This is a genomic window from Lactococcus muris (assembly GCF_042849115.1).
Classification (GTDB): Bacteria; Bacillota; Bacilli; order Lactobacillales; family Streptococcaceae; genus Lactococcus; species Lactococcus muris.
This window is the reverse complement of record NZ_BAAFQO010000007.1, coordinates 57,672-113,477: the sequence shown is the minus strand read 5'-3', so window position 1 is coordinate 113,477 and position 55,806 is coordinate 57,672. Positions and strand designations below refer to the sequence as shown.

Genomic DNA, 55,806 nt, shown 5'->3' with positions numbered 1-55,806 from the left:
TCAGAAAACGGATTTTACTCCAACAAATTCTTGTCAAGAAGCACTAAAAAAAAGCTGCCCCAAGGCAACTTTCTCATACTCACTCTAACTCATTTTTAGCGATTACCACCGCAGAGTTGACAGAGCCGAATATAAGAAGACGTGAGCTTTTAGGCTGGCGTTTTTTTGTAATTAAACCAATAAAATGAGGGGTGAGAGTATGGTATAATAGAGTAATACAAACGCTTACAGGGGGAACACATGTCCTATATTGAGATAATAAACGAATCAAAAATTTACCAATCTGGAGGAGAAGAAATATATGCCAATGACCATGTGAATTTTAGCATTGAAAAAGGTGAATTGGCTGTTATTTTAGGGACTTCTGGTGCAGGTAAGTCCACTATTTTGAATATCCTTGGTGGAATGGACTCTAGTGATGAGGGTCAGGTGGTCATAGATGGGACAAATATTGCTGAACTTTCTGCTAAGGAGTTGATTACCTATCGTAGGCGGGATGTTGGTTTTGTTTTTCAATTCTATAACTTGATTAATAATTTGACGACAAAGGAAAATGTAGAGCTTGCTTCAGAAATTGTTGAGAATGCTATGGATCCTGTTGAGGTCTTAAAAAGTGTGGGACTTGGGCATCGTTTAGACAACTTTCCTTCACAGCTTTCAGGTGGTGAGCAACAGCGTGTTGCTATTGCACGTGCCATTGCTAAAAATCCGAAGCTTCTTCTTTGTGATGAACCAACTGGAGCCTTAGATTATCAAACAGGAAAGCAGGTCTTGAAGATACTACAAGATATGGCACGGGTTCAGGGGGCAACAGTTATCATTGTGACACACAATGCTGCGATTAGCCAAATTGCGGATCGTATTATTCATGTTCATGATGGTAAAGTTAAGGAAATCACAGTCAATGAGAAACCTTTAGATATCGAAATGATTGAGTGGTAATGCTATGAAAACAAAAACACTCCATAAAAGTATTCGACGTTCCATTACCGGCTCGTTGGGACGTTTTCTGTCTATTTTTTCACTTATGGCTTTAGGTGTCTTTGCTTTTGTTGGCTTAAAGTTATCTGGTCCCAATATGCGTGCGACAGCTGAGGAATTTTATGCACGCCATCATTTGGCTGATATGAGTGTGACCTCAACAGTTGGTTTAGATAGTTCTGATCAGGCACTTATCCGTCAGATGGAAGGCCTACAAACAGCTGATTTTGGCTATTTTCAAGATGTCCTTCTTCCTGATCAAAAGACTGCTCTCCGACTCTTTTCGCAAGCGGAAAAGCTTTCGACCTACGAGCTTGTATCAGGAAGAATGCCAGAAGAAAAGAATGAAATGGCTTTGGACTTTCTTCATCAAGATAAATACAAGCTTGGAGATACTATTCGTGTAACTGAAGGCAAAAATAATGGCAGCTCTATTTTAAAAACACATGAATTTAAACTGGTTGGTTTCGTGAAATCAAGTGAATTTGTTGATAAAAATTTTTACGGGCAAACCAATGTCGGAACGGGTCAACTTAGTGGTTATGCCGTTGTTTCTCCTGAAGTCTTTCAGTCAGATGTGTATATGATTGCCCGTTTAAGTTTTAAATCTATGCAAGGTCTTAGTCCTTATGACAGTACATTTATGTCAACATCCGATTACTATCAAGAGGCTTTAAAAACTTTGCTGGCCAAACAACCTCAGAAACGTTTGATGGACATAAAAAGTGAGCCACAAGCGCAGCTAAACAAGGCTTTAATGCAACTCACTGCTGAGGAAGAAAAACTTCGAGAAGCGAAAGTATCACTGGATCAGCAGAAGCTTCTATTTGGGAATAATGCACAGTTTCAAGCCATGCAAGATAGCCTAAATGAAGCCAAGGAAAAACTTGAAGAAAGTAGAAGTAAGCTACAGGAGCAGGAAGAAAAGCTAGCGCATCTTCCTCTTCCCGTCTACACAGTGAACAACCGTAAAGAAGGCAATCCTGGTTATCAGAACTTCATTGATAATTCTACAAGGATTGATACTCTCTCTGACATCTTTCCCGTTGTTCTTTTTGCAATAGCAGTACTTGTAAGTTTGACGACAATGACTCGTTTTGTAGAAGAAGAACGAGGAAATATGGGCTTGCTTACGGCACTGGGCTACTCTCATACACAAATTAGAAGGAAGTTCCTTGTATATGGTGCTGTATCTGCCTGTGCAGGGGCAACAGTAGGTACAATATTAGGACATATTGTGCTGCCCTATGTGGTTTTCAATGCCTACTCTGCATCGTCAACTTTTTCTGACTTAATTTTGACCTTTTCCCCATTTTGGACAGTTGTTTCCTTTGTGATTGCGTTGGCCTGCACGGTTTTACCTGCTTATCTTGTAACGCAGGCTGAGTTACGTGGTGTACCTGCAACGCTTTTCCTAGCAAAAGCGCCTAAAGCAGGGTCACGCATCTTTCTGGAACGTATCAAGCCTATTTGGTCACGCATGAGCTTTACTTATAAGGTTACAGCACGAAATATTTTCCGTTACAAGCAACGCATGTTGATGACGATTGTGGGTGTAGCTGGCTGCACGGCTCTCCTTGTTATGGGCTTTGGTATTCGTGACTCCATTTCAGGGCTAGGTCAGAAACAGTTTGGAGAGATTTTACATTATAATATGCTTGCTGTTTCGCAAGAGAGTTTAACACAAAAAGAGCAGGACGAGCTCAACCATTTCCTTCACTCAGAGAATATCAAAGCGTATGAGACTGTACATTTTGAGCAGCTACATCAAAAGGCTCATAACAACAGACAAGACATTAGTCTTATGGTACCAGGAAATGAACAAGACTTTGGGAACTTTGTTACTTTGCGCAATCGCATCAGTCAGAAAATCTTGCCTTTATCGAATCAAGGGGCAATTCTCAGTGAAAAACTAGCTGGACTTCTTAGTGCTAAAGTCGGCGATGAGGTTGTCTTGAAAACTACCAACGATAAAGAAGTAAAAGTTAAGGTTGCAGGTATCGCTGAGATGTATATGGGACACTATATGTTTATGAATCAGAACTATTATAAAAAAGTTTTTGGTGAAAATTTTAGTCCTAATGCAAATCTCCTCCAGCTTCAAGATGCTTCCCATTCAGCGAGTCAAAAAGTGGCGGTGGACTTTATGCAAAGCCCAGGAGCGATTACCGTATCACAAAATAACGATTTGCAAAAGACGATTGATGCTTTCTTGCATGGTATCAATAGTGTCATGTTTGTACTGATAGGATGTGCAATTTTGCTGGCTATCATCGTGATTTACAACTTAACCAATATCAATGTGTCAGAAAGAATTAGGGAGCTTTCTACCATTAAAGTTTTAGGTTTTTACGACCGAGAAGTCACTCTTTATATTTATCGAGAAACTATTTTATTAAGCATTCTAGGTATATTGGTTGGTTTTGGTCTGGGGGCTTACTTCCACCATGTGATTATCACGATGCTGCCAACAGATTTAACGATGTTTAATCCTAATCTGTTGTGGAGTAACCTTTTACTTTCCACTATCATAACTTTAACAACAACTTTAGGACTGAGTGTGGTTGTTCATCGGAAACTTAAAAAGGTTGATATGCTAGGTGCCTTGAAGTCGATTGACTAATAGCTTGTATTGACATAAAAAGATAGTAAAAGTTCACTTTATCTGAAAATAAAAAAATGGAACCGTCTTCTCTTTAAGGTTCCATTTTTTGTTTTCATGATTTACTCTTATTTTTCGGCAGTCTTGAGAGTTTCTGCTGTAACACTAATCCACCTTGCGTTTAAGGTCAGAGACTTGTTGCCCCTTTTCCTCATGGGCTAAGATGTCTTCAAAAGTTGGAAGTTCCAAGTCTTGCCCGTACTTTTGATAGAGGGCAGTTGTTACGAGACGGTAGGCTAAACGTGCATTACGCGAGAGAATGGGACCGTGGAAGTAAGTTCCAAAAGTATTTTTATAGTGAAGTCCCTCGGTGTCGTCGTCAGGATTGTTGCCGCCACCATAAACGACCTTACCTAAAGGCTTTTCCCCTTTACCAAGATAAGTGATGCCTGAGTGATTTTCAAAACCATAGTAAGTTTCGTTGAAATCTTCATTATGGATTTGTATGTCACCGATAAAACGGTCATTGCCTAGATTTTTCGTATAATGTGGCAAGATGCCTGTGCAGTTTATTTTATTACCTGCCGCATTGATATAGTACTGCCCCAACATTTGATAACCCCCACAAATGGCAAGCATTGGTTTTTCTGCTTCAATATAGGCTTTGAGGGGTTCTGTTATATTTTTAAAGCCGTCTGCAATAATTTCTTGCTCGTAGTCTTGCCCACCGCCCCAAAAGACCAAATCGTAAAAGTTCTCGTCAAACTTATCTTCCAGAGAAATAATGTCGAAAGTCATGTTAGCGTCTAACTTTTCGCCAACATACTTCAACATGAGGATATTGCCATTGTCACCATAGGTGTTCATCAAGTCACCATAAAGGTGGGCAACACGAAGGTCATATTTAGGATCGTCTAAATTTGATGTTAAAGAAGTATAAACCATTAGTGTAGCTCCTTTCCAATCAGGTGGTTTTGTGCCAGAAGCTCACGCATTTCTAACATGGCTGTGTAGGTTGCTAAGATATAAATGTGCTTGTCCGCTTGATTTTTGATTGCTTCAAGTACTTGGCTGAGCGACTCAAATTCATGAATTTTGCGCTCATCGAAGCCAGATACACGATAACGTCTGGCCATTTCGCTGTAACGCACGCCACCAACAAATATCTGATCAATAGTCATATCATGAATCAGTTCAAAATTAGCATCCCATATCCAGCTTGTGTCAATCCCGTCCGCATAATTGGCATTGAGAAGGGTGACCAGTGTGAAGGGATAGTCTGCAAGCTTCATCATTTCCAGCGCTTGATTTGCTCCGACTGGATTTTTTATAAGAACGATAGTGGCAGTTTTCTCGCCAATGTTGAACGTTTCTTGGCGACCGAAGACGGCTTTGGACTGTTCAAAGCCAGCCTTGATTGTTTCAGCAGGAACTCCGTAAAATTCAGCGACAGAGACAGCAGCGAGGGCATTATAAATATTATAGAGGCCTCCAACGTTAATTTTATAGGAAGTACCGTCAATGACAAATTGAGAAGAAGTATTTGTAATGTCAGTCAGTTCTGATACATAATAATCTAGTTTAGGACGTTTAAAACCACAGTTTTGACAAATATAATTTCCGAGATTAGCATAAGTATTAAGTTTATAGTCTAAAATATGCTGGCACTCCGGACAGACGACACCTTCTGTGTTATAGTGGGCACGCTTGGGTTCATGACTTTCATAATCAAAACCATAATATTTGACAGGATTTACCAATGGACGAGAATGGAAGAGTGGACTGTCTCCATTGAGCAAGACAGTTGCCTCTGGTGCATTGGCCGCTCCCTTCACGATAAAGTCATAGGTTGTGTAAATTTCGCCATAGCGATCCATCTGGTCTCGGAAAATATTTGTGAAGACAAAAAGAGAAGGTTTGATGTATTCCGTGATTTTTGGCAAAGATGCCTCATCAATTTCCAAGACTGCAAAACCCTTCTTGCCTTTTTTTACTTTAGGGGCAGTTAAGAAAGTCGCAGTGATCCCTGTAATCATATTAGCGCCAGAAGTGTTGGTTACGACCTTACCAAAAGCTTTTTCTAATATACCAACTGTCAAGGCTGTCGTCAATGTTTTACCATTTGTTCCTGTGATTACGATAATTTCATAATCTTTCGTCAAACTGGTCAGAATTTCAGGATCAAATTTTAAAGCAATCTTACCTGGCAAAGTGCTGCCACGTTTAAAAACTTTCTCCAAAATCAAACGTGAGCTTTTTCCAACTAAAGTTGCCAATGAAGTTTTCATAGTCATAATATGATATTATACCATAGATTAGGTGCTTGAGGAGGATAAAGTTCCTGCATTAAAGAAGAAGTATAGGCTTGTATAGTTTTAAATAAAAAGTATTCAATGTGGTCAGAGGTAGAGAGGGGTGGAAGAGTTTTAAAATATAAATCAGTAAAGATTGAAAGCTTAAAAAGAAAAGTTTTATAGAGGCTAAACTCCCAAAAACTCTTGAGATAAAATATGCTAAAATAAGAGCATGAAAAATGCTAACGAGATACTGGAAAAGATGAATCCTCATCAAAAAATTAACTATGACCGTGTCTATCAAAAAATGCGTGAAAGTTGGGAAGCTGAAGGGCTTCGCCCTAGAATTCTTCTGCACTCTTGTTGCGCTCCTTGTTCGACCTATAGTTTAGAGTATCTTTGTCAAAGTGCTGAGGTGACGATTTATTTTTCAAACTCCAACATACACCCGCGGAGTGAGTACGAGCGTCGCGAGAAAGTTCAGAAAGACTTTGTTGAGGAATTTAATAAAAGAACAGGAAACAATGTTCTTTTCCTTGCCGCACCCTATGAACCAAATAAATTTATGAGAATGGTGAAGCTACACAATCTGGAAGCTGAAGCAGAAGGCGCTTCCCGTTGTACAGCTTGCTTCCAGATGCGTTTAGATATTGTCGCAGAAAAGGCGCAAGAACTTGGCTATGATTACTTTGGTACAGCTATTACACTAAGCCCTAAAAAGAACGGACAGCTTATTAATGAGATTGGTCTGGACATGCAAAAAATCTATGCTGTCCACTATTTGCCCAGCGACTTCAAGAAAAACAATGGCTGGAAACGCTCTGTGGAGATGTGCAAAGCATATGATATCTACCGTCAATGCTACTGTGGCTGCATTTTTGCAGCACGTCAGCAAGGTATTAATCTTAAAGAAATACATAAAAGTGCGGTAAAATTTATAAATAAAACAGATGACAAAAAATAGGGTATATGTTATAATGCTTTTATGGTTAAAAGTTTTATAAATAAAATGAGTGCGATTTTTCAGCATGGCTCTTTTAATACCCTTTATGGTGGTTTTTACGAAGGAACCATAACTGCTGGAGAAGCTTTAAAATATGGACAAATTGGCATTGGTACCTTAGATGGTGCTGATGGAGAAGTAATTATTATTGACGGTACTGCTTATCACGGCAATTCTGAAAATCAAGTACGCTTAGTTAAGCCAGAAGAGACTTTGCCTTATGTTGCAGTGCTTGATCACCAACCCTTTGCGACTTATAAGGTCAACGGTCTAACGATGCAGACTTTGCATGACTTGACAGAAAAGTTCCCAACGCGCAATACAGCCTACAGTCTAAAAATGATAGGACACTTTGATGTTGTAGAAATTAGCTCAAAACCCGCAAAGAATACGAAGGATTATTTGGAAATATTGGCTGAACAGCCATATTTCATGGAAAAAAATATCTCAGGAACGATTGTTGGGATTTGGTCGCCTAAGTTTTTGGAGGACTTATATGGTGATGGGGCTCATTTACACTTTTTAAGCGATGACAAGACCTTTGGCGGACATTTGACAGAATTTCTCTCAGGACAGATTACTGTTGAAGTCGGTCAGATTGGGGAAATAAAACAGGAATTTCCTCAAGAAAATGAAAATTTCAAAGCCATGCGTTTTGATTGAATTTCATCTCTGGTACAAAAAGTCACAAAAACGTTGTCTCCCTAAAGTTGAGCTCATATAAGAAATAATCGAGAGTGACACTCTCGATTTTTTGTTTGAAAATTTTATCAAATTCTACATTTTGTCTCTGCCAAGTATGAGTGATATTTTTTTAATGCTACAGGGAGAGTGATTTCAAAAGTAGCCAATTTTTGTTTTTTCTCTAACTAACCTGATAAGCATTAGCGCAGCTTTAGGTCATTGTGATGCCTATACAAAAATGAAAATATTATTTTTAAAAACATGAGAGAATATGTTAAAATATTTGTGAAAGCGTAATCAAAAGGGGATAAGAAATTAAAATATGTTACTAGAAATAATTTTTATTCAGCGATGATTACGTAGAACAGAAAAATTTGAAGAGGTGTGTATGAAAGCAAAGAAAAATTACACGATTAGTCTTGATATCGGGACAAACTCTGTCGGCTGGGCTGTTTTGAAGGATGATTTTAGTCTGGTCAGCAAGAAAATGAAAGTGGGCGGTCTAGACAAACGTGTGCACAAAAATTTTTGGGGTGTGCGTTTATTTGAAGAAGGACAAGTAGCTGCGGATGCACGTGGGAAAAGAGGTACGCGCAGACGTTTGAAACGTCGTCGTGAGCGTTTATTATACTTACAAGAAATTTTTTCCAGTGAAATGGCCGAGCAAGATCCGAACTTTTTCGCCCGCTTGAATGAGTCCTTTTTATGGCTGGAAGATAAGCAAATAGACCCTGTAAAGTACCCACTGTTCAGAACAGAAGCAGAGGAAAAGGCATATTACAAGGAATTTCCGACCATTTATCATTTGAGACATCATTTGATGAATAATCAGGTTAGTGATTTACGTTTGATCTATTTGGCTATGCATCATATTCTTAAATTTCGAGGACATTTTATTCAAGAGGGTTTGCCGATGAATGTTGAAAATATCAACATTCAAGATAATCTTAAGAGGCTTTTTAGTAGTCTTAATGATTATTTTAGGCGAGAGGATTTTGAAGAAACTGAATTTCGTAAGCATGTTGAGCAATTTGACAGTAGCAAATTATCTGAAATTGAAAAAATACTCAAAGAAAAAATATCAAAATCTACTAAGTCTCAACAGATTTCAAAAGATATTCTAGGCTTTAAGAAAGAATTACCGATTTTCAAGGCCATTGTTGGAAATAAAGTAGATATTTCGGGCATTTTTGATAAGGCAGAGTATGCTGAGAAAATGAATGAAGACATGCCGAAAGATATATATTTTTCAAAAGAAAATTTTAACGAGAAATACGGCGAGTTAGAAGCTGTTTTAGAACCAGAAGAACTAATCATTATCCAACAGGCTAAAGCAGTTTATGAGTCTATGATTTTGGCAGGTATCATGAATGGACAACCGTCATTGAGCCTTGCGATGATTGAAAAATATGACAATCATGCGCGTGATTTAAAAGCTCTGAAAACTCTTGTACGTGAGCATTTAGGTGCAGAAAAATACGCAGAAATGTTCAAGAAAAACTTGGAAAACAATTACAAAGCTTATGTTAAAGGCTTTGATAAGGGTCCAAAACTGGCTTATGCTACACAAGAAAATTTCTACAAATATTTGGTCAAATTTTTAGAGCCACTTAAAGATTTGCCAGAAGTCCGAGACATCTTCAAGCAAATAGAACTTGAAACTTATTTGCCTAAGCAACGCATGTTCAAAAATGGTGCCATTCCTTATCAGGTGCATGAACATGAACTGGTCAAAATCATTGAAAAACAAGCCAGCCAATTTGCTTTCCTTGAAGAAAAAGCTGAAGGCAGCAATGAATACAAGATTCAAACCTTAATGAAGTTCAGGATCCCTTATTACGTTGGTCCGCTGACACCTGCCAATCAGGGAGAAATTGGGCAGAAAAGATCTGACAAATCTCGTTTTGCTTGGATGCAAAAACGACCAGATAAAAAAGATGAAAAAATTACGCCTTGGAATATTGAAAATGTGGTAGATAAAGACGCATCAGCAGTAGAATTCATTCAACGGATGACCAATTTTGATACTTACTTGCCCGAAGAAAAAGTCTTACCTCAACATAGTCTTTTGTATCAAGAATTTACTGTCTTACAAGAACTGATGATTTCAGGTTATTTTGATCATGGAAGAAACCCATTTGATGCAAAAACGCGAAAACTCCTTATTGATAAAGTTTGGAAGAAAAAGCGGTCAGTTTCAAAAAGAGATGTTTATGAATGCCTAGTCAGCAATAATATCACGCAAGAACCCTACAGTAAAGAAATGTTCTTTGGCGTAGATAAACTTCAAAATAATTTTAACACCAAAATGACCACCTATCAAGACTTATTGCGCGTGGTTGATGACGAAGCGCTGATTAAACAAAATGTAGCCTTTTTTGACAGAATAGTAGAATTTCAAACGATTTTTGAAGACAATCAAATCCTCAAACGGCAAATCAAGAAGTTCAACGATGAAAGGGGTCAGTTACTTACTCCTGAACAAGTTAGCCAGCTGTCCAAGAAACATTACACAGGCTGGGGACGTTTGTCTCGTCGACTTTTGGACGGCCTTACAGACGACGGCAAAACCATTATGGACTATCTGCGCACGGCCAATGATTATAATCAAAATTTCATGTCGCTCATTAACGACAAGTCCAAAACTTTCGCTGAGCAGATTGAAAAAGCCCAGTTGGGTAAGCTCAAAAACAATCAGTTATCCTATGATTTAGTGGCTGATTTAGCAGGAAGTCCTGCCATCAAACGCGGTATTTGGCAGAGTTTGAAAGTTGTAGATGAGCTGACCGAGATTTTGGGCAAGGAGAACATCAGCCGTGTGGTTATTGAAATGGCGCGTGAAAAACAAACCTCTAAACGCACAAAAAAGCGGGTGGATAGGATTAAGGACCTGCAAAAAAATCTCAGTGATGCTATTAAATTAGATGAAAATCAAAATTTTGATAATGAAAAAGTTTTCCTCTACTACTTGCAGAACGGCCGTGATATGTATACTGGAGAGTCGCTAGATTTAAGTCATTTATCCAGTTATGAAGTCGATCATATCATCCCGCAAACTTATACTACAGACAACTCTTGGGATAATAAAGTACTTGTTTCAAGGGAAAGTAATCAGAAAAAAGGTGGCGATGTCCCATCTAGCGAAGTGGTTAAAAACATGCGTAGTTACTGGAAAATATTGCTTGATGCCGGCATGATTTCTCGTAAAAAATATGCTAACCTGACCAAAGCAGACCAGTGGAAGGACGATAAACCGAGTGAAAAAGATTTGACTGGATTTATCAATCGCCAGCTCGTCGAAACTCGGCAAATCACCAAAAATGTAGCGCAAATTTTGACCGCTTATTTTGAAGAGAATAAAACTGAAATTTTGACTCCTAAAGCCGGCTTGACCAGCCAGTTTCGTAAAGGTGTGATTTATCTGGCTAAAGAAGAACTCACGGAAAAGGAACTACAGGCTTATTTAGAGGCTGGTGGCAAAATTGTAGATGGTAAATTTGTACAAGAAAAGCTGCATGAGGGTTTTTATAAAGTCCGTGAAATCAATGATTACCATCATGCGCATGATGCTTATTTGAATGGTGTTGTGGCTAATTATTTGTACCTGACATTCCCAGAAAATCAGCGCAAAATTTTGGTTTATGGGCAATATGATAAAGGAATTCTCAAACAACTGGGCAAATACGCAACGACACGCAAGAATAACTTCCGTCAGTTCCTAACGACAATGCGAGAAGAAAATTGGGTGAATCTTGAAACAGGTGAGTTAATTGCTAAGCGGAATGAAGCTTTGAACACTATTGATAAAGTTATGAGCTATAAGCAGGTCAATGTGGTTAAGAAAACTGAGGAACACAAAGGAAAATTTTCTGATGAAAGTCTTTATGGTGGGACAAATAAAAATAGAGATACGAAAGGGGTTATTCCTTTAAAAACTCATCTGAGTGTTGAGAAATATGGCGGTTTTGATAATCTTAATTCAGCGTATTCTATTGCATTTTCATATACTGATAAAAAAGGAAATCATAAAATAACTTTAGCCCGTGTTCCGGTTGTTTTTAAATCCAGGATTGAAAAAAATACTCTGGATTATCTTCAAGAACAATTCAAAGATTTTTCAAATATCAAGATAGTTAGAGGTAAAATTCCAAATAATTCTAAGGTAGTAATGGCAGACGAAAAAGAACGGTTAATAACCTCATATAGTTTTACATGGCCATTTAAACAGTACCATGCAACGCGTGAGGAGTATCAGTTGTTGAGCAGGATTCTGCAGACTTCAAGAAGCAAAGATAAAAATGTGATAGATATGAATATTAAAGGGATCGAAGCTCTTAAGCATGAGATTGGGGAGGACATGTTGCATAAGAAGTTGAATTTACAGTTCAAATCTTATATGAAATTTGTTGCTGATAATCAATTCTTTTCATCTCTTGGAAAGTTTGAAGGTATTTCTGTAGAGAGTATTTTGAATGGTTCAGAACAAGAAAAATTTGAAAATCAAAACTTAGATGAAAAAATTGAATCCTTGATTAAAATGTTCAAAAGAACTTGGAAAAAACAAGAAGAAAATAAACCTGGAAAAAAATCTTTGAATACTGAGAAATATGGTATGGATTTGACAGAATCAACTTTGATTCATCAATCCGTAACAGGACTTTACGAAACCAGAGAAAAATTAAAATAGCTATCCAAAGAAGTCAAAAAGGCTTGAGCAAATTTGGCGCAAGTCTTTCTTGATTTTTGATTTGAACAATAAAAAAAAAACGGCCCGATGACAGACCTACTCATGAGAGCTGATTACGCACTTCTTTCAGATGGATTGTTTCATACATCGGCTTATTTTAACTTCGTCGTGTTAAATTGAATAGTTCTCAAGTATTTTTTAACACAGACATTGTATCAAAACAAAACAGAAAGTGCAAACATTATGACCTGGAGAATTGTTGTTGTCAATCAACACAGTAAGCTGTCTTATCAAAATAACGCTCTGATTTACAAATCAGCTAACAGGATTGAAAAAATCCATTTATCTGAAATTCACACTCTCATGCTTGAAACTACTGATATTGTTATCACTTCAGCTTTAGTGGCCAAACTCATCAGCTACAAAATAAAATTGATTTTCTGTGATGAAAAACGCCTGCCTTCAGCGGAGTTGCAAGCTTATTACGGCAGTCATGATTCAAGCCGAGCTATTGCCCAGCAAATTGCTTGGTCGGAAGACATTCAAGCGACAGTATGGACAGCGGTCATTAAGCAAAAAATCACTAATCAAGCAAGACATTTGAAATCCCAAGGTTTAGAAACGGAATACGGTATGCTTGTGGGTTATATCAATGAACTCAATCTATACGATGAAAGCAACCGTGAGGGGCACGCAGCCAAAGTTTATTTTAATGGACTTTTTGGCAAAAATTTTACTCGTGAGCAAACAAATGATATCAATGCCAGTCTTGATTATGGTTATGCCCTTTTACTGTCTATTTTTTCTCGGGAAATTGTGAAAAATGGCTGTTTGACACAGCTAGGTCTCAAGCACAGCAATGTCTTCAATCATTACAATCTTGCAAGTGACCTTATGGAACCCTTCAGGCCACTCATTGACGAAATTGTGTATTGTAATCGCATAGAAGAATTTCCCAAAATCAAACGTCAACTTTTTGAAATCTATAATCGCACCTATCATTTTGAAGGTCAGGATAAATATTTAATCAATATTGCTGAAATTTATGTGAAAAAAGTCATTGATTGCCTGCATAAGGCGTCAAATGAGGTTCCGATTTTTGAATATACTTGGGAAAATATGGAGAAAGTATGAGTTATCGATATATGCGTCAATTACTCTTTTTTGATTTGCCTATGCAAACGGCAGAAAATCGTAAGGCCTATGCCAAATTTCGGAAGTTCTTAATCAGTGAAGGTTGGGTCATGCTTCAGTATTCCGTGTACAGCAAGCTAACGCTGAACAATACTCAGGCCAACACAGTTAAATCGCGCGTACTCAAAAATAAGCCCAAAGAGGGACATGTAGTTATTCTGAAGGTCACAGAGAAGCAGTTTGCCTCAATGGATTATATTTTGGGCAAACGCAATCAGACTGTGGCTAATTCTGACGCGCGCGTGGTCTTTCTAGGGGAAGGATGATTGTATGAATATTAATTTTCCGATTTTAGATGCACCAGTGCAGTTATTGAAAAATCAGGCTAACCAGCTGGTGGTCAAATCTGTTGATATTTATGGCCAGCTTGCTTATGCGATTTATCAAATGGACAAGGGACTTGATCCTGATTATCGGTTTTTGCTCTTTAATGATGATTTTAAATCCTTAAAAAATGTGACCGTAGTTCAACATCCTTTGCTATTTGATTTAGATAATTTGACCATTAAGAAAATGTTGTTCAAGAGAATCATCGATACCTTGGATATGAATGAAAAAACGGTTATTGAAGCGACCTATGGTCAAACGGTTGAATATTTCAATCGTCAGATTTTTGAAGATTTAGATATTGAGCTAGATATCTCTTATAACTATAAAGTTGAAGAACTGTTCAAATTTTTGAAGATTAGAATCAAAGATGAAACAAGTTCTATTTTTGAACGTACGCAGTTGATTTTGAATGTTTTGAAGGAATTTAACCACCAGGGGTTGATTATTTTTTATGGTCTGGGCCAACTTATGCCTGCCTTGGATTATCAGTTGATTATTGAAACGGCGAATTTGAACCAGCAAACGGTGTTATTTTTAGACAGTGAAGAAGTAGAAGAACTTAAAAATTTGAAGCGAGTTGTCGTTGATGAAGACTATTTTGTCGTGGAAAATGTGATATAATTAGAACAGATAAATACGATTGAACCATTAGTTTTGAAGGTATTCGTCTGCCGAACGACAATGATCTAAAATTTCAATTATGAAAATTTGAGGTTTTAGAGTCGTGTTAAATTGAATGGTTCTCAAACAGCAAGAAACGTGACAAGCGACGTCGACGAGTTTTAGAGTCGTGTTAAATTGAATGGTTCTCAAACTTGCTAATGGGATATCGATGTCATTCCATTGTTTTAGAGTCGTGTTAAATTGAATGGTTCTCAAACAATGTTGCTGAGATGCTAGGATTTCCTAAAGTTTTAGAGTCGTGTTAAATTGAATGGTTCTCAAACTCAACTTCACTGACCCAATCGACACTTGCGGTTTTAGAGTCGTGTTAAATTGAATAGTTCTCAAATTCTCAAAAGCAGCACTCTGCGTCATTCCGTGTTTTAGAGTCGTGTTAAATCAAATGAAGATCAAGCTCTTGCTTGGTCTTTTTTTGTGAGTCAAGCACTTTTTCTTGCGTATTGTGACTGAAAGCAGTCGCCTTTTTACTTTTATAGCAATTTATTTTTGTAATCAGACAGGTTAAAAAAGTTTCCTAATACTAGGAAATAAAAATAGAAGATAGCGCTAACATATCGTGCTAGAATGAAATCATCAAAGAAATACTTTCATAAGCTGAGAATATCTATAAAAAGCTGCTGCTCTTTGCCTCTGAGATAAGATTTTCGAGTGTGAGGAGCGTTGATATCAGGCCGGAAATTTGAGCTAAAGTGACAAAGTATGAGTTTTTAGAAGTGCTCTCAGGGATTAGTGAAAGAAAAAAGGAGAAATCATATGACGAAACAAATCCTCTTAACATGTGGTGCTGGTGCATCATCGGGTTTTATGGCAGCAGCAGCTCGAAAGGCCGCTAAAAAGCTGGGTGCAGACGTTGAAGTTAAAGCAAAAAGTGAAACTGAAGTTGCATCGCTTCTTCCGGAAACAGACTTACTTTTGGTTGCCCCCCATCTAAAATATATGATTGATGAAGTCAAAGAATTATGTGAGGCTAATAATGTGAAGTATAATATCATCCCCCAGCGTGTCTATGGTTCGCTTGACGGTAAAGGACTCATTGAGTTTGCTCTAAAGCAGTTTGAAGCAGAGTAAAAAGGAAAGCAAGGAGTTAAAGGAAAATATGGAAAATATAGAAACTGTTGAACGAGATGATCTTGCTATGGTCTCAATGGGCGCAATTTTACATGCTGGAAATGCACGTGAAGCAATCTTTAAAGCAGCAGATAAAGCATCACAAGGAGAATTTGTTCAAGCAGATCAAATGATGCAAGAAGCTAATGATGAGCTTATAGCGGCCCATCGTGCACAGACATCAACTCTACAAAAGGAAGCGGAAGGAATTGAAATTCCTTATTCATCATTGTTCGGCCATGCTCAAGACCATGTGATGACGGTCAAAACAGAACACAACTTAGTGAAAGAAATCATTAAGCTTTATAAACGACTGGAGGAAAAAGAAAATGGATAAATTTATGGGGTGGATGACGGAATCTTTTGCACCGAAAGTAAATAAATTCGCCAAAAACGCTTGGGTTGCAGCCATTCAAGATGCAATTTTAGCTGGTATGCCGATGATTTTGATTGGTTCCTTTGCAACAATTTTATCGATTGTGACCACTTATGTGAGCTGGTTTCCTGATTTTTCGATGATTTCAACTTTTTCTTTTGGACTCTTTTCAATTTTCTTATCTTACTTGATTCCAAGCGCTCTTATGAAGCAAAAGAAACACACGAGTATTGAAAAACAAGCAGGGCTTGCCGGTTTGGCTTTCTTCCTGATGATTGTTTTTCCAACAATCAATCCAGAAACGAGCATCATCAGCTTTGACATCAATACTTTTGGCACTGGGGGCATGATTGCAGCTTTGTTGGCGGGGCTTTTTGTAGGTTTAATCATGGACGTTTTTACAAAACTTAAATTTATAAGTGAAGACTCAGCTTTACCTGATTTTGTTGCTACTTGGTTTAATACTTTATTTCCGATTATCACTGTTTTAAGTATTGGTTGGCTTTTTACCTTCCAGCTTAAAATCAATATCTATGAAGTCATTAATTCTATTTTTAATCCGCTAGTGAACTTGGGGCAAGGCTTTTGGGGCTTGACAATCTTGATTTTCCTTGGTTTTTCTTTCCTTTATTCATTTGGGATTTCAAGTTGGGTTATCACACCCGTCTCTTATGCTATTATGTTGCCTGCCATTGCTGAGAACCAGCAGCTCGTCGCAAATGGTCAAGCAGCGACAAATATTTTTACTGTTGAGGCTGTGACACTGGTACTTATCGGTGGTGGTGGTGCAACACTGTCGCTTTGTATTATGATGGCTTTTATGGCTAAATCACAGCGTTTACGTATGATTGGTAAAGCTTCCATTGTCCCTTCGATTTTCAACATTAATGAACCTCTGGTTTTTGGCGCACCGATTGCTTTCAATCCCATCCTTATGCTTCCGTTTTGGATTAATGGTTTATTAGGACCAATCTTACTTTGGATAGTGATGAAGCTTGGACTTGTTCCGATACCATATATGCCTTTCCAAATGTGGTATACACCTGCACCGATAGCAGGTTGGTTGATTACTCATTCTGTCGCTGGTGTTGTCTTTGTTCTTGTTTACTTTATGATTTCATGGATTGTCTATTTCCCATTTTTCAAAGTCTATGATAAACAAGCTGTGCAGCAAGACTTAGAATGGGCTGAAGAAGATGAAGTTTAATATAAAAAATAGGAGCATAAAATGAAAAACAATAAATACCCGTATTTCCCAGAAGATTTTCTTTGGGCTGGCGCACAGGCTGCATCACAAGCTGATGGAGCTTACAATCAAGATGGTAAAATGCCTAATTCTTCTGATGTCCAACCCTATCACAAAGGATTAGACAACATGGAGATTCAACGTCTTGAACAAGAAGGAATGACCTTAGAACAAGTAAGGAAAGCAATTACGGATACGGAACATTTTTATCCAAAACGTCATGGTATAGATTTTTATAATACCTATGAGGAAGACTTGGAAATGCTGGCAGAAACAGGAATGAAAGCTTTTCGAACTTCAATAGATTGGTCTAGAGTTTTCCCTCAGGGAGATGAACTAGAGCCGAATGAAGCAGCACTTGAACATTATGAAAAAATGATTGATAAAATACGCCAAGTCGGTATGGAACCAATCATTACGATGCTTCATTATGAAACACCAATTCATTTAACTTTAGAATACGGAGGCTGGGCAAACAAGAAAGTTATTGAAATGTTTGTGCGTTATGGTAAGGTCTTACTTGACCGTTTTGGTAAAAAAGTAAAATACTGGATAGTGATCAATCAAATCAATATGATACAAGTGGAGCCCTTTCTTTCTCTTGGCATCTGTAAAGACCAGTATGAAAACGAAGAAGAAGCACTGTATCAAGGTGTTCACAATCAGATGGTAGCTTCGGCTTTGATCCAAAAATACGCTAAATCTTTAAACCTACCAGATCTCCAAGTGGGGACAATGGTAGCGGATGGCACCGCTTATCCAGCTTCATGTAAGCCGGATGATATCAGTCTTGCGCTCTGGCACAATAGGATGCAATATATGTTTACGGATGTGCAATTTAGAGGAGCATATCCAAAAGTTGCCCTAAATTATTTTGCTGAAAAGGGCTTGCATATTGAAATAACTGAGGAGGAGAAACGGATACTCCGTGAGAATACAATGGACTATTTAGCGATTTCTTATTATTTCTCACGAATGGTGGATTCATCGAAAAATACTCATATTCCTTATGATGTTACTCGTAACGAACATTTGGAAGCCAACCCGTGGGGTTGGAACATCGATCCTAAAGGGCTTTATAATACCTTATCACAGTATTGGGATCGCTATGAAAAACCAATCATCATCGCAGAAAATGGCTTCGGCATGTATGATGAAGTAATCAATAATAAGGTCCACGATGATTATCGCTCAGATTATTTAAGTCAACATATTGAGCAAGTTGGGCATGCGATTTATGAAGGTGCAGAAGTGATTGCTTATTGTGTATGGGGACCGATTGATATTGTGAGTTGTTCATCGCAACAGATGTCTAAACGTTATGGTTTTATCTACGTTGATATTGATGATGAAGGCAAGGGATCTGGAAAACGTTTGAAAAAAGATAGTTTTGGTTGGTATCAAAGGGTTATTGCAACAAATGGTGCAGAAATTTAAGGAGTTTTTAACTCCTTTTTGGCATACTGTCCTATTTTTGATGAAAAAATAAATAAACAGGAGTAAGTGATGAAGAAAAAAGAAATTCTTTTAGAATACCTGAAAAAGAATAGGAAACAACACTTTATTTCCGGTGCAGAGTTATCTAAGATGTTGGGGGTGACCGATCGGAGCATTCGCTACTATGTAAAACAACTTAATGAGGAAACACCAGAACTTATTGAAACAAGTCGTGAAGGCTATAAGTATAATGCGCAACAAGAAATTGAGGGGGGACAAATTGATGATTCTATAAATAGTCGTCGTTTTGCAATATTACAATTACTATTGAAAAACGATGAGGCGGGAGTTAGTCTGTTTGAGTTGTCAGAAAAACTATGGGTCTCGGATGCAACAATACGCCAAGATATGGGTGTGTTACAAAAGATGATAAGCGATGAGGGGTTATTTATCTCTCAACATGATTTCCATTATTATTTAAAAGGAAACTATAATAAAAAGCGTCATCTTATCATGCGGTTAATCCGGCAACAAGGGGACAGTATCCATAGTTTGGAAGAAGAAATGCAAAGATTTTTAGGAGAAATTTCCCTATCAGAAATGACAGAAGCTTGTAGGATTATTTTTAAACGTCATAGCTTTTATGTCAACAATTATTTTTTCCAAAATTTTATATTGCACTTGATTATTGCTATACATCAGCAAAAATTAACAGGACAACAAAGTTTCTCCAGTCCATCTTTAAAAATGATTGAAGAGATTTCACAGTGGCTTTTGGAAAATTATGGCATTATTTTAGGAGAGAAAGATAAACTTGAACTTGCCTTACTTTGTGACGGAGAAAAGGGATATCATCATGAACAGGTTGACACATATGTTGCTAAAGAAGTATCAGACAGTCTTCATCGGGCCTTAAAAGAAATCAGTGATGTTTTTTTAATAGATTTCACAGATGAAAAATTTCTCATGCGCTTGCTTCTCCATACTCAAAATCTTTACAACAGAGTGAAGGATAAGAAAGTGAAAAGAAATCTGAGTGTCATTGAAATAAAAGTGCGTTATCCTATTTTGTTTGATATAGCAGTCTATCTTTCTTCACTCATTGCGCTTGACTTAGACATCGAAATTGAGGAAGATGAAATAGCCTTTTTAGCACTTCATCTTGGTTCTTTTTTAGACGACCAAAAGCAAAGTGCCAGTAAGATACGAACCCAACTTAAAATATCAGACTACCTTAATCGTGAAAACAGAGTTCTTGAACTTTTAGAAAAACGCTTTGGTGATGAGCTTTTGTTTGTGGCAAATAGTTTGAAAACTGTAGAGGATGTTGACCTTGTCCTATCATCTGGTAAAAGATTGAAGGAACACCAGTATGAGTATGTACATATTCATGAATTCTTAACGGAAAAAGATTTTATGCGCATTAGAGAAGCTATTGACCGTATCAATCATAAGCAATATCGAAATTTTTTGAGTACATTTTTACCTCAACTGATTCAGGAAAATGCTTTTTTGAAATTAAAAGGAGAACCTAAAAAGTCAGAGATTTTTGAAAAGATTGGCGAATGGTTTTTTAAAAATGGCTTTTCTGAGAAGGGTTTTGTTGAAAAACTATTTGAACGTGAGAGTTTGTCTCCAACAACTTTTAGTAGTGGTATCGCTATACCTCATTCCATAAAATACGAGGGTAAAAAGACAGGAATGCTCATACTGAAGCCAGAAGAGCCTCTCTATTGGGACAATCAAGTCATCCACCTTATCATTAGTTTTACGATTAATCCTGAAGATTCCAAATGTTTTAATCAACTTTTTCCCGCTCTCATCGAAATATTAACAGAAAAATATCATGTCGATTATTTAAAAAGAAGCAAGAGTAGAGAAGAAATTCTTGAAAAAATGATTGAACTGCTTTCAGAATAAGGAACAATCCTCAGTTTTTTCGCTCAATCACTGTTTTTTTATTAATTAATTATTTATTTATCATGATCAAGTAGATAAGAGCTCGGGGCAAAAGAATGGAATTGCCACATGAATGGTGACATTATAAAAATGAATTCAGAACAAAATTTTGTCTGCCAAAGTCATTCATAATATAAAGTGAGAAATTCAGGGATTCTTCTATGAATAAAGACTGCAAGTAAATGGTTTGGACATCACTTAGAGAACTCGAAATCAGGGAGCGAAAAGAATACTTGTTCACAACTTGTGAGTGAAGTTTTAATAATTGATAAGAGTTTTAGACTAAAAAAATCGCCTAAGAGAGGGCGATTTTATGCTATAATAAAAGCAATAGACTTTTTATTAAGGAAATGAATGGTGTAATGTAGTCATAATAATACACCTTTAATCAAATGTAGTTAGTAAAAGGCTTTGTAGACCCTTTTGATTTTTTGGTGAGAGATAAAATAAATCAAATTTTATCAACTTTTATCAAATTTCTGCCCCTTTTTCTGCCCCTTTTTAAACAAAAGATAGATCTCATTGGAGGTCTATTTTTTCTAGTTTTTCAATAATATTTTGGCTCATTTTCTCTGTGACGTGAGAATAAATAGCAAGAGTTGTATTTGGGTTGCTATGTCCTACCCGTTCCATGATAGCTTTTAGAGGTATACCAAGTTCAGTTAAAAGAGCAATATGGGTATGTCTGAATATATGAGTTGTAATTTTTTTATTAGTATCCAACTTTTTTAGTCTGTCGATTGTTGTTGAAATGAGTACAGGAGTTCCATTTCGATTAACAAATATATAATTTTCCTTCATTCCTTTATAATAGTCTTTACTTATAGCTAATTGTTCATCAATGATATCAAGGCAGCGTTGAGTAAGCACAATTTTTCTATCGGAATATAAATTTTTAGTTGTAATTTTTTTATAAGTTATATTATCCCAAGAGCCGTTTACGTGTAAAATATTTCCTTTAATATTTTTTTCTTGTATAGCAACGCACTCGCTGTACCTTAGTCCAGTTAAAGCCATAAACTCTATAATGAGAGCTGTAGTTTTATGAATGACTTTCATTTGTCTTATGATGTCCTTCAATTCTTCCTGTTCTAAGTACTTGTTTTTCTTTGCTTCTCGCTGTTCAAGGGTTTCTATTTTTCGCTTTATTTTTACTTTTTGTATGGGATTAGTTTGAATATATCCTTTAGCAACAGCATATTCTAGCACCAAATTAAAACCTGCCTTTATACTAATTATATAGGGGAAGGAGTAGTTCTTTTTATAGTATAGTTTTTCCAGAATATCTAGAATATATGTAGAGCTAATATCACTAAGTAAGGTATATTTGGTTATATGTTCTCTGATTTTCTTTTTTACAGATTCTCGTGCGGCATTTGTTCTTGATTTTACTGTTTCTGTTGTTAATTCGAGAACTTGATCTTGGACTTCCCAAAATGTAATAGAAGAAGTATCGTTTTCTTGAAGTTGTTTTTCTTTCTTTGCTTCAATCTTATTATAAAGTAGTCTGGCAGCTTCATTTCTGGCTCTGTCAGTATTTTTTTCAAGAGTGACTGCAACTTTACGTGTTTTGCCTTTAACGTCTGTATAGCGCTCGCAGTACTTGAATTTGCCGTTGTTTAAATCTTCTACCCACATTTGATTTTTACCTCATGATATTACCGCCCCTTGTCGCCAAACTTGGACGGCTTTTTTATTTTTAACTCAGACTATGCTATAATAATTTTCGGCGCACCTTTCTGATGCAATCACGCCTTAGGGAGGAGGTGAAGTCTATGCTTCAACTTATTTTCGTATCAGTTGTCGCTCCGATAGTGGTCGGAGCAGTCCTTGAGCTGGTCAAGGGCTGGTTGAAAGACTGGCGTAAGCGCCGCTAGTCCACTACTCACCCCTTTGGCAGAGGGGTGTTTTTTTATTTTTAAAATAAAAAACCGAGGGTTTTTGGCAGTCCCTCGGTCAAATGGTGAAGCAATGCTTCAACTTATTTTCGTTAAGATTATTATATCATAACGACCGAATTTGTCAAATTTTGTGAGTTGCCAAGGCTTAGGCGGCTTTTTTTGTTCTAATTCACTATTACTTTTGCCACATTACCATCTAAAGTGATACTATCTACCACGAAAGCATCAACAGACAGCCTGTCTTCTTGGTTAGTTGGGTCTAAATCTTTAACTATGTCAATAGGATTGCCGTTAATTTTTGCTTTGAATCTACCAGCTTCATCGTCAGTGAAACTTGCTTCAACAGTATAACCCTTAGAAACCAGTGCATGATATACTCGAAGCCATTCGCTCCCTTGGTGAAAGGAGTTAAGTTTTTCCTCTTCCTCAGCTCGGGCTTTTTCTTCAGTAGCTGCTTTGGCCTCGGCTTCTTCTTTAGCTTTTTGTTCTGCTTCCTGTTTAGCTCTGGCTTCTTCATCTTTCTTAGCCTGCTCAGCGCCAGTTTGTTCGGTATTTGGTTCAGATTCTTTGGCTGATTCTGTTTCGCTTGGGCTAGGAGAAATGCCAATAATTATAAAGCTAACAGCAGCGACACCTAAAGCGACTAATCCAGCTTTCCGTTTTCTCTTGATAAAGTAAACGATGGCAGCAATGAGAGCTGTGAGCATGACGATGACTAAAATATAAGACATAGTATAAACTTTCCACCTAGCTTTTTTGTGCCATTCAAGGATTGGGCGTTTTTTCAAAAAAATTGTTTTAGGACCATTCAATTTAACTTAACTCTAAAACTCAATGTAAATTTTATTATCTAATTGAAACAATAAACAATTAAATTATACAAAAGTATCTATTTTGTAATATAATATTCAAAAAATTAAATCCCTTTGGTTTTCAAGGGCGATATTAATTTCTTGTTCTGCAATTTGGATGTTTTCAAATGTGGGCGCAATGTGAAGATGTTCAAGTAATCTAGAAGCAGTAGCATAAGCAAGATTTTCTTCGTTCTCAGAAACAAAGGTGCTTGATATACTGTGAATTAGGTATCTGGTTGCTTTAGCCTCATTCTTATTATGTGTGATACATTTCAATCGATTATTGACTGCGGTGAGCATTGTTCCAGCAACTAAATGACCTATTTCATGCAGGGCAACAGGCTCAACCATTATTTCTTCTAATCCTATGCCCAATACTATTGCGCCATGTGGGAACTCAGGACATTTAGCAATAAAGCTACCACTTTTCGAATAGTCTTTATCGACCCAGATGACTTCAATCCCGGTCTCTTTTATAATGTCTTTCCAGTCCATTAAAATCCTTATTTTTTATTTTTATCTCTATTTTCCAAATATGCAGAAATAACTCCACGTAGTATTGCTTTATCTTCATCAGTGAGAGGAGTGCCTTCAAAAGCTTCAGCATTATCTATAGCTTCATTGAGTTCTGGAGAAAAATTTTGTTCTGGCAATTCTTTACGTCCAAGTAAGTAGTCTACAGAAACGTGGAAGTAGTCGGCTACTTTGGTAATTGCAGCAGCGGATGGATTGGTTTTATTCCATCGGCGAATAGTCCCATTAGCAATTCCAAGTTTTTCTTCAAGTTGTCGAATTGAGATATGTTTTTGAGCTGCAAGTTCTTTTATTTTTTCGTATAAATTCACTTGTATCAACCTTTCAGACAGTACAAGAAAAATATTGTATGAAAAAAGTACATAAACACTTGACATTTGTGTACAGATATAATACAATAGTCCTTGTAAAGAAAAATTATATTTTTGATAAAGAAAACCTAAATAAATACTAAATGAACAACGCCGCCAAGCAAGTTTTGTAAAGTGTTTAATAGGCTCTTTAACTATGCATTCATTGTATGATATTTGTACTCATATGTCAAATGTTATATAGCAAATAATATAATTTTCTCTTTACAAATACTTTGAAAGGAGCGGAAAAATGACGGAAGTAGCACTTGAAAAATATCGTACAGCAGTGAATAATTATCGCGATAAAACAGGTATTTCTATTAAATCGTTAGCTTATGCACTTGAGGGAACGAGTGAGCAACAGCTACGCAATGCTTTAAACAAAACGGACGGTGGTCCTAAGGCTGTTGAAATACTTGCGAAGTTAACAGAAATATTCCCAATGGAACTTAACTAGAAAGAGGAGAGTAAATAATGGCACAGGTAAAAATCAGCTATGGCGAGCGTTCTAAAGAAGAACTAATCAAAATTATTGAGCACCTTGAACAACAGCTAATAATTGAATCAGGGATTAAACGGCAATACATGAAACATCTAGAAGAAGTTATTCAATTTAGATCAATTGAAGATTATCGTCAAACTGTACAAAAAAATAAAGAAACAGCGTAAGCTAGTTCTTCAAATTTGAAAATATTAACCATGATGGCATGGCTTGCAGCGGTAGAAGCATCCATCAAAATTGAACTCTTTACCTTTGTTTGATTCTTCAAGAGACTTAATTGCTTCATGGCAAGAATTGAAGTAACCAAGTTCTAGAGTGTTTTCTGGCAAAGGTCGATGAGTACAGGAAGAAACGTGGACCTCATGTCTTCCCTTGTCATCAGCATTTTTGTTACAGATGTAGATCATATATATTCTCCTCCTTTCTATAAACTAGACAGAACTCATCCTTCTGTCCAAGTTAATTATAGCAGAGGAGTAATCGAGAAACTACGAATATAAGTAAATAGAAAGGAGATTCAAATGACATACAAACCAGATGATTATTTAACTACTAGAGACATCGCAGATAAATTCGGTATCTCAGCTCCTACGGTTTACAGGCGAAAGAAAGAAATGGCAATGCTACCTAAATTCCGCTCAGGGATATTTATGGGCGGTAGTAGAATTCGCTTTAAAGAGTTAGAAGAATTTATGCAGTATGTGCATACGCCTGAATACAGACAGGAGTTGAAAAAGCTAAAAGCGGTTATTCGCTAGAAAATGATTAAAAATGTTCGGGATAAAATCAGCTCGTGAAAAAGAGCTTGAAAAAGAAAATGAATTTTTACGGAAAGAAGTTGAATATCTTCGTAAAGGTTGGGAAGACTGGGAAACGTATGCTGAAGACCTCCATAAATTCTTTGACCGCAAGGATGAAGATAATCAACTCATTATCAATGATTTGAATCGGCAAGTCATGGCAAGCAAAAAAGCTCCTGGCGGCAACTAGGAGCTGAGTAGAAACTTTGCAAGATTCTACTCTGATTATATCAAAAATTCGGAGGAAACATGATTAAAATCAATAAACTTGAAATTGAAAATGTAAAACGGGTTAAAGCAGTAAAACTTGAACCTACAAAGAACGGCTTGACTGTGATAGGTGGTCGCAACGGGCAAGGCAAGACCTCAATCTTGGATGCTATTGCCTGGGCGCTTGGTGGCAATAAATACAAGCCTAGCCAAGCAAAACGCGAGGGCAGCGTACTGCCGCCAAATCTGCACATTGTCATGAGTAACGGCTTGGAAATCCGCAGAGACGGTAAAAACAGTGATTTAAAAGTCATTGACCCAAGTGGAAACAAAGCTGGGCAACAGCTGCTTAATAGCTTCGTGGAAGAGTTGGCGATTAACTTGCCAAAGTTCATAGATTCATCAAATGCGGATAAGGCTAAAATCTTGCTCCAGATCATCGGAGTTGGCGACCAACTGTTTGAGCTGGAGAAAAAGGAAGCAGAGCTTTACAACAGGCGCCGAACCATTGGGCAAATCGCAGACCAAAAGAAAAAGTTTGCGGCTGAAATGAACTACTATACAGAAGCCCCTAAGGAGCTTGTTAGCGCGTCCGAGTTAATCCGTGAACAACAAGCCATATTGGCGAAAAATGCCGAAAATGGGCGCATACGAGCCCAGAGGGATAGCCTCAAAGAGCGACAAGAAAAGCTTGATTCTGAGATTGCTAGATTGATTGAAGAACGCGCCGAAGTTGAACGACAACTTGAAATCGCTGAGAAGTCGGCGCTTGACCTACAAGATGAGTCAACCGAGGAGCTTGAGCGCAACATTGAACAGATTGATGACGTGAATCGCAAGGTGCGGGCTAACTTTGACAAAGACAAGGCAAATGAGGACGCACAGGAATATAAAGATCAGTATGACACCATGACGAATGAAATCGAACAAGTGCGACTGGAAAAATCCAAGCTGCTTGAAGATGCCGACTTGCCACTGTCTGACTTATCTGTTTCCGAAGGCGAGCTGATTTATAAAGGTCAACGCTGGGACAACATGTCAGGGGCTGAACAGCTCAAGGTATCGACTGCCATTGTACGTAAGCTCAAACCAGACTGTGGCTTTATCTTAATCGACAAGCTGGAGCAGATGGACCTTGACACGCTCAAGGAGTTCGGACAATGGCTAGAACAGGAGGAACTGCAAGCTATCGCGACACGAGTTTCCACAGGCGATGAGTGCTCAATTATCATCAGCGATGGCTATGGCGAGGAAGTTGCACAGGCAGCACCAGAAAAACCAAAGTATCAATTTTAGGAGAACAAAATGAAAACACCAGAAGGACTTATTAATGACTTGCGCGATAAATATTTAGAATTATCATCAGACATTGCAAGAGCTGAAATCGCTTCTGTAACACTGATGTTAGATCAGAATGAGCACGATATGTTGTATGAGCAAATCCTGTGCATGAAGAGCTATGCAAAGGTTGTTAAATCACGCGCTAATTATGCACGTCTCAAGTCAGAAGGATTGATTAAAGACACGCCATATATCAAAGAAGAACCAGAGGAGATATAAGATGAATTTTAATATTACAAGCGGACCGACAGCGATCGCACAAAAGGTTGTCATCTACGGCGTTGAAGGTATCGGAAAATCTACCTTTGCTTCACAGTTTCCAAAGCCTGTATTTATCGATACGGAAGGGTCAACAAAAAACATGGACGTTAAACGACTTCCGAAGCCGACCAGTTGGCAAATGATTTTAGATGAAGTTGAACATGTCAAGCAAAAAATGGAGTGGAAAACTTTAATTATTGACACGGCTGATTGGGCGGAAACCTTAACTAACAATGCTGTTATCGCACGCAATAACATCAACTCTATTGAGGACTTGAGCTATGGCAAGGGCTACACTATGGTCAAAGAGGAATTCGGGAAATTGCTCAATAAGCTATCTGATTTAACCGATTTGGGAATCAACGTTGTGGTGACCGCTCATGCGGAAATCAAGAAATTTGAAAAGCCCGACGAGATGGGGGCCTTTGACCGCTACCAGCTCAAACTTTCCAAGCAGTCAGCGCCTTTGCTCAAAGAGTGGGCTGATATGCTCCTCTTTGCAAACTATGAAACCACCATCGTCACGGATGCCAAAACGCAATCTAAAAAAGCGACAGGCGGCCAGCGTGTCATGTTTACCACCCACCACCCCGTCTGGGACGCTAAGAACCGACACGACTTACCCGACAAATTACCTTTTGACTTTGCAAATATCGCACATATCTTTCAAGCACCTGTGACAGTGCCTGAACCTGAGCCACAAGGAGGTAACTGGGTGCCAGGTGGTGGTGAGATTGTGGGAGAAAATCAATTTGCGCGTGAACCAAGCGCCATTGATCCAGAGATTGACCCTGCACTTGCTCAACTCATGGCCGCTAATGAGGTCACGGAGGACGAAATCAAAGCCATTGTAGTTGAAAAAGGCTACATGCCACCAGAAACACCCGTCAAGGATTACCCTGACGAACTGGTTCAAGGTGGGCTTGTCGCACAATGGAACAATATTTTTGAACAAATCAAAGCCAAACGGGCTTATTAAAAGGAGAATTAAAATATGAATGACGAAATGCAAACATTTGGCTGGGATGATGAAATCTCAAACGAAAGTAACTTTACCCTCTTGCCTGCGGGCAACTATCCATTCAAAGTAACCAACTTTGAGCGCAGCGTTTATCAACCGAATCCAAACTTCACAAGTAAAGTCCCAACGGGTACCAACATGGCTGTTCTGACACTTGGAGTTACGAATCCCACGACAGGAGAGACCGCAACGCTAACAGAAAAACTTTACCTTTATAAAAAAGGAGAGTGGCGCATATCTCAATTCTTTGTGGCAATTGGTCAGAAGAAAAAAGGCGAGCCTGTGCGCCCGAATTGGCAAGCGGTACTCGGTGCAACAGGACAAGCTGAGGTCAAAGTACGTAACTATACGGACAAAGACGGAAACCCCGGTCAAGCCAATGATATTAAGGCATTCCTCGAGCCTGCAACGTGGTCACCACAAGACCAATTATACTCACAAGCTCAACCAGCAACGCAACAACCGCAGCCGCAAACACAGCCACCTGTCAAACCATTCCCAGGAGTGCAGACTGGCGGATATAACTTCGGAGGATAAACATGGATTTATATGTAACTAAAACAATTACGGGAAAATTTGAATTTCAATTTGAGGAAGCAACCAAGAAATTCATGCAATGGCTGCTTGATAACGAGTATGATTTTTCTTACAAAATGAATTCAATGTCTGTAACCGTCAAATTTACAGAAGATGATGAATTTGATGAAGCTGTGGCCATGCGCGATAAGTTGGACAAAGAAGCTAACCCGCAGATGACACTTGACTTAGAGGAAGAGAAAGATGGAGCTTAGACCATATCAAATTGAAGCAAATGAAAAAATACAAGAACAATGGGCAAGCGGCGTGAAGAATACGCTGCTTGTTTTACCAACAGGGGTGGGAAAGACTGTGACATTCTCAGACCTCACGCGCACCTTGGTCAGTCAAGGAGAGCGAGTGCTGATCATGGCACATCGTGGGGAATTGTTGAATCAGGCGGCTGATAAGCTCTACAAGGTCACAGGGCTAAGGTCTGCGGTGGAAAAGGCGGACGAAACGGCTAAAAATTCATTTTTCCGTGTGACAGTCGGATCAGTCCAGACCCTCATGCGAGAAAAGCGCCTCAAGCAGTTTCCGCCTGATTATTATGACACCATCATCGTTGACGAAGCTCACCATGTCATGGCCAATGGCTATCAGAATGTTTTAAACTACTTCAGCGGTGCAAAGGTGCTGGGCGTGACAGCCACAGCTGACCGTACCGACAAGAAAAATCTCGGTCAGTTCTTTGAATCGTTGGCTTATGAATATTCACTACCTGAGGCTATTAAGAACAAGTATCTGTCACCGATGAAAGCTCTGACTATTCCGCTTAAGATTGACTTGTCTGGCGTTTCCATGTCGGCTGGTGACTTTAAGGCATCTGATGTTGGCTCTGCCTTAGACCCTTATCTCTATCAAATTGCTGATGAGATGGTTAAGTATTGTTCAGACAGAAAGACTGTGGTTTTCCTGCCATTGGTTGCGACCTCCAAGAAGTTTCGTGACATCCTAAATGAAAAAGGCTTTAAAGCTGCGGAGGTCAATGGGGAGTCCAAAGACCGTGCTGAAATTTTGGAAGATTTCGATAATGACAAGTATAACGTCTTATGTAACTCAATGCTCTTGACTGAAGGCTGGGACTCTCCAGAAGTTGATTGTGTGATTATGCTTAGACCTACAAAGTCGCGCCCGCTTTATGTGCAGTGTATCGGCCGGGGCTTGCGTTTGGCAGAGGGCAAGGAAGACTGTTTGATTTTGGACTTCCTTTGGCATACTGAACGCCATGAGCTGGTTCATCCGGCACACCTTATCGCCAAAGATGAAGAAATCGCACAGAAGATGACCGAGAAAATGGCGGAGCTTGAAGAAGACGGCGAGCCTATCCCCTTCGACCTAGAAGAGGTTGCGGAAACCGCAGAGGGCGAAGTCGTTCAAGACCGAGAAAATGCACTGGCTGAACAGCTAGCAGTATTGAAGAAACGCAAACGCAAGCTGGTTGACCCCTTGCAGTTTGAAATGTCTATCCAGTCGGAAGACCTCATTAACTACAGCCCAAGCTTTGCCTGGGAAATGGGTCCAGCAAGCGATAAGCAACTTGCAGCACTTGAAAAATACGGGATTTTCCCAGAAGAAATCGAAAATGCAGGCAAGGCAACGGTCTTGCTGGACAAATTGAACAAACGTAAAGCAGCAAGTCTGACCACACCGAAGCAAATTCGCTTCCTTGAAAGCCGCGGCTTCCAGCATGTCGGGACTTGGTCTTTCAACAATGCGCGTGCATTGATTGATAGAATCGCGGGCAACGGCTGGCGAATCCCTGCGGACATTAAACCTAGTGAGTACAAAGGAGCTTGATCATGGAAGAAAAATTTGACTTATTACCGCTCCTTGAATACATTCCACCTAGCTCTCTGGATTATCTGGAGTGGGTATCTGTGGGCATGGCTTTGAAACATGAAGGTTATGACTTCCATGATTGGGATGTCTGGTCACAGGCTGACAGTCGCTACAATGCGCATGAAATGGAAAGCAAGTGGGCTTCACTTGGCCACAATGGTGGTCAGCCCGTAACTGGTGCCTTTATCACTATGAAGGCAAAAGAAAACGGCTGGCTATCTCGCCAATATGAAGGCGACGGCATGGAGACCTTCGGCTGGGACGATGAAATCAGCTATGAGCGTGATTATCGCTTTGTTGATAAGGCTTGGGTCGAGGGTAAGGAAATTCAAGAGCCGGGCGACAACTGGAATCCAGTTGAGCAACTGCAAACCTATATTCAAACGCTTTTCAGCAATGACGATCACATCGGTTATGTGGTGGACTCCTGGCAACGCGAAGACGGAAAATACTCGGTCAGAGGGTCTGGTGTCTACACCAAGACAGCCGAGGAAATCCTCAACGACTTGGAGAAGTACAAAGACCAAAAAGACCTAGGCTGGGCAGTTGGTGACTCTAAGAAAGAAGCTGGCGCGTGGATTCGATTCAACCCGCTGGACGGTAAAGGGGTCAAAAACGAGAATGTCACAGACTTTAAGTTTGCCCTAGTGGAGTCAGATAATATGAGTCTTGAAAAGCAGAACGCCATCATGCGTGAGCTTGAACTACCTATCGCAGCTTTGGTCTATTCGGGCGGAAAGTCCGTCCATGCCATCGTCAAAGTGGAGGCTGCCAACTATGCGGAATATCAAAAGCGGGTTGAATATCTCTACAAAATCTGTAACAAGAATGGCTTGCAAGTTGATAGCCAGAACAAGAACCCGTCCCGATTGTCTCGGATGCCTGGCGTAATACGTGGGGAACACAAGCAGTTTCTGATAGATACCAATATCGGGAAATCCAGCTGGGAAGAATGGCATGAATGGATCGAGGACTTGAATGATGACTTGCCAGAGTTCGAAAGTCTGGCCGGCATGTTCGAGGAAGACCCGCAGCTTGCACCAGTATTGATCGACAATGTGCTACGCCGAGGGCATAAAATGCTTATCGCTGGACCGTCCAAGGCAGGGAAATCCTTTGCACTCATGGAAATGTCTATTTCTATCGCTGAGGGCCTGCCTTGGTTTGGCTTCAACTGTGAGCGTGGCAAGGTGCTTTATATCAACATGGAGCTTGACCGCCCATCAGCCTACAAACGTTTCAAGGATATTTACCAAGGCATGGGCATCAAGCCAGCCAATATCCAGAACATCCATGTATGGAACATGCGGGGACACTCAATCCCGATGGACAAGCTGACTCCTAAACTGATAAGACGAGCCCAGAAAGAGAAGTTTGATGCGGTTATCATTGACCCGATTTATAAAGTCTTGACGGGGTCAGAGAACGATGCGGAACAAATGGCTAAGTTTACCAATAACTTTGACAAAGTAGCGGCTGAGCTTGGCACGTCTGTCATCTACTGTCACCACCATTCAAAAGGTGCACAGGGGGGCAAGTCGTCCATGGACCGTTCTTCTGGGTCTGGCGTGTTTGCGCGTGATCCGGATGCTATCCTTGACTTGATAGAGCTTGAAGTGACTGACAGTTTGCGAGATATGCAAGGGAAGCGGGCAACGGCTAACTTCTATGCTGAGAAAATTCGTGATGAAAATCCGAGCTATTTAAACGAGATTGGTCAAGACGATTTCTTATCGGCTGCAGAAATGCGCAAGCACTTAGCTGCGGCGCTTGGAGATGATAGAGCTTGGCAGATATCAGGTTTTGAGCTTGGAGAAGTACAAAAACGGGTCAAATTACAGACAGCATGGCGCCTTGAAGGAACCTTGCGGGAGTTTCCCAAGTTTGAACCAGTCAATCTGTGGTTCAACTATCCGCTTCACGTTCATGATGAGGTGGGTGTGTTGAAAGACTTGGACTATGTGGGGACGGATAAGCCCTATAATCAGCGAAAAGCGGCCGTTAAATCCCGAGACTCTGCAGAGAAGAAAGCCGAACGCAAGAAGAAAACAACTGATGAACTAATCTCGGCATTCTCAATCCTTGATGAAGGGGATGGCGTTGTCAGAATCGGTAAGCTTGAAAGCTATTTTGAAAAATCAAGAAATACAATCAAGAATTGGCTGAAAAATCAGGATGTTTTGATGATTGATGAGGAAGGTTTTGTTTCTATGAGGTTAGAGCTAGATTAGTATTTCATTAGAAATGAAACCCCTGTCAAACCTATCAATTTAACAAGAAATTGATACCCCTGTCAAACCTGTCAATTATCGGAAAAGTGACACCCTAAATCACTATCAAAAAAGGGTATAAATTGACAGTTTGACACTGTCAAAAAAAGGGTGTCAGTGAATTCTATAACTTTGTTATTAGAATTACGGGGGTGTGTAGGTGTATTGACAAGTCAAATCCGTTTCTGGGTATGCGGATTTTGACAAGTAAATGACACCCCCACCGATCGCGCGAGGTGGATGGAAAAATTAGAAAAATGAGGTTGAAAAAAAGTGAAATGAAAAAAGGTAGAATTTCAAAAAAGTTGGATGGTGTTAGAAAAATGCCTCCGAGTTATCACACGATTCCTGGTCATGAGTTTAGCTATGAAAAAAGCGAAGTCATGAATTATTTGAAAAATGATGATGAAGCTATGAATTGGTTTTTCAGATTGATGCAGACAAATGAGCTGATTGTCTATGACCCCAACACAGGAAGGTGGCAAGGCAACGACTATGAACTATGAAAAATTTTTCAGCGACGTAAAAGAATGGATTGAAAAGTGTAATTCACAGGCGATCAAACTCGGATTTTTTGAAGAAGATTTCTGGACATGGGTGATCATGTCGCTTGGTGAATTATCAACAAAATACAATAATCACCCGCTGGCCATGAAGCAAACTTTCATGCTCATGGACTGGCTAGATGATACCTATAAGGAGGCGAAGGATGGCGCATAAATACGGCGCAAAGAAAGTGACTGTTGATGACATCACATTCGACAGCAAAGCGGAAAGCATTTATTATCAGCTGCACAAGCACAATCCGAACATGCGGATGCAAGAAAAGTTTGTCTTGCAAGAGAAATTCCGAATGAATGGCAAGGCATACCGTGAGATTGCCTACAAGCCGGACTTTACTTTCTATGATGAGGCTGGGCAACTGGTTAAAGTCGTGGACGTGAAAGGGATGCTTTTGCCTGAGTTCAAAATAAAGGCCAAAATGTTTGCGAATCGGTACGGGTTGCCTATCACGATTGCAAAGAAAGTGGCACGAAAAGATGAATTTGAGGAGAAAACAATATGAAGAAGGCGGAGGAAGCATGAAAGAAAAATATAAACAATGGATTAAAAAAGCACTCGCAGACATAGGAGAGGAAGATGAGTAAAATGGAATTTAAAGCAAAAACAGCAACTGAAGCTTTAGAAAAAATAGCAAATGCAAGTCGTGAATATCATTGGGGATGTGATCAGATTTTCATTTATGATTTACCGTTTGAAATGTCTGATGTTCAAGATTACGCTAAAGCAACGTTAAATAATCAGCCCAAGCTCAGCATACCGAAGAAAATTGCGGAATTGTTGGATGTTGGATTCGAAAAACTTTATCCGAAAGACGTTGGTATTTCGAGCATATATAATCTTTCAAGAATGCATTTTAGCGAGAAAGAACACAAACGGTTGCTTCTTTGGGATAGACAAACTGAAAATGCTAATGCTTTAGCAGTTGCCTATCTCGCAAGCAAGGCGCTAGGTGTTGAGCTTGTGGAGGTTGAGGAATGAAAGTTTATATTTTTGAATATATTGAAGGGTTAACAGATTACTATCATGACGGCGGCGGCTTGGTTGTCGTAGGACGTGATGCTCTAGATGTATATATGCGAAAAGTTAAAGAGCTTAATGATGAGGAATCTGAATATAGTAAGTACCCTGTGCTGAGAGAGTTGCCAGAACCAAGTGCGGTTTTTGAAACAACTGAAACAGAAGAACGTATTTACATTTTTCAAGATGCAGGCTGCTGTTAGGTAAGGAGGGATGATATGCGATTAAACAGAGGTAGTAGGATGAAAAACTTACATGGTAATGAAATAGTTCTTATACTGGTTCTTATTTGCTTAAGTGCAATTGTGATTGTTGCAATGTTAACAGGAAATTTAGACAATTTATTACATTAAAAATAGCCCGCTGGCGACGGGCTTGACAAATACTATGTTACTAACACTATTATATCATTTTTGGAGGTGTTAATAATGGCTAAGATTGACAAAATAGATCGACTTATTCGTGATTATGTGAACGGGTTTATTGACAAGCGTATTGAAGCTATTGAAAATAGATACAGGTATAAATCAAAGATTGATAATCTCGGAATTCGCACTGCATATAGCGGTGTATCTGAACAAGAGCGCGCTATTTTACTTAAGGAGCAGATTGAGAATGACCCAGAAATAATCAATCTAAAGTATCAGAAGAACCAGATTGAAGCATGGTATCATTCTTACCCAGATGCCAAGATGATCTGTGAACTCCGCTGGAAAAAGAATATGCAACAATGGGAAATTGAGCAAGAAATGCGAATGAGTCGAAGCACAGTTCATAATCGCTATGTAGAGCTAAAAGCAGAGATTATAAGATGGTCGGGATTGGAGCCATAATGCTTGCACATCCGTTGGACAAAAATAGCACATAATGTGGACAACAGACCATGTTTTCAGTGATATACTTGTATCATGAACAAATAAGCAAAGACACATGAAAAAGTTCGGTTGAGTAAAGAGTGCTGACATTGTTCATAGCTGTTAGGAGCTACTTTACGTAGCGAGACGTTGCTGGACGATAAAACCAGCATTTGGGAACTTAGCTCAGTTGGTAGAGCAGTAGATTGAAGTTCTATGTGTCTCAGGTTCAATTCCTGAAGTTCCCATTTGTGCATCTCGGTTGAAGCAAGGTGATACTTGTCCGAGAGCCTTCTTTGGTACTTGTGGAAGTACCTAAAGTAGCTAACATGAGGCATGGTGATAGCCCTGCTGGAAAGTCATCCAAAGCTCGTGAGAGATAGAGGAACTAGTAAAAGCTAGTGTGAAAATGGAGGCGTGCCACAATAACATAATCATAGAGCATAGGTCTTTTCGTTGGATAGAATTGGACGGCGCAGGAAATAGTAACTGGTCGTTCGGCTAAGTTAGTGGTAGGAGTTTGCAATCTTCTTCAAAACCTTAGTAATTGCAAAACAATCCGATTTGCCGTGAACAGAAGAAATTCTGGTATAAGAAAAGCGCTTAGTACGAGTAGCATAAGGCAACCTAACAGATTATATTGCTAACATATTAAATCTGTATCATGTGAAAGTTGGTGAGTTTCGTTCTCAGCCCTGACGTTAAAAGAGAAGCAATAGGAGCTTAGAGAGTTGCTCCTTTAAGTAGAGCCTATTGAGTCAGTCGCTTAATAATGAGAGTGTTATTGTGGTTGGAGAAAAACCGCACAATTAAGGGTTATTCGTATAGTGGTAGTACAGCAGTCTCCAAAACTGTTAGCGCTGGTTCGATTCCAGCATAATCTGTAGCAGGTATTTACTGAGATTTTTTTGATATGATTATTCCTTTAAATAATAATTTTTTGAATTTTTTCAATTAACTGTAGAATATATTTAAACATCTAACAATTAAAAATACAGGTATTTTTATATTTTTATTATTAGTGCTATAATATAAGGGTTAATGTATTATTATGGAGGAACCTAAACATTGGAATACTTAAGGATTTTTCATTATAAAATTACTGAATCAGGTATGAAGCCTAGTGCAGGGAAAATCTATACTGCTGAAAGTGGAGCTTTAACAGAAGAAATTCAAAAATTTTTTAATAAACATGTTAAAGATATTTTAGAATCAAAAAGAACAAGAAATAGTAGGTTTAAAAAAATAGATTCTCCTTTTTTGCAATATTTTGAGGGAATATTTGATTCTTATGATAAGTTTGATCAAAAATCAAAGCTTTTAAATACTCGTTTTTATAATAAATTGGCTCAAGCACAGAAAAAAGATTTTCTACTTATTATATTTGACTCAAGTTATGAAGGGGAAAAATGTCTTGGAGTACTCACAATGGAAGCTAAAAAGGGGCTTCAACTTAGCGGTGATATTTTATCTATAATAAATGATTTGTTACCTGATTCTGGAGCAAAATTAAAAAAAGCAGCAATTGTATTTGAAAGAGAAAGTTTGACTTTTAAAAAAGAACAAGAAACTACTGTCGGTGATGATGAAATGAGTATACGACATGCAGTTGTTATTGATCGTCAAACTCCAGATATCACTAATCATTTTATGGATTTTTTAAATAGTGAAATTATCCCGGATAAACCGACAGAAGTTACTAAGATTCTGCTTAGGGCATTCCCAAAGGTCTTAAGTAAGTATCTTTTGCCAGACTTCAAAAAGAAGGACATACAAAATGAGATAAGAAATATGTTCTCAACACGCAGAGATTCAAATTTTGATAGTATAACTCATACTCTAAAAACTAAATTTCTATCCGAAGATAAACTAGAAAAAGATAGTATTGATGTGGACGATTTGAGTTTGCAAGTTTTTAGAGAAGCTAAAAAACAAAGTTCAGCAATTACTTATTCTTTTACTGCAGAATCCAGTCGATTCTCGAAAAACATTATTAAAGATTTGAAAGGAGGGAAAAATATTAATTTGGTTATCTCAGAAAAGAGCATAGAAGAAGGGGATGTAAAAATTAAAAACCTTGAAAAAAAAGATGAACCATATATAATAGTAGAAGTAAAAAGAGATGCAATAAAATTAGAAAAGACAATATAACTTGGATTAGAGAGGAGAAATGAATAATGAGAGACCTATATCATAATATTATTGATTTTTCTTCAAAGCATTCAGATATAATAGAACGTTTCAACTTAATTGAAAACTTGTTAGTGAAACAAATTATTGAGTTTAGTAGTTTACCAGAAGATAAAAATTATTTTATAAAGACTATTGAAGATTTAAACGATAAAATTAAAGTGGAAGTTGATGAAGTTGAGTTAGGCACGAAGGATAGTTTTCAACAGATTAATTTTACGGAGGCAGATATTAAAATTGTTATAACATACGATTTATGCCATACTACACAAATTAATATTATAAAAGAAAAAAATATAAACGAAATTTTTCGAGAAGTGGTCAAGAAATTTAAACTCAAAGATATCAGAAAAATAAATAATGAAATTTTATTAAATTTAATTAATAATAGTGAAAAATACTCACTTAAATTAAAAACAAATTGGGCTGCTTTCTTTAAAGATAAACATTATTCAGAAAAAAAGTCACTAGTCCTTCCGGATTTAATTCCTATGAATATACAGGAGAAGTTCTCCAGAGAAATATTTGAGGCATTTATTGATTTAATTGCTGAGAAAAGAATTGGTGATGATTATCTGATAAGTTTAACTGATAACAAAACTTTGAATTTCTCAAAGGAAAAACTTCCAGATACTCCTGATAACAGCAATATATATTCAATCATTAAATATATTTTTGATGATGAGTATAGATATGATGATAAGCTAAAAATATTCAGAACTATACTTAGTAAAGTGTTAAGCGATACTGAGATTAGAAATATCAATTGGGATAGAATTTTACAGACATTAAAATCTAACTATTCTCTTTTTATTAATGAAAAGATGGAAGATTTTATTAGATTAAAAACCTCTTTGGCTAAACAAGCATCAACGTTAAATCAAGTCGTAGATAAAAGTATTGATAGTAAAGTTGATGAATTTTCCAAGCAAATACTTATAATAGTTGCAACAGTTTTATCTAGTTTTGTGGTTAAAATTGGTAGTAATAACCAGTTCATTCTCATTAGTTCAGCCATAGCGTATGTTGTTTTAATTTTAATTTTTAATCTTATAAAAGGTATTCATTTTTCTTCAATAAGTTTCAAAAAAAGTATGGAAGGCATAAAAAATATAGATAAAAGTTTGAAAGAATTAGAGTATTCGAGTAACAATGATGTATTGAATAATAGTTCAAATAACATAAATTCGTCACTTAAAAAGTTAAGCCTAATTGAAAATTTGCAATTTGCTTTACTTTTACTTATTACTATAGGGTTAATTGCTATGCTTGTTATTGCATAAGAATATTATATAGATAAAGCTGTCAGAAATGGCGGCTTTTTGTATTTTGATATTGAAGGAGGGGACATGACTTTAAGAGCTGACCGAACAGGAGCCCACCGGGTAGGCTTTGACAAGAACAAGAAGCGACTGCTTAAGACACAGAACACTTGCGGGATATGTGGCAAGCCCATTGATAAGAAACTCAAGGCACCACATCCATTGAGTCCAGTTGTTGATCACGTTGTTCCAATCAACAAAGGCGGACATCCATCAAGCATGGAGAACTTGCAGCTGGCTCACTGGACATGCAACAGACAGAAGTCTGACAAGTTATTCAACGTGAAGAAGGAAGAACCTAAGGTAATTGGCAACAGGAACCTTCCACAGAGCCGTGATTGGGCTTCTTACGTGTCTTAGGTATTTCTGGATAAAAATATTAGGAGAGATTTAAAATGCGACAGCGGAAAAATTAGGGGGCGTATCCCCCTCCCCTGGGCTCAGCCCGAGCTTCACGCCGTCACTGTACATTTTTTCTCGCGCGACAACTGAAAGGAGTTGAATAAATGGCCGGAAAAGGCATGAGTTACCTGAAAACAAAGCTGTCTGCTCATAAATCGCGGGTAGATATGCGATATAAGCAATATGCGATGAAACACCATGACATGACGGTTGGAATCACAATCCCGCCAGAAATGAGGGCACGATTTCGCGCAGTTCTGGGCTGGACGGCTAAAGGAGTGGACACTCTGGCAGACCGTCTTATTTTCCGAGAGTTCGCCAATGATGGTTTTGAAGTAAATGAGATTTTTCAGGCAAATAACCCTGACGTTTTTTCAGACAGCGCCATTTTGTCGACTCTGATTGCATCGTGCAGCTTCACTTATATTTCAAAAGGAGATAATGGCGAGGTGCGCTTGCAGGTCATCGAAGCCAGCAACGCTACGGGGGTTATCGACCCAATAACTGGGCTTTTGACGGAAGGTTATGCGGTACTTGAACGAGATGAGCATAATAGCCCGATTCTTGAAGCGCATTTCTTGCCTAACCGGACGGATTATTATCATGCGGATAAATCGAAGGATTTTTCAAGCTACCACAATGCTGGACATCCGCTCTTAGTGCCAATTATCCACCGTCCTGATGCAGTTCGACCATTTGGAAGGTCAAGGATTACGCGGGCAGGCATGTATTATCAGAGATACGCCAAGCGAACGCTGGAGCGTGCAGATGTGACTGCTGAGTTTTACTCCTTCCCGCAAAAATACGCGGTGGGGACTTCTGCTGATTCTGACCCTATGGATAAATGGAAAGCGACTGTTTCAAGTATGCTGGAATTCACCAAGGACGAAGACGGCGACAAGCCAACACTTGGGCAGTTTACAACATCAAGCATGACTCCATTTACTGAACAGCTTAAAACGGCTGCGGCTGGTTTTGCGGGAGAAATGGGCTTGACTATGGATGACTTGGGCTTTGTGTCTGATAATCCTTCCTCTGCAGAGGCTATCAAGGCTAGTCATGCAAACTTAATCCTTGCTGGGAAAAAAGCACAGCGCAGCCTTGGGTCTGGTTTCTTAAATGTGGCTTATGTAGCGGCTTGCTTGCGAGATGATTTCCCATATTTGCGCAGCCAGTTCTCAAATACAAAAGTCAAGTGGGAACCGATGTTTGAACCAGACGCCAGCACCTTGTCAATTATTGGCGATGGAGCCATTAAGCTCAATCAAGCCATACCAGGTTTCATGACTGCGGAAACGATCCAGGACTTGACTGGGATTGTCGGAGGAAAAGCACCAGTCGTTCCAGTTGCTTCAGCTACGCCACTAGCTCAAGCGGTAGATGAGGCGGAGGTATAGCATGGAAGATATAGTTCCAGGACTTTTGGATGCCATTAACGCTGAATTTGATGTTCGGACTTCCAAAAGTATAAAACTTAAAAAAGCCTTTCAGTTATTGCAGGAGGGAAATGTGAGCTATCTTGATGCTCATGATTTTGCGGTGGAAATTAGTCAAATATTGACGGATGTTTTTCGAGAAAATCTTGGTCCAGATATACTTCCAGACGGTAAGATGTACTATAATATTGCTGAGCGAATATTGAATGACACACTGAGTAAAAATCATGAGTTGATTTCTGGTTTTTCTGCAGATGTCCAAACACAATTGAATCAATTAGCAGAGCTTCGTTTAAAAGCTCAAATTCCTGAATTAAATCAAGATAGAATCGATGGTTTGATTAACAGAATTTCGAGTGAGGATTTCGAAAACGTTTCTTGGCTGCTTGGTGATCCGATTGTTAATTTCGGCCAAAGTATTGTAGATGATTCAATCCAGAAAAATCTTGATTTTCAATATAAAGCAGGTCTGAGGCCACGAATTATCAGGAAAGCTGAGAGCAAAGCGTGCAAATGGTGCCAAAATTTAGCGGGTATCTACTTGTACCCTGACGACGTGCCAGATGACATATTTCGGCGCCATCAAAGGTGCCGGTGTTCAACGGACTTTAATCCAGGCGATGGAAAAAGACAAGATGTCTGGTCAAAACGCTGGGAAGCACCTCGGAAAAATGCTAAAATGGAAGCAAGAAAAGATATTGTTGAAGTCAATAAAACCACGCTATATGGAGCACCTAACTCAATTACTCAAATCAATGGCAAGAGAGGTGGTGTAACCAGAAATCATTATGACGAGACAGGCAGATGGGCCAAGCAGATTTCTAATGACCACCATGGATTTCCTAAAAAACACCCTTTTGGAAAAAATGGAGAACATGCTCATGACATTGTTTGGGAAAACGGTAAATTAGTGGATAGGATTGTGCGAGAATTGACAGACGCTGAAAGAAAGGAACATGGTGACATATTATGAATGCAAATAGGCTAAAAATATGGATTGACTCTTTGACAGATGACATCGAGTTTTCTTTCAATGGGAAACATGGTGCGATCATGCCGTTTAATCGCTCAAATATATCGCTTGGATATGATGGTGAGGTTACTGATGTCACTTCTGTAGAGGCAGCCATGTCGACACCATTCATAGAGGGTAAGAACCTGAATGAAATAGCTGAACAACTAGAATTTTAAAGCACCAGCCAAGCGGCAAGGTGCTATTTTTATGCTCATTTTTCCCAGCGAGAGGGTTATCATGCGTGTTAAATGATTGAAAGAGGGATTTTATGACTGCTAATGTACGACTTGGCAATCAGTATCCTACTCAATCGGTAATTATTCCATTTACTGAGTCCAGGTCTGAGGAAGCCATTGGCTTTTATGAGAAAACAGGGCTTGAGAGTTATGAGTGGCAGCGTGAAATGCTTAAGGGCGTTATGGCGGTGGATGATGATGGGCTTTGGGTACATCAAAAGTTCGGTTACTCACTGCCACGCCGTAATGGTAAAACTGAAATTGTCTACATGCTAGAGCTTTGGGCGCTTGAGCAGGGGTTAAGTATCTTGCACACGGCCCATCGGATTTCTACGTCACACTCCTCTTTTGAGAAGCTTAAGAAATATCTGGAGGATTCGGGCTATGTTGAGGGGGAGGATTTCAACTCTATCAAGGCCAAGGGTCAGGAGCGGTTGGAGCTTTACCATAGCGGGGGCGTCATTCAGTTTCGGACCAGGACATCCAGCGGTGGCTTAGGTGAAGGCTTTGACTTTCTCGTCATTGACGAAGCTCAAGAATACACCACAGAGCAAGAGGCAGCCCTGAAATATACGGTCACGGACAGTAAAAATCCCATGATGGTGATGACAGGTACCCCACCGACACCAGTTTCCAGCGGGACTGTGTTTACGCATTTCCGGGAGAAGACCTTGTTTGGTCAATCCAAATATGCGGGCTGGGCGGAGTGGTCGGTGGATGCTGAAAAAGACATTAACGATGTTGAGGCCTGGTACAATTCCAACCCGTCTATGGGCTACCATCTCAATGAACGCAAAATCGAGGCTGAATTGGGTGAGGATAAGCTGGACCACAATATCCAGCGCTTGGGCTACTGGCCGAAGTACAATCAGAAGTCTGCTATTTCTGAAAGTGACTGGTCTGCGCTTAAGCTCAACCGGTTGCCGGTGCTTCAAGGCAAGTTATTTGTCGGGATTAAGTACGGGAACGATGGGGCGAATGTCGCCATGAGTGTTGCTGTAAAGACCTTGTCAGGGAAAGTATTTGTCGAAGTGATTGATGCACAATCTGTCCGTAATGGCAATCAATGGATTATCAATTTCCTGAAAACTGCAGACGTGGCTAAGGTAGTCATTGACGGTCAGAGCGGTCAGAGTATTTTGGTTCAGGAGATGAAAGACTTCGGACTGAAAGCGCCAATATTGCCGACGGTCAAAGAGGTCATTAATGCCAACTCCCTTTGGGAACAGGGGATTTTTCAAAAGTCCTTGGCACATATGGACCAGCCTTCATTGACAACGGTTGTGACCAACTCAGAGAAGCGAAATATCGGAACCTCTGGCGGCTTTGGTTATAAATCGCAGTTTGATGATATGGACATCAGTTTAATGGATAGCGCTTTGTTAGCGCATTGGGCTTGTGCAAATACCAAGCCTAAGAAAAAACAACAAGTTAGGTATTAGACGACTAATTTTTTAGTCGTTTTTTTAATACAAAAAATTACCGAACTGCCGGGAAAGCAGGAGAAAGGATTTGACTATGTCAGAATTTAAACCTATCACGTCGCAAGAAGACTTGGACAAAATCATTAATGCTCGTTTGGCTCGCCAAAAAGAGACTATCGAAGCAAAATATGAAGACTATGACCAAGTCAAAACACGGAATGCAGAGTTGGAGACCGAAAATTCTAACTTGCAAGAAACTGTCGCAAAATCTGGGGAAGCTGCCAAAACTCATGAGCAGACTGTCTCAGATTTACAAGCACAAATCGCTAAGCATGAGACATCGCAACTCAGAACTCAAGTCGCGCTCCAAGCTGGTCTGCCATATGATTTGGCGGGACGTTTGCAAGGAGATGATGAAGAGAGTCTGAAAGCTGATGCCGAACGTCTTAGCGGTTTCATGAAACCTAAAGCACCAGCTGCGCCACTTAAAAGCCAAGAGTCTAATCTTGGAGATGGTAAGGACGGCGCTTATAAAGCACTCGCACAAAATTTAAGCACTGAAGGAGAATAAACAATGGTACTTTCAAAAGGAACTCTATTTGATCCAGAACTGGTCTCAGACCTCATGAACAAAGTAAAAGGCAAAAGCTCACTTGCGCTCTTGTCTAAGCAAGTCCCAATCCCATTTAACGGCCAAAAGGAATTCATTTTCACGATGGATTCTGAAATTGATGTCGTGGCGGAGAACGGCAAGAAATCACACGGCGGCATCTCACTTGAGCCAACTATCGTTGTGCCTATCAAGGTCGAATATGGCGCACGTGTATCTGATGAATTTATGATCGCTTCTGAGGAAGAACGTATCAACATTCTCAAAGCATTTAACGAAGGCTATGCCAAGAAGTTGGCGAAAGGTATCGACCTTATGGCGTTCCATGGTATTAACCCCCGTTCTGGTGCGGCTTCTGCTGTCATTGGCAACAATCATTTTGACAGCAAAGTCACTCAGACCGTTGAATTTACGCCAGCAGACCCAGATGCAAACATTGAAGCAGCTGTTGCTTTGGTGCAAGGCTCAGAAGGTGAAGTCAATGGTCTTGCAATGGATACAGCTTTCTCATCTGCTTTGGCTGCAATGCGCACGGGTGGTGATACTAACATCCGTCTTTTCCCAGAGCTTGCATGGGGTGCTAATCCTGGATCAATCAACGGTCTTAAAGCCGACATCAACAGCACGGTGTCAGCGGGCACGGCTGGAGATGTCGCTATCCTTGGCGACTTCGAAAATATGTTCAAATGGGGCTACTCTAAGCAAATCCCGCTTGAGGTCATTCAATATGGTGACCCAGATAATAGCGGTCAAGACTTGAAAGGTTATAACCAAGTTTACTTGCGTTCAGAAACTTATCTTGGCTGGGGTATCATTGACGGAAACAGCTTTGCCCGTATTGTAGACTTGCCCTAAGGTCCCCCAAATTACCCTGAGCGGGGCTGTCTCTACTGACGGCCAGAATGCTGAGCTGACTTGGACTTTGGACGGTGAGTTGCCGTCTGATATTACTAATGTCAAAATAGCTCGCTCTCCTGCTTCGGCAGGTCAAACTTGGGAGATTGTGCTTAATTCGTCAGACCTGGACACCTTTAGTTTCGTGGATACTGAAACATTTGGTGTGGGTAGCTGGAATTATCGCGTAATCTACGAGGATGCACAGGGTAATGATAGGGGGCAATCAAACGCTGCGATTGTCACGTTTCCAGGAGGTGCTTAGATGGCTTTTTCAGTAGCTGATTTGAAGTCTATGTTTGTATCTGGGTCTAAAATGAAGCAACAAATGTTTCATGATCTTATTGATGCGGTTTATCCTAGTGCTGAAAGTCCTAAGGTTTCTGCTGAGCATGATGTGCCCTATTTTAGGATTGAGCGTACTAAGTCTGGTGCTGTCTATAATTATGTGATTGTTGGAGAGCTTAAACCAGCGGAATTCATAGATTTTATGCCGGAAACTGACTACTTATTTGCGGATGTAACTGACTTTCCAGAGCTTGCGTATTATAACAATTCTCCAGCTTTTTCTAATTTGAACGTTATTCAAAATATTATGGGGTCTATTGATACCCTTGTTATGGTACTTAAAAATGGAGGGATTTATCTCAGAAATACTGCATATCAAACATCAATCGCACATGGAGGTATGTCTTCTGACCCTGATGCTCCAGGACTTGTTACTGCACAGATCGTGGCTCTTATAGGTGATATGCCACTAGAAGGAGAGGAATTTTAATGGCAACAAGTGAAGATTTAAAACAAATGTTTGTATCTGGGTCTAAAATGTACCAGCATATGTTTCATAGTTTGATTGACTATATCGATCAAGTGAAGCAAGAAGCCAAGTCAGAGGTCACGACTGAAATCATGGACATCATTGCCAAGCAACATGAAGTAAGTGAAGTTTCAACGTTCACAACAGCGGACGGTACGGATATTAATTGGTTGAATTATGGAAAAGTTTACTCTATTTGGACTTCTCAGGAAGTTGAAACCGAGTTTGTTATACCCATGAGCGGTCATCAGGTTGCAACGTCTGTAGATGTTCCACCATTAGCTGAATACAAAGGAGACCCGCTGATAGAGCTGGTTTATATTAAAGAGGGTACAATCGTGCTTCCGGCTGCTCTGGCAGAGATTTCAAAAGACGGGGTTTTTGTATATCCAGCTTCGGGCGGTGATATGACTGTCGTTGCAGGGTGGAAGCTCATCGTGCGCAGCGTATTAGTTCTTGACTATACGCCTGAACAAGTAGCTCAGCATAACGCTAAGGTACTTGCTGAGGCAAAAGATGTTCTTGGTGAAGATGCCGTCAATAAATTATTATCTAAAGGAAATGAATGATGATGAAAATATATAAGAATACAAAAACAGGGGCAACTTTTACCACTGCAAGTATCATAAAAGGCGGGGACTGGGTAGAAGTTACTCAAAAAGTAGTCATTGAGCCTAAGGTTGAGGAAAAGGAACCTGAACAGACAGAAGAACTCGTCGAACAGGTTGAGGAAGATTCGAAAACCGAAGTGCCTGACGACATTACCAAAGCCCAAATCATGCAAGAGCTTGATGCTCTCGGCGTGGAGTACAACAAAAAAGCCACCAAGACCGAACTCTATGCTCTGATGATGGCGCAAGGAGAGTGACAATATGGCAGCTTTTGTAACCCTTGACGATTTGAGCAGCTTGTGGCGCCCTTTGAAGCCAGAAGAGCTAGAGCGGGCAGAAAAGCTGCTGGACGTGGTCTCTGATAGTCTTCGCATGGAAGCTGACAAAGTCGGCAAAGACTTGGACGAAATGGTGGCAGAAAAGCCGCCGTTTTTCTTGACCACGGTTAAGTCCGTGGTGGTGGATGTGGTCGCACGAACGCTGATGACCTCGACTGACCAAGAGCCAATGACCCAGACCACGGAAAGTGCGCTGGGTTATTCTTTTTCTGGGTCTTACTTGGTGCCAGGCGGCGGTCTTTTTATCAAAGATTCGGAGCTTAAACGCTTGGGGCTCAAGAAACAGCGAATCGGTGTGAGGGAATTTTATGGGGAAAATTAAAGGCATTACTATCATGTTGATTGACAAGGTCGAGACAGGAAAAGACCCTTTCGGCAAGCCAATTTATTCGGATGTGCCTGTCGAGGTTGAAAATGTTCTGGTGGCTCCAAGCTCAGCTGATGACATCATCAACTCGGTCAATCTTATGGGGAAAAAGGCAGTCTATACTTTGGGGATTCCTAAAGGCGACACGCGCGACTGGGAAGATAAAGAAGTAATCTTTTTCGGGCAACGTTTTAGGACATTCGGCTTCCCTCTTGAAGGGATTGAGGAACTTATCCCGCTAGATTGGAACAAGAAAGTGATGGTGGAACGCTATGGTTAAAAATACTTTTCAATTGAATCGTGCGGGAGTGGCATCTTTGATGAAGTCTGCAGAAATGCTAGGGGTTCTGAACGACAAAGCTACGGCTATAAGAAACCGCTGCGGAGATGGTTATGAACAGGACAGCCATGTCGGGAAAAATCGGGCGAATGCCATGGTCTATGCGGCGACAAGAAAAGCCAAAAAGGACAACAAGAAAAACAATACTTTATTGAAGGCGGTACGGTAGATGATTGAAATTTTAATTTTTGAATATCTAAAAGAGCGGTTATCTGTGCCGGCTTTTTTGGAGATTGAGACGGACATGCCTGATTCTTATGTGGTTTTTGAAAAGACAAGCGGGGCGAAGTCTAATCATATCCTGTCATCTACTTTTGCTTTTCAAAGCTATGGATCGTCCATGTATGAGGCGGCCAAGCTCAATGAAGAAGTTATGACTCTGATTGAAGACATGATTATTTTGGATGAAATCGCAAAAGTTTCGCTCAACAGCAATTACAATTTCACAGATACAGAAACTAAGAAATATCGCTATCAAGCGGTATTCGATATTACACATTATTAGGAGGAAAATTTATATGGCAAATACTGCAAATGTTTCGACTGCTAAACCAAAAGTTGGGGGCGCCATTTATTCTGCGCCTTTGGGCTCAGCATTGCCGACAGATGCCACATCAGCATTAGACACAGCTTTTAAGTCTTTGGGGTATGTCTCAGAGGATGGTATGGTAAATGCCAACTCTCCAACATCAGAAAATATACTAGCTTGGGGTGGAGATACGGTAGCAACTGTTCAGACCGAAAAGCCAGATACCTTTGCTTATACTTTGCTTGAAGCGACAAATGTTGACGTCTTGAAAGAGGTTTATGGCTCAAGCAATGTTACAGGTGACCTTGAGACAGGGATTGTGATTACTGCCAATGCCAAAGAGCTTGAGGAGCATGTCATTATCGTCGATATGGTCTTAAAAGGCGGTATCTTGAAGAGAGTTGTTGTCCCTGTCGGCAAGGTCTCGGAAATTGGAGAAATCAGCTATGTGGATGCGGAAGCTATTGGTTATCAGACAACGCTGACAGCAATGCCTGACCAAGCGGGGAATACTCACTATGAATATATCCAAGGGACTGGCACCGTGACCCAAACCGCTGTTATCGGTCAATCAGAAATTGATGGCGATGATGTCATCGGATAGGAGAAACTATGTCTAAAAACATACTTAAAGGCACAACAAAATCGGGATTTCGCTATGAAATTCCAGCACAAAACTTGGACGACTACGAGCTTTTAGAAGTAGCTGCAGAAGTGGACTCAAACATGGCACTAATCCCAAAAATGGTTATTATGCTTCTTGGTGAACGCCAGACCGCAAATTTGAAATCATTCTTGAAAAAGCGAGATGGCTATGTGTCGACTGAAAAAATCGGTGTTGAACTTCATGACATTATGTCTGGGGAACATGAGTTAAAAAACTCCTAGTCCTTGCCAGAATGATAGAGTTAGACGAGGAAGCGCTCATGTGCGACCTTGCAGAGACCTATCACATACATGACTACAGACAGCTACCTGCCAGAAGGATAGCTGTTTTTTCTTTAGGCTTGCGGGACGATTCACGAATCAAGATGAGGTTGAGTGGACAGGCTGTGTCGCTTGATTCTATGCTTCAAGCGGCTGTTCATGACAAGCTCAGTCTTTTGGTCTGGATGAAGACCAAGGACGGTGCGAAGAATGTGAATCGGCCGAAAATGGTTACTGAATCACTCATGCCACAGTCCAAGAAAGAGAATAAAAATGTGTCATTCAATTCTGGTGAGGATTTCGAGAAAACACGCCAGCGACTCTTGAAAGGAGGGCAATAATGGCAACTGAACTAGGAAAAGCTTATGTGCAAATTGTCCCTTCGGCAAGAGGTATTTCTGGAAGTATACAAAAGCAAATCGATCCAGAGGCCTCCTCTGCAGGTAGTAGTGCAGGATTCAAACTCGGCAAAGCCCTTTCGACTGCTGTGGTTGCGGCTGCGGCAACGGCTGTTGCAGGTCTTAGTGCGATTATCGCAGGCTCTATTACCGAGGGCGCTAAGCTTGAGCAATCCTTGGGCGGTGTCGAGACCTTGTTTAAGGAAAATGCAGACAGGGTCAAGAAATATGCATCAGAAGGCTATAAGACGGCTGGTTTGTCTGCAAATGCCTATATGGAGAACGTGACAGGCTTTGCGGCTTCTATGGTTAACTCACTTGGTGGAGATACCAAGAAAGCAGCTGACCTTTCTAACCAAGCCCTGATTGATATGTCTGACAATGCCAATAAATTTGGTACAGACATGGGGCAAATCGCTTATACCTACCAAGGATTCGCTAAGCAAAACTACACCATGCTTGATAACTTGAAACTAGGTTACGGTGGTACTAAGGCGGAGATGGAGCGACTTTTGGCAGATGCTGAAAAGTTATCTGGTGTTAAGTACGACATTTCAAGTTTTGCGGAGGTCACTCAAGCTATTCACGTTATTCAAAAAGAAATGGGTATCACAGGGACAACGGCGCAAGAGGCTGCTCAAACATTCAGTGGCTCATTTGCCGCGATGGCTGCATCTGCTCAAAATGTTTTCGGAGGTCTCGCCACTGGATTCAACTTAGAGCCCGCTCTTAAAGCCTTAGTCACGACAAGCTCAACTTTCTTATTTGATAACCTTATCCCCATGGTGGGGAATGTTATCAAAGCCTTACCCGGTGCTATAACAACCTTTTCCTCAGAGGCTGGAAAAGTTATCTCTGAGCGTTTTGGTATTGGCATTGGCTCAGGTTTGTCAGGTATTGGGCCTAAGGTTATGAAGGCAATTGATCCGATTGTTCAAGGATTTAAAACGGCTTTTTGGCAGTTGCCAGGGCTTTTTAATTCCGTGGTTTCCACGATTGGACCAATCATTGGAAAAATCGGCGAGGCATTTACAAAATTAGATTTTAGCGGTATTCAATCTCTGATTTCTAAGATTATCCCAGCTGTACAAACAGGATTTTCAACCATGATGTCCATCGTTGGGCCAGCCATTGAAAAAGTGGTCGAATCATTCAAAAACATGTGGAATGCGGCGCAGCCACTGATTTCAATCCTTGCTGGCGCACTTATGCCAGCCTTTCAAGTTATCGGCTCATTCTTGGGCGGTGTGTTCAAAGGGATATTGTCTGGTGTTTCTTTTGCATTTGATGCAATTGGAAAAGCAATCACAATCTTGACACCAGTCGTTTCGCTTTTAGTGAGTGGCTTTAGAAGCATTGCCCCCGTACTGTCCAACATTGCGACCTGGGTCGGTACTGTTGTCGGTATGTTCACAGGATTAGGCGGTGCTGGTGGGTCACTGAGAAACATTTTAACAGGTGCTTGGAACGGAATTAGATCCGCAATCCAGACAGCTGGTAATGTGATTAGTTCAGTCATTAACGTGGCCAGAAGCATATTCACTGCTTTCGGTGCAGCAGGCGGAACTTTAAGAGGTGTTTTAAGTACAGCTTGGAATGCTATTAGGTCTGTCATCTCTGGTGCAGGCTCAGCCATTAGCGGTGCCGTGAATGGCATAAGAGGCTTCTTCTCTGGCTTTTCTGGTGCGGGTAATTCTCTTAGAAGCGTTCTGTCTTCTGCTTGGAATGGTATCACTTCGGTAATATCTAACGCCCGAAACACAATCAGCGGTATCATCAATAGCATTAAAGGGATTTTCAATAGCCTGTTTAATGTTAATTTATCGGGGGCAGGTTCTGCCATCATTAATGGTTTCTTAGGAGGTCTTCAAGCTGGCTTTGATAAAGTAAAAGGCTTTGTCGGTGGTATTGCTGATTGGATCAAGAAAAACAAAGGTCCGATTTCATATGATAAGAAATTGCTGATTCCAGCTGGTAAGGCCATCATGAACGGATTGAACAGCGGTCTTCAAGACCAGTTTAAGTCAGTCAAGAAAACCGTGTCAGGAATTGCTCAATCAATTCAGCAAGTCATCAGTGATGAAATTGACACAAGCATTTTCCCTGATGATCCGTGGGACCCTGATTTTGATTTTGGCAGAGGTGTACCAGATGTTGCAAGCGCACAAAGAGCTATAAATAGCTTTAAGTTTGACCAACCAGGCAGTGATAGTGGTAAGACTGAAATACAAGCCCCTATGACTGTTATTGTGCGTGAAAATCCGTCAGAGCGTGAAATCGCACGCCAGCAAAAACTGCAATTTCAACGAGCAGGATTAAAGTTTGTATAGAGAGGAATGAGAAATGCAAATACTTCCAACTATTGAAGTCTTTTATCGTAACGTTTTAGGTGAAGAACTCAGAATGGACCGATTCGGGCCGATTTATTTAAAAAGCTATGAAGGTTTTGGAACTCCTGAAAATGAAGTTTATTCACAGAAAACTTTCGGAAAAAGAGGTCAGAGAAAGACTGGTTCAAGCTCGCTTTCCTATCGAGATATGTCGATCAAGCTCGCCATTAAAGAGCCAAGTTTTGAGGCTTTGCAGGAGCATGAGCGACAAGTTATGCGAATACTTAACCCGGAGCTTGCTGGTACTATCCTTTTTAGAGATAATACGGGCTTTTATAGTATCGATGTCGAGGTCTTGAAGGGCTATGAAGCAGATGAGAGTAATAGTGCCTCAACTGCGACAGCTACACTAGAGTTTCGGGCATTAGACCCGGAATGGCGTGATGAAGATGTCGCAAATAAAGCAATTCCCCTTTCTTTATACAAGAATAAACTAAAGTTCCCACTTGCTATAAAACCTGGTTTTGCATTTGCCACTTTAGTCCCTGGAGAAATTGTAGAAATTAAAAATAGAGGTGACTTTGCTGTGGGCTTTGAACTGGATATTCGATTTAGTGGATTAGTGACTAATCCCCGAGTCTACAATGTCATTACTCAAGAATTTTTTGGTTGGGACGGTGAATTTAGCAGTGGCAGTAACTTATATTTATCTACGATTTACGGAAAAAAGGAAACGTGGTATAAAAGCGAAGATGGTGCTCTGTCAACAAATGCAATGAAAATACGTGCAGTCGGTTCGTCTTTCTTTGAGCTTGATAATATAAATACAAATCATTTGGTAATGCAAGCAGATAGTAATGTTGAACATGCGATATCAAAAATTTCATTCACACCACTAATTATAGGAGTTTAGCAATATGGTATATGTTGAATTTTATAATCGGATAGGTGACACAGGGTTTGATTTTGTATCTGAGGGAATTTTAGAATCGTTTAAAAGTTTAAATATAAATTGGCGTGCTTATAAGCACCACGATTTTCAAATGACAGCTTTATTTAATGAGCACAGTATAAATCTATTAAAAGTTGATACTGTGCTTTTAATTGAAGATTGCTTTTTTTATGTTGAGGCTGTGCGAGTCGAGGATAGTACGACAGGAATGATAAACATATCAGGAAAGAGTCTTGCTGGAAAAAGTACAAAGCGTATTGTCTATCCGCCATATTCTACAAATTCAGTGCGGCCAGAAGTTATCGCTTATGACTTACTTAACAGAAATATGATCACTTCAACTTCTGACAGGCAGTTGAAGTATTTAACTTTAGGTGCAACGCCCAATTTTGGAACAAATGCTATCCCTTATCAAAATAGTTATGGCGTGCTTTCCGAGGAAGTTAACCAGCTTTGTACTGCTTATGAGCTGTGTTTTCGTGAAGTGCCGATTAATCTAGAAAATCCAATTGCTCAGATTGAATTTTACAAAGGTCGGGACTTGAGCGGCATCGGTGGCGTTGAGTTTAACTTGAAATTTGAAAACATGACATCAGAATGTTTTGAACACAGCATTGCTGACTGGGCTACTGCAGCTTATGTCTTTGGTGAAGGTGAGGGTGCTAATCGTAAGAGTGTTATCGTTACCCAAGACATATCCACAGGAAGGCCTCAAGGTCTTGATATAAACGAAATTTATGTGGATGCTAGAGATTTGCAACAAACCTTCCAGAATGATGCAGGCCAACAAGTTACATTAACTGATGAACAGTATCGCGCACAGCTTATTCAGCGTGGAGAACAGTCACTTGCTCAACGTCCATTGATTCTCAATATAAATGGTGATATTGATACTAAAAGTCAGTTATTCAAGTTCAAGAAAGATTACGACCTTGGTGATCGAGTACGTCAAACTAGCGATTTGTTTGGTCTGACAAAAACCGCAATTCTTACAGAAATGCAGGAAACGTGGGATGCGGATGGTCATCATTTAACACCGACTTTTGACAAAGAAAGTCCAACAATATTTGATATTTTGAAAAGGAGAAATTAACATGACTCAAACGAGCTTTCCATGGAATGATGTTGACGGAGACCGTCTCTATGATGCAGAAGATTTTAAACGCTTCTTTGCAGCATTTCTAAAGACAGGGGTTGTCATGTCCTTCAAGGAGGGACTGCGTGTCCAGTCTACGCAAAACGGGATGAATATACAGGTCGGAGCTGGTTCTGGTGTTATCAATGGTCTCTCTTATATGAATGATGAGCCGATTGGAATTCAAGTTGATGTTGCCTCATCTATTCAATCTCGAAATGATTCAGTTGCACTTAGATATGATGCTGGTGTACGAGATGCATATCTGATTTACAAGTCAAGCGATGTGACGGTTATTAGGAATGATACAATTTTTGAATTACAGCTTGCGGTGATTAACGTGCCAATGAATGCGACGCAGATCACCGATGCCAATATCACAGACAAGCGCTCTGACCCGACAGTGTGTGGTTGGTCAACACCTTTTGACAACATCAATGTAGACGGTATTGTTGACCAGTACAAATCTATTTTTGAGCAGGCTGATATTGAATTTCAGACATGGTTTGAAAATATGAAAGACCAGCTTTCGGAAGATGCAGCGGGAAACTTGCAAAATCAGATTAATGCACTAAATTCATCCGCAGTAAAGATAACTGGCGACCAGACTGTTTCTGGCAATAAAACCTTCACAAATAACGTGAGTGTCAAAAACTTAGAAGTTACTGACCCCTTCAACGCTGACACAGCTTCCAAACCTCTGTCTGTACCTATAACTGCAACGGACGACTTCAACAATCTTGTCGTCTATGGACAGTATTACAAGAGAAACATCGCTACTGTGGCTAATCAGCCTCCCGGAGTTTCTGTACATGGACACTTAGAAGTGTTAATCGGAGCTGGTTCAGAGATTATGCAAAGGTATAGCGATTGGGGGACCAACAATGCCGTATATACTAGAAGGCGAGATAATGCTGGCAATTGGGGGGCATGGAACGGAATGCCTTCTTGGAGTGCTTTTGGGAGTATTGCGACAAGTTCAGCAGGTTGGCGGAGAATCGGGAATGAAGTTACTATCCGCATAGTTGGCGGAACGACTGGGAATTTCCCAGTAATAACTTCCGCTGGAACGACTATAGGAACTCTACCAGCGGAAGCTAGACCGAGGGAATCGATAACAATAGCGGCAAGTGGACGAGGTGCTGGAGTCCAAGCGCAGTTAACTATTGAGACAGACGGACGTGTTATTGGTAACCGCTGGGGCGGAAATGATGTGTATTCGCAGCATTCATCAAATATGATGTTTAGCTTATTTAATACTCATAGAAAGTGAGGGAATATGACGAGGAAACAATTAAGATTTGAACTTTGGTTCGGGGTACTGTCTGCTTTCGTGGCTTCGGTGGTGCTTTTTCTTCCACCGTCAAATAATATGAAGTATGTCCGTAACAATCCAGTAGATGCTGGTTTCGTTGCTGATATAGCTATGAATCAAGCCTTAGTGAATGTGATTTTTTCAGTGATGTTAGCCGCAAGCGTTATCCTTATTTTGTCAGTGCTGTTCAAACAGAATAAGAACATCATTGCGATAAGTCATGCAAGCATTGCTGTTTGTTTGTTCATATTGACGATGATATTATCTTTGATTCAGATCATGTATTATACAGAAACGGGAAATACAGTTTCTTTCTCTGGACTCTATATAGGCATTGCTACTTTTTTGGCATACGAAACGATTGGGGGAGACATTGACAGATAAGACTTTAACGGCTGTTTCGATTGTTTCGCCGATTGCGGCAGGTGTGATTGGTACAGTTATTGCCTATATCAAATGGCGCCATAGCCAACGAGAAAGCAAACTCGATAAGCTGACCAGTGAAGTTGAGCAGCTTAGAAACGACATCCACGAAATGCGAAACAAACACTTTGATGAAGTTACACGTTACAAAATAGAAAATGCTGAACTCAAACTTGAACTTAGCAATCTTAGATTAAAAATGGAGAAGTATAATGAAGAATAACATCTCACCGGGTACGATTGCCCGCACGGCGATTTTAGCTCTAGCCTTGATTAATCAAGCGCTGACTTTGGCAGGTCACAGTATCATT

General features: G+C 39.7%; 63 protein-coding genes and 2 tRNA genes (1 of these 65 cut by a window edge). 59 read left to right on the top strand and 6 right to left on the bottom strand.

Annotated features, from left to right (window positions below; genetic code table 11):
- Window positions 1-240: 240 nt before the first annotated feature.
- Both ACGHCK_RS05850 and ACGHCK_RS05845 read left to right on the top strand, forming a co-directional pair.
- Window positions 241-942, top strand: a complete 702-nt coding sequence (locus ACGHCK_RS05850) for an ABC transporter ATP-binding protein (protein ID WP_202230236.1) — start codon at window positions 241-243, stop codon at window positions 940-942.
- Window positions 943-946: 4 nt separating this feature from the next.
- Entirely contained in the window at window positions 947-3,604 is a 2,658-nt protein-coding gene (locus ACGHCK_RS05845) for an FtsX-like permease family protein (RefSeq protein ID WP_251421220.1), read from the top strand.
- A 144-nt stretch (window positions 3,605-3,748) separates the two neighbouring features.
- On the opposite strand, the gene gatD is transcribed toward ACGHCK_RS05845, so the two are convergent.
- Window positions 3,749-4,528, bottom strand: coding sequence for a lipid II isoglutaminyl synthase subunit GatD (gene gatD / locus ACGHCK_RS05840; protein ID WP_251421218.1), 780 nt, complete (start codon window positions 4,526-4,528; stop codon window positions 3,749-3,751).
- Entirely contained in the window at window positions 4,528-5,877 is a 1,350-nt protein-coding gene (gene murT / locus ACGHCK_RS05835; protein ID WP_271327985.1) for a lipid II isoglutaminyl synthase subunit MurT, read from the bottom strand. Before murT ends, gatD begins: the two co-directional genes overlap by 1 nt.
- A 232-nt stretch (window positions 5,878-6,109) precedes the next feature.
- On the opposite strand from murT, the gene ACGHCK_RS05830 reads away from it, so the two are divergent.
- From ACGHCK_RS05830 to ACGHCK_RS05780, 11 genes are all read left to right on the top strand, one after another.
- Window positions 6,110-6,841 (top strand): epoxyqueuosine reductase QueH, encoded by a 732-nt coding sequence (locus tag ACGHCK_RS05830; protein WP_251421214.1) that lies wholly within the window; start codon window positions 6,110-6,112, stop codon window positions 6,839-6,841.
- Window positions 6,842-6,862: 21 nt separating this feature from the next.
- Window positions 6,863-7,543 (top strand): acetolactate decarboxylase, encoded by a 681-nt coding sequence (locus ACGHCK_RS05825; RefSeq protein ID WP_251421212.1) that lies wholly within the window; start codon window positions 6,863-6,865, stop codon window positions 7,541-7,543.
- A 409-nt stretch (window positions 7,544-7,952) separates the two neighbouring features.
- Window positions 7,953-12,251, top strand: coding sequence for a type II CRISPR RNA-guided endonuclease Cas9 (cas9, locus tag ACGHCK_RS05820; protein WP_251421210.1), 4,299 nt, complete (start codon window positions 7,953-7,955; stop codon window positions 12,249-12,251).
- A gap of 243 nt (window positions 12,252-12,494) precedes the next feature.
- Window positions 12,495-13,385: a type II CRISPR-associated endonuclease Cas1 gene (gene cas1, locus ACGHCK_RS05815; protein ID WP_202230243.1), complete on the top strand. Its 891-nt coding sequence runs from the start codon at window positions 12,495-12,497 to the stop codon at window positions 13,383-13,385.
- Window positions 13,382-13,711 (top strand): CRISPR-associated endonuclease Cas2, encoded by a 330-nt coding sequence (gene cas2, locus ACGHCK_RS05810; RefSeq protein ID WP_202230244.1) that lies wholly within the window; start codon window positions 13,382-13,384, stop codon window positions 13,709-13,711. Before cas1 ends, cas2 begins: the two co-directional genes overlap by 4 nt.
- A 4-nt stretch (window positions 13,712-13,715) precedes the next feature.
- Window positions 13,716-14,396 (top strand): type II-A CRISPR-associated protein Csn2, encoded by a 681-nt coding sequence (gene csn2 / locus ACGHCK_RS05805; RefSeq protein ID WP_251421208.1) that lies wholly within the window; start codon window positions 13,716-13,718, stop codon window positions 14,394-14,396.
- An 816-nt stretch (window positions 14,397-15,212) separates the two neighbouring features.
- The gene (locus ACGHCK_RS05800; protein ID WP_251421206.1) at window positions 15,213-15,527 is read left to right on the top strand and encodes a PTS sugar transporter subunit IIB; all 315 of its coding nucleotides are present in this window, start codon (window positions 15,213-15,215) and stop codon (window positions 15,525-15,527) included.
- A 28-nt stretch (window positions 15,528-15,555) separates the two neighbouring features.
- Window positions 15,556-15,903, top strand: a complete 348-nt coding sequence (locus ACGHCK_RS05795; RefSeq protein WP_251421204.1) for a PTS lactose/cellobiose transporter subunit IIA — start codon at window positions 15,556-15,558, stop codon at window positions 15,901-15,903.
- Window positions 15,896-17,149, top strand: coding sequence for a PTS sugar transporter subunit IIC (locus tag ACGHCK_RS05790; RefSeq protein ID WP_251421202.1), 1,254 nt, complete (start codon window positions 15,896-15,898; stop codon window positions 17,147-17,149). Before ACGHCK_RS05795 ends, ACGHCK_RS05790 begins: the two co-directional genes overlap by 8 nt.
- A gap of 21 nt (window positions 17,150-17,170) precedes the next feature.
- Window positions 17,171-18,625: a glycoside hydrolase family 1 protein gene (locus ACGHCK_RS05785; protein WP_251421200.1), complete on the top strand. Its 1,455-nt coding sequence runs from the start codon at window positions 17,171-17,173 to the stop codon at window positions 18,623-18,625.
- Window positions 18,626-18,694: 69 nt separating this feature from the next.
- The gene (locus ACGHCK_RS05780; RefSeq protein WP_202230250.1) at window positions 18,695-20,545 is read left to right on the top strand and encodes a BglG family transcription antiterminator; all 1,851 of its coding nucleotides are present in this window, start codon (window positions 18,695-18,697) and stop codon (window positions 20,543-20,545) included.
- Between the two features lie 558 nt (window positions 20,546-21,103).
- Here the strand turns inward: ACGHCK_RS05780 and ACGHCK_RS05775 are convergent.
- Window positions 21,104-22,222 (bottom strand): tyrosine-type recombinase/integrase, encoded by a 1,119-nt coding sequence (locus tag ACGHCK_RS05775; RefSeq protein ID WP_251421198.1) that lies wholly within the window; start codon window positions 22,220-22,222, stop codon window positions 21,104-21,106.
- A 137-nt stretch (window positions 22,223-22,359) separates the two neighbouring features.
- Between ACGHCK_RS05775 and ACGHCK_RS05770 the strand changes: the two genes are divergently transcribed.
- Window positions 22,360-22,461 (top strand): type I toxin-antitoxin system Fst family toxin, encoded by a 102-nt coding sequence (locus ACGHCK_RS05770; protein WP_251421196.1) that lies wholly within the window; start codon window positions 22,360-22,362, stop codon window positions 22,459-22,461.
- A gap of 188 nt (window positions 22,462-22,649) precedes the next feature.
- On the opposite strand, the gene ACGHCK_RS05765 is transcribed toward ACGHCK_RS05770, so the two are convergent.
- The 3 genes from ACGHCK_RS05765 to ACGHCK_RS05755 all read right to left on the bottom strand — a co-directional run bounded on the left by ACGHCK_RS05765 (window position 22,650) and on the right by ACGHCK_RS05755 (window position 24,184).
- Window positions 22,650-23,216 carry a hypothetical protein gene (locus ACGHCK_RS05765; protein WP_251421194.1) on the bottom strand — a complete coding sequence of 189 codons (567 nt, stop codon included), beginning with the start codon at window positions 23,214-23,216 and terminating at the stop codon, window positions 22,650-22,652.
- A 177-nt stretch (window positions 23,217-23,393) separates the two neighbouring features.
- Complete coding sequence (locus tag ACGHCK_RS05760; protein ID WP_271327983.1) at window positions 23,394-23,834, bottom strand: hypothetical protein; 441 nt, start codon at window positions 23,832-23,834, stop codon at window positions 23,394-23,396.
- 8 nt (window positions 23,835-23,842) lie between these two features.
- Window positions 23,843-24,184: a helix-turn-helix domain-containing protein gene (locus ACGHCK_RS05755; protein ID WP_251421190.1), complete on the bottom strand. Its 342-nt coding sequence runs from the start codon at window positions 24,182-24,184 to the stop codon at window positions 23,843-23,845.
- A gap of 292 nt (window positions 24,185-24,476) precedes the next feature.
- Here ACGHCK_RS05755 and ACGHCK_RS05750 point away from each other — a divergent pair, with 292 nt between their 5' ends.
- From ACGHCK_RS05750 to ACGHCK_RS05530, 45 genes are all read left to right on the top strand, one after another.
- A complete protein-coding gene (locus ACGHCK_RS05750) occupies window positions 24,477-24,683 on the top strand; it encodes a hypothetical protein (protein WP_251421188.1) in 207 nt (68 codons plus the stop codon).
- Between the two features lie 17 nt (window positions 24,684-24,700).
- Window positions 24,701-24,895, top strand: coding sequence for a hypothetical protein (locus tag ACGHCK_RS05745; protein WP_251421186.1), 195 nt, complete (start codon window positions 24,701-24,703; stop codon window positions 24,893-24,895).
- Window positions 24,896-25,249: 354 nt separating this feature from the next.
- Window positions 25,250-25,486: a helix-turn-helix transcriptional regulator gene (locus ACGHCK_RS05740; RefSeq protein WP_251421184.1), complete on the top strand. Its 237-nt coding sequence runs from the start codon at window positions 25,250-25,252 to the stop codon at window positions 25,484-25,486.
- Window positions 25,487-25,499: 13 nt separating this feature from the next.
- Window positions 25,500-25,718 carry a hypothetical protein gene (locus tag ACGHCK_RS05735; protein ID WP_251421182.1) on the top strand — a complete coding sequence of 73 codons (219 nt, stop codon included), beginning with the start codon at window positions 25,500-25,502 and terminating at the stop codon, window positions 25,716-25,718.
- A 59-nt stretch (window positions 25,719-25,777) separates the two neighbouring features.
- The gene (locus tag ACGHCK_RS05730) at window positions 25,778-27,034 is read left to right on the top strand and encodes an AAA family ATPase (protein ID WP_271327981.1); all 1,257 of its coding nucleotides are present in this window, start codon (window positions 25,778-25,780) and stop codon (window positions 27,032-27,034) included.
- A gap of 9 nt (window positions 27,035-27,043) precedes the next feature.
- Entirely contained in the window at window positions 27,044-27,298 is a 255-nt protein-coding gene (locus ACGHCK_RS05725; RefSeq protein ID WP_251421178.1) for a hypothetical protein, read from the top strand.
- A 1-nt stretch (window position 27,299) separates the two neighbouring features.
- Window positions 27,300-28,319, top strand: coding sequence for an ATP-binding protein (locus ACGHCK_RS05720; RefSeq protein WP_251421176.1), 1,020 nt, complete (start codon window positions 27,300-27,302; stop codon window positions 28,317-28,319).
- A 15-nt stretch (window positions 28,320-28,334) separates the two neighbouring features.
- Window positions 28,335-28,898, top strand: a complete 564-nt coding sequence (locus ACGHCK_RS05715) for a hypothetical protein (RefSeq protein WP_251421174.1) — start codon at window positions 28,335-28,337, stop codon at window positions 28,896-28,898.
- A gap of 2 nt (window positions 28,899-28,900) precedes the next feature.
- Window positions 28,901-29,152 carry a hypothetical protein gene (locus tag ACGHCK_RS05710; protein WP_251421172.1) on the top strand — a complete coding sequence of 84 codons (252 nt, stop codon included), beginning with the start codon at window positions 28,901-28,903 and terminating at the stop codon, window positions 29,150-29,152.
- Complete coding sequence (locus ACGHCK_RS05705) at window positions 29,142-30,737, top strand: DEAD/DEAH box helicase (protein WP_251421170.1); 1,596 nt, start codon at window positions 29,142-29,144, stop codon at window positions 30,735-30,737. Before ACGHCK_RS05710 ends, ACGHCK_RS05705 begins: the two co-directional genes overlap by 11 nt.
- A 2-nt stretch (window positions 30,738-30,739) precedes the next feature.
- The gene (locus tag ACGHCK_RS05700; protein WP_271327980.1) at window positions 30,740-33,010 is read left to right on the top strand and encodes an AAA family ATPase; all 2,271 of its coding nucleotides are present in this window, start codon (window positions 30,740-30,742) and stop codon (window positions 33,008-33,010) included.
- A gap of 317 nt (window positions 33,011-33,327) precedes the next feature.
- On the top strand, window positions 33,328-33,555 hold the full coding sequence (locus ACGHCK_RS05695) for a hypothetical protein (RefSeq protein ID WP_251421166.1): 228 nt from the start codon (window positions 33,328-33,330) through the stop codon (window positions 33,553-33,555).
- Window positions 33,545-33,769 carry a hypothetical protein gene (locus ACGHCK_RS05690; protein WP_251421164.1) on the top strand — a complete coding sequence of 75 codons (225 nt, stop codon included), beginning with the start codon at window positions 33,545-33,547 and terminating at the stop codon, window positions 33,767-33,769. Before ACGHCK_RS05695 ends, ACGHCK_RS05690 begins: the two co-directional genes overlap by 11 nt.
- Window positions 33,759-34,115: a DUF1064 domain-containing protein gene (locus tag ACGHCK_RS05685; RefSeq protein ID WP_251421162.1), complete on the top strand. Its 357-nt coding sequence runs from the start codon at window positions 33,759-33,761 to the stop codon at window positions 34,113-34,115. Before ACGHCK_RS05690 ends, ACGHCK_RS05685 begins: the two co-directional genes overlap by 11 nt.
- Before the next feature lie 83 nt (window positions 34,116-34,198).
- Window positions 34,199-34,591, top strand: coding sequence for a hypothetical protein (locus tag ACGHCK_RS05680; RefSeq protein WP_251421161.1), 393 nt, complete (start codon window positions 34,199-34,201; stop codon window positions 34,589-34,591).
- Window positions 34,588-34,833 (top strand): hypothetical protein, encoded by a 246-nt coding sequence (locus tag ACGHCK_RS05675; protein WP_251421139.1) that lies wholly within the window; start codon window positions 34,588-34,590, stop codon window positions 34,831-34,833. The genes ACGHCK_RS05680 and ACGHCK_RS05675 overlap by 4 nt, the downstream gene beginning before the upstream one ends.
- Before the next feature lie 225 nt (window positions 34,834-35,058).
- A complete protein-coding gene (locus tag ACGHCK_RS05670; protein WP_251421136.1) occupies window positions 35,059-35,463 on the top strand; it encodes a DUF722 domain-containing protein in 405 nt (134 codons plus the stop codon).
- Window positions 35,464-35,659: 196 nt separating this feature from the next.
- Window positions 35,660-35,732: transfer RNA gene (locus ACGHCK_RS05665), tRNA-Phe, on the top strand.
- A gap of 565 nt (window positions 35,733-36,297) precedes the next feature.
- A tRNA-Trp gene (locus ACGHCK_RS05660) sits at window positions 36,298-36,368 on the top strand.
- A 184-nt stretch (window positions 36,369-36,552) separates the two neighbouring features.
- Entirely contained in the window at window positions 36,553-37,635 is a 1,083-nt protein-coding gene (locus ACGHCK_RS05655; RefSeq protein WP_271327979.1) for a nucleoid-associated protein, read from the top strand.
- Between the two features lie 26 nt (window positions 37,636-37,661).
- Complete coding sequence (locus ACGHCK_RS05650; RefSeq protein ID WP_251421132.1) at window positions 37,662-38,957, top strand: hypothetical protein; 1,296 nt, start codon at window positions 37,662-37,664, stop codon at window positions 38,955-38,957.
- 66 nt (window positions 38,958-39,023) lie between these two features.
- A complete protein-coding gene (locus ACGHCK_RS05645; RefSeq protein WP_251421130.1) occupies window positions 39,024-39,356 on the top strand; it encodes an HNH endonuclease in 333 nt (110 codons plus the stop codon).
- Window positions 39,357-39,502: 146 nt separating this feature from the next.
- A complete protein-coding gene (locus tag ACGHCK_RS05640) occupies window positions 39,503-40,795 on the top strand; it encodes a hypothetical protein (RefSeq protein ID WP_271327978.1) in 1,293 nt (430 codons plus the stop codon).
- Between the two features lies 1 nt (window position 40,796).
- Window positions 40,797-41,807: a hypothetical protein gene (locus tag ACGHCK_RS05635; protein ID WP_251421126.1), complete on the top strand. Its 1,011-nt coding sequence runs from the start codon at window positions 40,797-40,799 to the stop codon at window positions 41,805-41,807.
- Complete coding sequence (locus ACGHCK_RS05630; protein ID WP_251421124.1) at window positions 41,804-42,025, top strand: hypothetical protein; 222 nt, start codon at window positions 41,804-41,806, stop codon at window positions 42,023-42,025. Before ACGHCK_RS05635 ends, ACGHCK_RS05630 begins: the two co-directional genes overlap by 4 nt.
- A 92-nt stretch (window positions 42,026-42,117) precedes the next feature.
- Window positions 42,118-43,527, top strand: a complete 1,410-nt coding sequence (locus ACGHCK_RS05625) for a DEAD/DEAH box helicase family protein (RefSeq protein ID WP_271327977.1) — start codon at window positions 42,118-42,120, stop codon at window positions 43,525-43,527.
- Between the two features lie 76 nt (window positions 43,528-43,603).
- Window positions 43,604-44,080, top strand: coding sequence for a capsid assembly scaffolding protein Gp46 family protein (locus tag ACGHCK_RS05620; RefSeq protein ID WP_271327976.1), 477 nt, complete (start codon window positions 43,604-43,606; stop codon window positions 44,078-44,080).
- 3 nt (window positions 44,081-44,083) lie between these two features.
- Window positions 44,084-44,974 (top strand): phage major capsid protein, encoded by an 891-nt coding sequence (locus tag ACGHCK_RS05615; protein ID WP_251421118.1) that lies wholly within the window; start codon window positions 44,084-44,086, stop codon window positions 44,972-44,974.
- A 304-nt stretch (window positions 44,975-45,278) separates the two neighbouring features.
- Window positions 45,279-45,791, top strand: a complete 513-nt coding sequence (locus tag ACGHCK_RS05610; protein WP_271327975.1) for a hypothetical protein — start codon at window positions 45,279-45,281, stop codon at window positions 45,789-45,791.
- Window positions 45,791-46,399 (top strand): hypothetical protein, encoded by a 609-nt coding sequence (locus ACGHCK_RS05605; protein WP_251421114.1) that lies wholly within the window; start codon window positions 45,791-45,793, stop codon window positions 46,397-46,399. The genes ACGHCK_RS05610 and ACGHCK_RS05605 overlap by 1 nt, the downstream gene beginning before the upstream one ends.
- Window positions 46,399-46,698, top strand: a complete 300-nt coding sequence (locus tag ACGHCK_RS05600) for a hypothetical protein (protein ID WP_286927520.1) — start codon at window positions 46,399-46,401, stop codon at window positions 46,696-46,698. Before ACGHCK_RS05605 ends, ACGHCK_RS05600 begins: the two co-directional genes overlap by 1 nt.
- Window positions 46,699-46,702: 4 nt before the next feature.
- Entirely contained in the window at window positions 46,703-47,101 is a 399-nt protein-coding gene (locus ACGHCK_RS05595; protein WP_251421110.1) for a phage Gp19/Gp15/Gp42 family protein, read from the top strand.
- Entirely contained in the window at window positions 47,088-47,426 is a 339-nt protein-coding gene (locus tag ACGHCK_RS05590) for a hypothetical protein (RefSeq protein WP_251421108.1), read from the top strand. The genes ACGHCK_RS05595 and ACGHCK_RS05590 overlap by 14 nt, the downstream gene beginning before the upstream one ends.
- Complete coding sequence (locus tag ACGHCK_RS05585; RefSeq protein WP_251421106.1) at window positions 47,419-47,655, top strand: hypothetical protein; 237 nt, start codon at window positions 47,419-47,421, stop codon at window positions 47,653-47,655. The genes ACGHCK_RS05590 and ACGHCK_RS05585 overlap by 8 nt, the downstream gene beginning before the upstream one ends.
- Entirely contained in the window at window positions 47,656-47,991 is a 336-nt protein-coding gene (locus tag ACGHCK_RS05580; protein WP_251421104.1) for a hypothetical protein, read from the top strand.
- A 13-nt stretch (window positions 47,992-48,004) separates the two neighbouring features.
- A complete protein-coding gene (locus ACGHCK_RS05575) occupies window positions 48,005-48,619 on the top strand; it encodes a phage tail tube protein (protein WP_271327973.1) in 615 nt (204 codons plus the stop codon).
- A gap of 8 nt (window positions 48,620-48,627) precedes the next feature.
- A complete protein-coding gene (locus ACGHCK_RS05570) occupies window positions 48,628-48,903 on the top strand; it encodes a hypothetical protein (protein ID WP_251421099.1) in 276 nt (91 codons plus the stop codon).
- A gap of 11 nt (window positions 48,904-48,914) precedes the next feature.
- Window positions 48,915-49,283: a DUF5361 domain-containing protein gene (locus ACGHCK_RS05565; protein WP_251421097.1), complete on the top strand. Its 369-nt coding sequence runs from the start codon at window positions 48,915-48,917 to the stop codon at window positions 49,281-49,283.
- Complete coding sequence (locus ACGHCK_RS05560) at window positions 49,283-51,670, top strand: phage tail protein (RefSeq protein WP_251421095.1); 2,388 nt, start codon at window positions 49,283-49,285, stop codon at window positions 51,668-51,670. The genes ACGHCK_RS05565 and ACGHCK_RS05560 overlap by 1 nt, the downstream gene beginning before the upstream one ends.
- A 13-nt stretch (window positions 51,671-51,683) precedes the next feature.
- A complete protein-coding gene (locus ACGHCK_RS05555; RefSeq protein WP_251421093.1) occupies window positions 51,684-52,583 on the top strand; it encodes a phage tail domain-containing protein in 900 nt (299 codons plus the stop codon).
- Window positions 52,584-52,587: 4 nt separating this feature from the next.
- Window positions 52,588-53,715, top strand: coding sequence for a siphovirus ReqiPepy6 Gp37-like family protein (locus ACGHCK_RS05550; RefSeq protein ID WP_251421091.1), 1,128 nt, complete (start codon window positions 52,588-52,590; stop codon window positions 53,713-53,715).
- Between the two features lies 1 nt (window position 53,716).
- Entirely contained in the window at window positions 53,717-55,030 is a 1,314-nt protein-coding gene (locus tag ACGHCK_RS05545; RefSeq protein ID WP_251421089.1) for a pyocin knob domain-containing protein, read from the top strand.
- Window positions 55,031-55,036: 6 nt separating this feature from the next.
- A complete protein-coding gene (locus ACGHCK_RS05540; RefSeq protein ID WP_251421087.1) occupies window positions 55,037-55,456 on the top strand; it encodes a hypothetical protein in 420 nt (139 codons plus the stop codon).
- Window positions 55,446-55,718: a hypothetical protein gene (locus ACGHCK_RS05535; RefSeq protein WP_251421085.1), complete on the top strand. Its 273-nt coding sequence runs from the start codon at window positions 55,446-55,448 to the stop codon at window positions 55,716-55,718. The genes ACGHCK_RS05540 and ACGHCK_RS05535 overlap by 11 nt, the downstream gene beginning before the upstream one ends.
- On the top strand, window positions 55,708-55,806 hold the 5' end (the start) of the coding sequence (locus tag ACGHCK_RS05530) for a phage holin (RefSeq protein WP_251421084.1). 138 nt of this gene lie beyond the right edge of the window; 99 of the gene's 237 nt are visible here — the first part of the coding sequence; it begins with the start codon at window positions 55,708-55,710; its stop codon lies beyond the right edge, outside the window. The genes ACGHCK_RS05535 and ACGHCK_RS05530 overlap by 11 nt, the downstream gene beginning before the upstream one ends.

Excerpts from the sequence above, each read along its gene's own strand:
- ACGHCK_RS05540 (WP_251421087.1), top strand. The coding sequence starts at position 55,037 with ATGACGAGGAAACAATTAAGATTTGAACTTTGGTTCGGGGTACTGTCT.
- ACGHCK_RS05615 (WP_251421118.1), top strand. The coding sequence starts at position 44,084 with ATGGTACTTTCAAAAGGAACTCTATTTGATCCAGAACTGGTCTCAGAC.
- ACGHCK_RS05550 (WP_251421091.1), top strand. The coding sequence starts at position 52,588 with ATGGTATATGTTGAATTTTATAATCGGATAGGTGACACAGGGTTTGAT.
- ACGHCK_RS05575 (WP_271327973.1), top strand. The coding sequence starts at position 48,005 with ATGGCAAATACTGCAAATGTTTCGACTGCTAAACCAAAAGTTGGGGGC.
- ACGHCK_RS05775 (WP_251421198.1), bottom strand. The coding sequence starts at position 22,222 with ATGTGGGTAGAAGATTTAAACAACGGCAAATTCAAGTACTGCGAGCGC.
- ACGHCK_RS05735 (WP_251421182.1), top strand. The coding sequence starts at position 25,500 with ATGTTCGGGATAAAATCAGCTCGTGAAAAAGAGCTTGAAAAAGAAAAT.
- ACGHCK_RS05555 (WP_251421093.1), top strand. The coding sequence starts at position 51,684 with ATGCAAATACTTCCAACTATTGAAGTCTTTTATCGTAACGTTTTAGGT.
- ACGHCK_RS05610 (WP_271327975.1), top strand. The coding sequence starts at position 45,279 with ATGGCTTTTTCAGTAGCTGATTTGAAGTCTATGTTTGTATCTGGGTCT.
- ACGHCK_RS05565 (WP_251421097.1), top strand. The coding sequence starts at position 48,915 with ATGATAGAGTTAGACGAGGAAGCGCTCATGTGCGACCTTGCAGAGACC.
- csn2 (WP_251421208.1), top strand. The coding sequence starts at position 13,716 with ATGAATATTAATTTTCCGATTTTAGATGCACCAGTGCAGTTATTGAAA.
- ACGHCK_RS05770 (WP_251421196.1), top strand. The coding sequence starts at position 22,360 with ATGCTTCAACTTATTTTCGTATCAGTTGTCGCTCCGATAGTGGTCGGA.
- ACGHCK_RS05695 (WP_251421166.1), top strand. The coding sequence starts at position 33,328 with ATGAAAAAAGGTAGAATTTCAAAAAAGTTGGATGGTGTTAGAAAAATG.
- ACGHCK_RS05845 (WP_251421220.1), top strand. The coding sequence starts at position 947 with ATGAAAACAAAAACACTCCATAAAAGTATTCGACGTTCCATTACCGGC.
- ACGHCK_RS05785 (WP_251421200.1), top strand. The coding sequence starts at position 17,171 with ATGAAAAACAATAAATACCCGTATTTCCCAGAAGATTTTCTTTGGGCT.
- ACGHCK_RS05600 (WP_286927520.1), top strand. The coding sequence starts at position 46,399 with ATGATGAAAATATATAAGAATACAAAAACAGGGGCAACTTTTACCACT.
- ACGHCK_RS05825 (WP_251421212.1), top strand. The coding sequence starts at position 6,863 with ATGGTTAAAAGTTTTATAAATAAAATGAGTGCGATTTTTCAGCATGGC.
- ACGHCK_RS05730 (WP_271327981.1), top strand. The coding sequence starts at position 25,778 with ATGATTAAAATCAATAAACTTGAAATTGAAAATGTAAAACGGGTTAAA.
- ACGHCK_RS05680 (WP_251421161.1), top strand. The coding sequence starts at position 34,199 with ATGGAATTTAAAGCAAAAACAGCAACTGAAGCTTTAGAAAAAATAGCA.
- ACGHCK_RS05545 (WP_251421089.1), top strand. The coding sequence starts at position 53,717 with ATGACTCAAACGAGCTTTCCATGGAATGATGTTGACGGAGACCGTCTC.
- ACGHCK_RS05625 (WP_271327977.1), top strand. The coding sequence starts at position 42,118 with ATGACTGCTAATGTACGACTTGGCAATCAGTATCCTACTCAATCGGTA.
- ACGHCK_RS05780 (WP_202230250.1), top strand. The coding sequence starts at position 18,695 with ATGAAGAAAAAAGAAATTCTTTTAGAATACCTGAAAAAGAATAGGAAA.
- ACGHCK_RS05570 (WP_251421099.1), top strand. The coding sequence starts at position 48,628 with ATGTCTAAAAACATACTTAAAGGCACAACAAAATCGGGATTTCGCTAT.
- ACGHCK_RS05675 (WP_251421139.1), top strand. The coding sequence starts at position 34,588 with ATGAAAGTTTATATTTTTGAATATATTGAAGGGTTAACAGATTACTAT.
- ACGHCK_RS05850 (WP_202230236.1), top strand. The coding sequence starts at position 241 with ATGTCCTATATTGAGATAATAAACGAATCAAAAATTTACCAATCTGGA.
- ACGHCK_RS05745 (WP_251421186.1), top strand. The coding sequence starts at position 24,701 with ATGGCACAGGTAAAAATCAGCTATGGCGAGCGTTCTAAAGAAGAACTA.
- ACGHCK_RS05685 (WP_251421162.1), top strand. The coding sequence starts at position 33,759 with ATGGCGCATAAATACGGCGCAAAGAAAGTGACTGTTGATGACATCACA.
- ACGHCK_RS05650 (WP_251421132.1), top strand. The coding sequence starts at position 37,662 with ATGAGAGACCTATATCATAATATTATTGATTTTTCTTCAAAGCATTCA.
- ACGHCK_RS05715 (WP_251421174.1), top strand. The coding sequence starts at position 28,335 with ATGAATGACGAAATGCAAACATTTGGCTGGGATGATGAAATCTCAAAC.
- ACGHCK_RS05560 (WP_251421095.1), top strand. The coding sequence starts at position 49,283 with ATGGCAACTGAACTAGGAAAAGCTTATGTGCAAATTGTCCCTTCGGCA.
- ACGHCK_RS05700 (WP_271327980.1), top strand. The coding sequence starts at position 30,740 with ATGGAAGAAAAATTTGACTTATTACCGCTCCTTGAATACATTCCACCT.
- ACGHCK_RS05620 (WP_271327976.1), top strand. The coding sequence starts at position 43,604 with ATGTCAGAATTTAAACCTATCACGTCGCAAGAAGACTTGGACAAAATC.
- ACGHCK_RS05795 (WP_251421204.1), top strand. The coding sequence starts at position 15,556 with ATGGAAAATATAGAAACTGTTGAACGAGATGATCTTGCTATGGTCTCA.
- ACGHCK_RS05740 (WP_251421184.1), top strand. The coding sequence starts at position 25,250 with ATGACATACAAACCAGATGATTATTTAACTACTAGAGACATCGCAGAT.
- ACGHCK_RS05765 (WP_251421194.1), bottom strand. The coding sequence starts at position 23,216 with ATGTCTTATATTTTAGTCATCGTCATGCTCACAGCTCTCATTGCTGCC.
- ACGHCK_RS05760 (WP_271327983.1), bottom strand. The coding sequence starts at position 23,834 with ATGGACTGGAAAGACATTATAAAAGAGACCGGGATTGAAGTCATCTGG.
- ACGHCK_RS05640 (WP_271327978.1), top strand. The coding sequence starts at position 39,503 with ATGGCCGGAAAAGGCATGAGTTACCTGAAAACAAAGCTGTCTGCTCAT.
- cas2 (WP_202230244.1), top strand. The coding sequence starts at position 13,382 with ATGAGTTATCGATATATGCGTCAATTACTCTTTTTTGATTTGCCTATG.
- cas9 (WP_251421210.1), top strand. The coding sequence starts at position 7,953 with ATGAAAGCAAAGAAAAATTACACGATTAGTCTTGATATCGGGACAAAC.
- ACGHCK_RS05590 (WP_251421108.1), top strand. The coding sequence starts at position 47,088 with ATGGGGAAAATTAAAGGCATTACTATCATGTTGATTGACAAGGTCGAG.
- ACGHCK_RS05635 (WP_251421126.1), top strand. The coding sequence starts at position 40,797 with ATGGAAGATATAGTTCCAGGACTTTTGGATGCCATTAACGCTGAATTT.
- ACGHCK_RS05580 (WP_251421104.1), top strand. The coding sequence starts at position 47,656 with ATGATTGAAATTTTAATTTTTGAATATCTAAAAGAGCGGTTATCTGTG.
- ACGHCK_RS05630 (WP_251421124.1), top strand. The coding sequence starts at position 41,804 with ATGAATGCAAATAGGCTAAAAATATGGATTGACTCTTTGACAGATGAC.
- ACGHCK_RS05800 (WP_251421206.1), top strand. The coding sequence starts at position 15,213 with ATGACGAAACAAATCCTCTTAACATGTGGTGCTGGTGCATCATCGGGT.
- ACGHCK_RS05790 (WP_251421202.1), top strand. The coding sequence starts at position 15,896 with ATGGATAAATTTATGGGGTGGATGACGGAATCTTTTGCACCGAAAGTA.
- murT (WP_271327985.1), bottom strand. The coding sequence starts at position 5,877 with ATGACTATGAAAACTTCATTGGCAACTTTAGTTGGAAAAAGCTCACGT.
- ACGHCK_RS05585 (WP_251421106.1), top strand. The coding sequence starts at position 47,419 with ATGGTTAAAAATACTTTTCAATTGAATCGTGCGGGAGTGGCATCTTTG.
- cas1 (WP_202230243.1), top strand. The coding sequence starts at position 12,495 with ATGACCTGGAGAATTGTTGTTGTCAATCAACACAGTAAGCTGTCTTAT.
- ACGHCK_RS05645 (WP_251421130.1), top strand. The coding sequence starts at position 39,024 with ATGACTTTAAGAGCTGACCGAACAGGAGCCCACCGGGTAGGCTTTGAC.
- ACGHCK_RS05605 (WP_251421114.1), top strand. The coding sequence starts at position 45,791 with ATGGCAACAAGTGAAGATTTAAAACAAATGTTTGTATCTGGGTCTAAA.
- ACGHCK_RS05725 (WP_251421178.1), top strand. The coding sequence starts at position 27,044 with ATGAAAACACCAGAAGGACTTATTAATGACTTGCGCGATAAATATTTA.
- ACGHCK_RS05670 (WP_251421136.1), top strand. The coding sequence starts at position 35,059 with ATGGCTAAGATTGACAAAATAGATCGACTTATTCGTGATTATGTGAAC.
- ACGHCK_RS05830 (WP_251421214.1), top strand. The coding sequence starts at position 6,110 with ATGAAAAATGCTAACGAGATACTGGAAAAGATGAATCCTCATCAAAAA.
- ACGHCK_RS05690 (WP_251421164.1), top strand. The coding sequence starts at position 33,545 with ATGAACTATGAAAAATTTTTCAGCGACGTAAAAGAATGGATTGAAAAG.
- ACGHCK_RS05750 (WP_251421188.1), top strand. The coding sequence starts at position 24,477 with ATGACGGAAGTAGCACTTGAAAAATATCGTACAGCAGTGAATAATTAT.
- ACGHCK_RS05720 (WP_251421176.1), top strand. The coding sequence starts at position 27,300 with ATGAATTTTAATATTACAAGCGGACCGACAGCGATCGCACAAAAGGTT.
- ACGHCK_RS05595 (WP_251421110.1), top strand. The coding sequence starts at position 46,703 with ATGGCAGCTTTTGTAACCCTTGACGATTTGAGCAGCTTGTGGCGCCCT.
- ACGHCK_RS05705 (WP_251421170.1), top strand. The coding sequence starts at position 29,142 with ATGGAGCTTAGACCATATCAAATTGAAGCAAATGAAAAAATACAAGAA.
- ACGHCK_RS05710 (WP_251421172.1), top strand. The coding sequence starts at position 28,901 with ATGGATTTATATGTAACTAAAACAATTACGGGAAAATTTGAATTTCAA.
- gatD (WP_251421218.1), bottom strand. The coding sequence starts at position 4,528 with ATGGTTTATACTTCTTTAACATCAAATTTAGACGATCCTAAATATGAC.